Genomic DNA, 54824 nt, shown 5'->3' on the forward strand with positions numbered 1-54824 from the left:
CCGACAGGAATTTGCTCGCGCCGCCAACGCCCAGGAAATGCGCGAGATAGAGATCGACGGGTTCGGCTTCGCGGCCGAGCTTCTGTTCGAGATAGGCCTTGTTGTCGGCGGCATGTTGCGCCGCCATGACGGAGGCGGTTTCAGGGTGTTTGCGCAGGTCGAGAATTTGCTGGCGCAGTTGCGGGTCCGCCACATGATAGCGGCCGTTGCTGCCCTGGCTGATCGCATCGGAGGCCCAGCCAAGCCCATAGTCGCTGCCATGCTTGTCGATGACGGCGAGCCAGCTCTGGTCGATGAATTGATAGAGGCCGGTCGCCGACGATGTAGTGGCGCGCGCGGTGGGATTGAGGCTGCTTTCGATCTTCGCCTGACCCAGCAGATAGGAGAAGTCGACACCGGTACGGCGGCTCGCCATGGCGATCGCGTTGGTCACGCGATTGCCTGTCGATGTCGCCCCGGTAGTGATGTCTGCGAAAGCCGACACTTGACCCTATTCCCCAATCATTGCGGGGATCATTAGAGCAAGGCTTGTGCCAAGATTTGGTTAACGCGGCGTCAGGAAATTTAGCCCGCAACGCAAAACGGCACCTTTCGGTGCCGTTTTAGGGACAACAGGAAATAAAGTTCAGCGGCCGTAAGTGAGCGGCGCGTGGGTCGATCCATGGGCGGCAAGCATGGCAAGCCGTTGATTCGCATGGTCGGCCAGCAAGCTGACGCGCACGCGGGCGCTTTCGAGCAAGGGCAGCATGGCGTTCAGCCGTTCGATCACGATCGGTTCGGAGCGCCAGGCACCAACGGCGCGCACGGTAGCTGCGGCCCGGCTGACGCGATTGCTGGCCAGTTCGATGGCGACGGCATCCGTGCCGTCCAGCACGTCGCGCAGATCCTCGAAAGCTTCGAACAGGTCATCCAGCGCGGCGAGCCCCAGCGGCATGATCGTTACCCCGCAGCAGACAGGTCGAGCGCGACCATGCGATCGGCGATCGCGGCGGCATCGACCGGATAATTGCCCGACGCGATCGCCGCCTTGATCGCGGCGATGCGATCCATATCGACCGGCGCGCCTTCCGCCGCCATTCGGGCGGCGGGGCTGGCCGAGGCCGAGGCGAATGCCGCCGTCGCCGATCCTGTGGTCGAAGACGCGCGCGTCTTGCCCCCTTCGCGCAGGCGGGTCGCCTCTATGGCGGCGCTGATGCTTTGACCGACAGATTTGATCATTGGCTTCAATCCTTCACTCGTCCCTATAGGCGTATAACGGACAAGTTCAAAAATCCTTAAACCCCGGAACACGTACAAGGCCCATTTCCACGACCTGCGCCAATATAGGGGCTGCTTTCTTGTCCTCGCGTACGCGGATCGTGTCGCCGACCGCGCCATCTTCATCCGCGATCATGCTGCGCGAGACGTTGAAGAGCGCGTTGCCCGCCATCAATTGCACCGGATCGCCCTTGCGCACGACGCTTTCCTGCGGCGTGGCGCGGGCGGCGGGTGTGAAGCGGCTGGCGGTGCGCGGCACTGGCCCCGATGCGGCAGCCGATGCGCCCGCAACCAGCGGCACGCGGATGCGCCAGCCGAGTGCTTCGCATTTGACCATGGCCGCGCCGAATACCGGGCCTTCGACCTTGGGCATCGTCGGGCAGGCGGCCAGCTTCAAGCGGCGATCGACCGGTGCCATCGGGCCGCCCGGCTCGCCCAGATTGGCACCCACCGTCATGGCGACGAGGCTGTCGATACGATCGAGATTCTCGAACCGCTGCTGCGCCTGCACGGGCGCGGCGACAAGCAGCGCGGCAGTAGCGAGAAGGAACGGATAAGCGCGAGGCACGGCATGTCTCCTGACAAGGTCGGCGGTTCTATGTCGGGATTTTCAGCAATATCCGTGCCAAGTTGGTTAACGCGCGTCCGTCTGCCCCGGCGCGATGCGAATCATCTGCCCCTGCCCGCTTTTGCCATCCGACTGGTCGAGGCCGCGGATCAGCAGCCGGTCCTGCGCGATGCCGTCCAGTTTCAGCGCGCGGGCGACGGCGCCAAGCCGGGCGGCGGCGAGATCCCAATCGTCGAAGCGCTGGCGGGCGCGGTCGGAGCCGCGACTGCGTATCTCGACGCCGCCCGGTTCGTCCGCAAAGCGGCGGGCAATGGCGGAAAGGCGCGACTGACCCTGCCGCGTGAGCAAGGCTTCACCCGGCTCGAACAGGTCGGCCGCGCGCAATTCCACGCCCGGCCGCATCGCCCGACCGCCAAATTGCTGGGCAACGCCCGCCAGCACGACATCGCGCCGCGCGCCGCTGGCCTGCAACAGCACGAAGAAGGCGAGCAGCAGCAGCAGTAGGTCGGCAAAGCTGACGGCCCAGCGATTGCGTCGGACGATGGCGGATGTGCTGCCGGTCATGCGACTTCGCGTATCGCGCCGCGTCGGACCGGCGCATTTTCGCGCCGCGCGATTGCCAGCATTCGTGTCACCACTTCGCGCTGCCAGGCCAATTCCTGTTCGGACAGGTCGATGAGGCGCGCGGCGATCGGCGCGGCGGCGACATTGGCTATAATAACGCCGTAGAGCGTGGTGAGCAGCGCCAGCGCCATGGCTGGCCCTAGCGCGGCGGGATCGTCCATCGCCGCGAACATGCCGACGAGGCCGATGATGGTGCCAGCCATGCCGAGGGCGGGGGCGGCGTCGGCGATCGACAGCCAGGCCTTATGCACCGCGCCATGGCGTTGCGCGCGGTCGGCCAGCACCTGCCCTGCCCACCGTTCGAACTGGTCGGTACGGTCGCAATTGGCCAGCTTGCGCGCCGCGTCGGTGAGGAAGGGGGAAGCGGTCTTGACGCGATCGGCGCAGGAGAGGCCGCGCAATTGCGCCACTTGGTCGATCTTGAGCATGGTTGCGCGGGCAGCGTCGCGATCGCGCGCGGGATCGGCCGTGACCAGCGGTCGCAGCGCCAGCATCGCTCGCCCCAGCGGTCGCGCACCATTCTGGAAAAGGGCGACCAGCGCGACCCCGCAGAGCAGCGCGAGCAGCGTCAGGGGGTCGAATAAATGGCCGATAATCGCGAGCATATATGCCAGTCCCCTTTGGCCCGTGGCGCAGCGGCAAGCCACTGCCGCACCCCGGCAATTTTTTGCCGTCCTTGCCGCCCTGACCCGCAAAAGCCCGGATTTCCGGGCATTTCCACCTTGCCGTTGCGTCACCCACGCAAATTGGCACGGCTCTTGCTGATTTCAGGCTGGATCACCCGCAATGGACGCCATCAGGGGTCAGAACGGCGGGGGACGCGAAACTTTTAGGGCCAGCAGGCAAAAAGGGCAGGATCAGTGGAAGACGGTTTGTTCGGCATTCATGGAAAGGCGCTGGCGCTTCGCTCGCAGCGGCTGTCCCTGTTGGCGTCCAACATCGCCAACGCATCGACCCCCGGCTACAAGGCGCGCGACATTGATTTCGACGCGGCGCTGCAAAAAGCGACGACGCAGGCGAGCGGCAACGCCGCCGACGTGTCGAAGGTCGTCGATGACGCCATGGGCTATCGCGTGCCGCTCCAGCCGAGCCTTGATGGCAATACCGTCGAGCTGAGCACCGAACAGACGCTATTTGCCGAAAATGCGGTCAAATATCGCACCACCCTCTCCTTCCTTGAGGGTCGCATCAACACCATCAACCGTGCGCTCAGGGGAGAATGAGCATGAGTGGCTCTGGTCCCATGAACATATTCGACATCGCCGGGCGCGCCATGAGCGCGCAACTGGTGCGGTTGAATACCACCGCGTCCAACATGGCCAATGCGGGCAATGTCACCGGCAGCGCAGCCGAGGCCTATCGGGCGATCAAGCCGGTCTTCACATCGGTCACCGACAGCCCCGGCATGGCGAGCGTCAAAGTGTCCGAGATCGTCACCACCAAGGCCGAGCCGACCAAGCGGCACGACCCCAATCATCCGCTGGCGGACGCCAATGGCGATGTGTGGGAAGCGGCGGTGGATAGCAATGCGGAGTTGATCGACATGATCGAAACGTCCCGCATGTACCAGAATAACGTGCAGGTGCTGAACACCGCTAAATCCCTGATGCTCGAAACCATAAGGATCGGCAAATGAGCACCACCTCCACCATCACCGATACCGCCGGGCTATCGGTCTATAATCCCAATGCGAAGGTCGGCACCGGCAAGGCGGAAATGGGCCAGGCCGATTTCCTGCGCCTGCTCACCGCGCAGATGCAGACGCAGGACCCGTTTGAGCCGGTCAACAATGCCGAAATGGTGTCGCAGATGGCGACCATCACCAATTCAAGCGGTATCGCCGAAATGAACGCGACGCTCAAGAATCTGGCCGCCGATTTGGGCGGCACACGGCTGGGCGATGCGGCAAGCTGGATCGGCAAGTCGATGCTGGTGCAGAGCAATATCGCAGCTCCCGATGCCAGCGGCCTGTATGCGGGGCAGATCACCCTGCCCCAGGCCACGGATGGCGCGAGCATCAGCCTGGTCGATGGCAGCGGCAATGTCGTCAAGACGCTCGACCTTGGCGCGCAGCCGGCCGGCGACGTGACCTTCTACTGGGACGGCAAGAATGACGCGGGTGATACCATCGCCACGTCCGCGCTGCAGGTGAAGGTCAATGGCGCAACGCCGAGCCGGGTCGCCACCTGGGCCACCATTGCCGCGGTCCAGTCCCCCGCCGACGGATCATCGTCCAAACTCATTACCGCGCTCGGCAGCTACAGCCCGTCCGACGCGATCAGCCTGATGTAATCTCACCCCGTTTTTCTTTCCTTTTCACCCAGGGAGCAACGCCATGTCCTTCTATATCTCGCTGTCCGGCCTGAAAGGTGCCCAGACCGATCTGGCCACCATTTCCAACAATGTCGCCAACGTCAATTCGACCGCCTTCAAGAAGAGCAAGGTGCAGTTTGGCGACATTTTCGCCGCCGCGCCGATGCAGACGACCAGCCAGGTCGCAGGCCAGGGCGTGCGCGTGCAGGGCATCGCCCAGCAGTTCACGCAAGGGACGATCGAAACCACCGACAAGACGCTGGACCTCGCCATCACCGGCGAAGGCTATTTCACCGTCAAGGCACCGGACGGCACCGTCAGCTACACCCGCAATGGCGCCTTTGCCGTCGATGACAACCGCTATGCTGTTGATACCACGGGATCGCGCATTCAGGTGTTCGCGGTTGATCCTACGACTGGCGCGTTGACGACACCCCCTACGTCCGCAAGCAGCCCCGCCGATCTGACCGATCTCCAAATCCCGACCACCTATCTGGGCGTCGATGGCGCGGCGCAGCTTACCAGTGTCGGCGTGGCCAAGAACGGTCTGGTTTCGGCGATTTATGCCGATGGCAGCACCGCCTATCTGGGCCAGGTCGCCATGGCGTCGTTCAACAGCCAGGAAGGCTTGCGCCAGGAAGGCGATGCCCATTGGTCCTCGACCGTCGCGAGCGGCAACCCGATCCTGGGCACCGCCAATACCGGCATGTTCGGCGCGGTCAACAGCGGGTCGCTGGAGCGCTCGAACGTCGACATCACCGAGGAACTGGTGGCGCTGATTTCCGCGCAGCGCAATTTCCAGGCGAACAGCAAGGCGATCGAGACAGCGAACACGCTGACCACCACCATCGTCAACATGCGCACCTAAGCATCCCAGGGTAGAAGGCTTCGTCCATGGACCGGCTCGTCAACACGGCACTTACGGCAATGCGCGGCGCGATGGCGCGGCAGGCGTCGATCGCGAACAATCTCGCCAACGCCAACACCATCGGCTTTCGCGCAGAGATTGCCAATGCCGAGACGCGCTGGCTCCAGGGCGACACGTTCGATACCCGCGCGCAGGCGTCCGAACAGGTCATTGCCGCCAGCATGGAGGGCGGCGCCGTCACCGCGACGGGCAATCCGCTCGACGTGGCGATGAATGGCGACGCGCTGCTGGCCGTGCAGGGCGCGGACGGCAGCGAAGCCTATACCCGCCGGGGCGACCTTAAAATCTCCGACAGCGGGCTGCTGACCACCGGCGACGGCTTGCCGGTTTTGGGCGCGGGTGGACCGATCACCCTGCCCCAGCTCGACAGCGTGTCAATCGCGCAGGATGGCAGCATCTGGGGCGTGCCGCAGGGCGGCGACCCGGCCAATCCGCAACTTGTCGATGCGCTCAAACTGGTCAGCCCGGTCGGGTCCGGCATCGCCAAGGGCACCGATGGCCTGTTCCGCGAAGTCAATGGCGGCGCGCTGCCGCAAGACCCGCTGGCTACCGTCACGGCTGGTTCGATCGAGGGGTCGAACGTCAATGCCACCAAGGCGCTGGTGCAGATGATCGAGGCGAGCCGGGCATTCGAAACGCAGGTCAAGCTGATAGATACCGCCAAACAGATGGACGATGGCGGCGCGTCGCTGATGCGGCTCGATAGCTGAAGAATATAGTTAATTTTGGCACGCATCTTGCTGTGTCTGACGCATAAGCACCCTTCCAAGGGATGCCGCACGGAGAAATGAACGATGAGCAACGCCGCCCTTCATGTCGCCCGCACCGGCCTTGACGCGCAGAACACGAAGATGCGCGTGATCGCCAACAATCTGGCGAACGTCAACACCACCGGCTTCAAGCGCGACCGCGCCGATTTCGAAACGCTCGCCTATCAGCAGATGATCGCGGCAGGCGCCAATTCGGACAGCGAAAACAAGTTCGCGACCGGCCTGAACCTGGGTTCGGGCGTCTCGCTGCAGGGCACGAGCAAGATCAACACGCAGGGCACACTGAGCCAGACCGGCAATGCGCTGGACATGGCGATCGAAGGGTCCGGCTTCTTCCAGATCCAGCGTCCCGATGGGTCCATCGCCTATACCCGCGCGGGCAATTTCAGCGTCACCGCCGAAGGCAATGTCGTCACCAGCGACGGCCTGCCGCTGATCCCGCAGATCACCGTGCCCGAAGGTGCGACGTCGGTGACGGTCGGCAATGACGGCACGGTGTCTGCGACCTTGCAAGGCGAGGCGGAACCCACGCAGCTTGGCCAGATCGAACTGGCGACTTTCATGAACGCGGCAGGACTGCAATCGATCGGCGGCAACCTGCTCGCCGAAAGCGCGGCCAGCGGCGTGCCGCAGATTGGCGTCGCGGGGCTGGAAGGGCGCGGGTCGATCCGATCGGGCAGCCTGGAAACGTCCAACGTCAATATCGTCGAGGAGCTCGTCGAGATGATCGAGACGCAGCGCGCCTATGAGGTCAACAGCAAGATGATCAAGGCGACCGACGAAATGCTCCAATATGTCAATCAGAATATGTGATCTGAGATGATGTATAATAATCAAAACCCGTTCGGGCTGAGCCTGTCGAAGCCCTCCACTGAGGAGCGCGAAGTAGCCTCCCTATCGGTCGGCCGAGCCCTTCGACTTCGCTCAGGGCAAACGGCGATGCTTATCGTATCGGCGGCAACGCTGGTGGCCCTCGCCGCCTCCCCTGCGCTGGCAGGCAAGAAGCGCGATGCCGAGCGCGCCCATTATGCGCCGACCGTCATCGCCCAGCCGCCCGTGGCGCAGGCCAATGGGTCGATCTTCCAGACATCGGTTGGCTATACCCCGCTGACCAGCGGCGCACGCGCCACCACGGTCGGCGATATCATCACCATCGTCCTGGTCGAACGGACGCAGGCGACCAAGCGGAACAGCGCCGACACCAGCCGCAACGGCAATATCGGCCTGACCCCGCCGACCACCGGCATCCTGTCCAAAGCCTTTTCCGCCAGCGATGTGGCGATGGGCGGCCAAAATAATTTTGCAGGCCAAGGCGGTGCAACCCAGTCCAACGCCCTGTCGGGCGAGATCACGGTGACGATCGCGGCGGTCTATCCCAACGGCACCATGCTGGTGAGGGGCGAGAAAGCGCTGACGCTCAATCGCGGCGACGAATTCATCCAGATCAGTGGTCTCGTCCGTCAGGTCGATATCAGCCCGGACAACCGCATTGCCTCGACCCGCGTGGCCGATGCCAAGATCATCTATACCGGCAAGGGTGAGATTGCCCGCGCCAGCAAGCAAGGCTGGTTGCAGAGCTTCTTCTCGATAATCAGCCCCTTTTGATGGAGAGCATCGTGAAAAGCATCTTCGATCGCGTGGCCTCCATCCTCCCCTTGCAGGGGAGGTGGCAGGGCGCAGCCCTGACGGAGGGGTATAACCGTGGCGAGAGGGGGACACCCCTCCACCACTGGCTTCGCCAGCGGTCCCCCTCCCCTTACAGGGGAGGATTTATTGGTGCATTGTTCGTCAGTCTGTTCCTGATCACCACGCCGGCGCAGGCCGAGCGGGTCAAGGATCTGGGGACGTTCCAGGGCATCCGGCCGAACCAGCTTACCGGCTATGGCATCGTCGTGGGCCTGGCGGGTACGGGCGATGATAGCCTGCAATATGCGACCGAGGGCATGAAGGGCGTCGTGTCGCGCTTTGGCCTGACCTTGCCGCAGGGCATGAACCCGGCGCTCAAAAATGCAGCGGCGGTGCTGGTAACGGCCGACCTGCCCGCTTTCGCGAAGCCCGGCCAACGGCTCGACGTCACGGTGTCGGCACTGGGCAAGGCCAAGTCGCTGCGCGGCGGCACGTTGATCATGACGCCGTTGCGCGGTGCGGACAATGAAATCTACGCCATGTCGCAGGGCAATCTGGCGGTCGGCGGTCTGGGCGTATCGGGCGCGGATGGCAGCCAGGTGTCGGTCAACATCCCCTCGGCCGGTCGCATCCCCGGCGGCGCGACGGTGGAACGTGCCGTTGCCACGGGTTTCGATACCGCGCCGACCCTGACCTTCAATCTGGCCGAAGCGGATCTGACCACCGCCTTGCGCGTTGCGGACGGCATCAACCGGGCCTTTGGCGACCGGCGCGCGCGCGCCATGGATGCCGTGTCGGTCGCGATCGACGCCATTCCGGGCGCGGAAGACCGCATCCTGATGATGGGCATGATCGAGAATATCGAGATTTCTCCCGCCGATGCCGCCGCCAAGGTGATCGTCAACGCGCGCACCGGCACCGTCGTCATCAATGGCGCGGTCCGCATCCATCCGGCCGCCGTCGCGCATGGCAAATTGACCGTCAACGTCAATGAAGCGCCGCGTATCGTCCAGCCTGCGCCGTTCAGCCGAGGGGAGACCGCGGTAGAGCAGCAGAGCGCGATCAGCATCGACGAAGAAAAGAAACCTATGGTTAATTTTAAAGGTGGGGCGTCGCTGGCCGATATAGTGAAGGCGGTCAATGCGATCGGGGCTTCCCCGGCGGACATGGTCGCCATCCTCGAAGCCTTGAAACAGGCAGGCGCAATGAAGGCGGAACTGGTGGTGCTATGATGCAGGTGACAACGACCCCCGCCGCCACGGCGCCATCGGGCGCAGGTGCCGCGAACAAGGCCGCGCTGGAAAAAGCAGCGCAGCAGTTTGAGGCGATCTTCCTGCGCCAGATGATCGGCGCGATGCGCTCTGCGAGCCTGGCCGAAGGGATCAGCGATTCCAGCGCGACCGAGCAATTCCAGTCGATGGCCGATTCTCGCACCGCCGATGCGCTGGCGGGCAGCAACAGCATGGGCATCGCCCAATTGCTGATCCGACAATTTGGCGAACGGGTCGCGCCCGCCGCGCCGAGCACCGGCGAATGAGCGATCTATTCATCATCGGGGCATCAGGCACCCGCGCTTATCGCACGGCGCTGGCCGCGATCGCCGAGAATATCGCCAATGCCAGCACCGAAGGCTATACGCGGCGCAGCGTAACGACTGCCGAATCCGGCGCGTCCACCGCCACCATGGCCTATTACACCGCCCGCGCCAATTTCGGCGGCGTCCAGGTGATGAGCGTCAATCGCGGGGCCGATCCTTATCTCGACGCGACCGTGCGGCTGACCACGATGAACCTCGCCAGCGCGAGCGCCCGACTGCGCTGGCAGGGGGACACCGAAATCGCGCTGAATGACGGCAGCACGGGCATCGGCCAGCTCATGACTGGCATGTTCCAGAATATGGACAAGCTGGCCGCCGCACCGGGCGACACATCGCTGCGCGTCACGACGCTGGACAGTATAAGCCGCATTGCGGACGCTTTCCGTCAAACCGCCGCTGACCTGGATACCGTGTCCAGCGGGATCAAGGCCGAAGGCGATTCCGCGATTGCAAGCGCCAATGCGTCGCTCGCGGCGCTGGCCGACATCAACAACAGCCTGCTTCGCGCCCAGCCCGGCACGTCGGCCTATGCCCAGTTGCTCGATAGCCGCGACGCAGCATTGCAGACGCTCAACGCCAATCTGAACGTCAATATCAGCTTCGGTGCGCGAGGCGTGGCAGAAGTCAGCTATGGCGGGCAGACGTTGGTGAGCGGCGATAGCGCCGCCAGCCTGTCAATCGCCGCCGATGACAAGGGCCGCCTTTCGCTCAGCCTGAGCGATGGGACGGCGCTCGCCGCCCCGGCCAACGGCGCGCTGGGCGGACTCTTTTCCGCCGCCAGCACGGTGGCCGACCGCGCCGCCGATCTCGATACGCTGGCCGGCCAATTTGTGGCCAACATCAATGCCTGGCATGCGCAGGGCGTCACCGATGGCGGCGCGGCAGGGGCACCGCTGCTCGCCTTTGGCGGCAGCGCCGCCAGCGTGACCGCGCTGGGTCTGCAGCCTGAAGATCTGGCGCTGCGTTCCACCGATGGGGCGCTCAATGGCAATCTGCTGACAATATCCTCCACCCTGCGCGGCAATGGCAGCGTCGAACAGGGCTGGACCGCGCTGATCGCGACCCATGCCAATCTGCTGGGCGCGACCAAGGCGGAATATACCACAGCGCAAGGCCGCAATGATCAGGCCGTAGCCGCGCGCGAAGCGGTAAGCGGCGTCGACCTCGACATGGAAGCGGCCGATCTGCTGCGCATCCAGCAGGCCTATTCGGCCAGCGCGAAAATTCTCCAGATGGCAAAGGAAACCATCGATTCGATCCTTCAGATCGTCTGACCGGCAAAGGGCTGAACCATGGTAGGCATCACGCACAAGATCATGCTCGCGGAGATCCGGCGGCAACAGGCCCTGTCGAAAAGCATTGTCGAGGGACAGACGGCGGTTTCCACCGGCGTCACGCTCAACAAGGCGTCGGACAATGCGCTGGCATGGGTGCAGGTGTCGGACATTGCCCGCGCCCAGTCGCAGCAGGCGGCCTGGCAGAGCAATATCAGCTATGGCACGACCCGCGCCACCAATGCCGAAGCGAACCTGTCCGAGGTCGACAATCTGCTGCAACGCGCGCAGGTGCTGGTCACCTCCGCACGCAACGGGTCGCTCAACGACACCAGTCGCGCCGCGATATTGGAGGAAATGTCGACGATCCGCACGACGATCGACGAATTGTTCAACCAGAAGGATTATCAGGGCACGCCGGTCTTCGACGAGGGGCAGAGCGTATTGGTTCCGGTCAGCCGTGGCCTGAACCTGGCGGTCGTTGCAACGCGGCAGCAGGTGTCCGAGGGCATTGATGTCGATGGCACGCCCATGTCTATCGATGCGATATTGGGCCAGACCATGGCCGCGCTGGAAGGTGGCGACGATGCTGCCCTGGCGACCGCGCTCGATGCCGTGAAGGCGGGGCAAAGCCATATCGTCGTAGAACAGGCCCGACAGGGCGTGCGCAGCGACCGGCTGGATGTCATCGGCACGCGGCTGACCGATATCGGGCTGGACTATACTGAACGGCGCGCCGATCTCGAATCGACCAATCTGAGCGAAGTCATCGCCAATGTTTCGGCGCAACTGCTGCAACTCGAAGCGGCGCAGTCGGCCTTTGCCCGGATCAACCGGCAGACCCTGTTCGACCTGATCGGCTAAAAAAACGGCTGTCCTAAACCTGCCGCTAACCAGTCCGTATTAACCAAGTGATGGCCCCTTTCATCGGGTCGAGGCCCTAGGGCAGATTTTTCGGGGATTACCATGTTAGCAGTCATCGGCCTTGTCGTCCTGTTGGTCATGGTATTTGGCGGGTTCATCATCACTGGCGGCGATATCGGCCCGGTGTTGCACGCCCTGCCCCATGAAATGATGATCATCGGTGGCGCGGCCGTTGGCGCGCTGATCATCGGCAATTCGGGTGCCGACCTCAAGGCGCTGGGCGGAGGCCTCGCCAAGGTGTTCAAGGGGCCGCAATATAAGAAGCAGGATTTCCTCGACTGCATCTTCCTTGTCAGCAAGCTGATGAAGACGTTGCGGGTCGAAGGCCCGGTTGCACTGGAACCGCATATCGAAGATCCGGCCAGCTCGACCATCTTCACCGAATATCCGCGCCTGATGAAGGACAAGACGCTGATCCACCTGATCAGCGACACGCTGCGCCTGGTGGTGGTGTCGTCGGGCACGCTCGATCCGCATGCGGTCGAGGATGTGATGGATAACAGCCTCAAGACCCATCATCATGAAGCGATCAAACCCGCCGACAATCTGCAAGGTCTGGCCGACGCCCTGCCTGCGCTCGGCATCGTCGCCGCCGTGCTTGGCGTGGTCAAGACGATGGGGTCGATCGACCAGCCGCCCGCGATTTTGGGCGCGATGATCGGTTCGGCGCTGGTCGGCACCTTTCTCGGCGTGTTGCTCGCCTATGGCATGGTCAATCCCTTCGCCAATCGGTGCCGCAGCGTGATCGAGGCGGACGGCGCAATCTATCATGTCGTCAAGCAGATCATCGTCGCCTCGCTCCACGGTCATCCGCAGCCGCTGGTGATTGAGGCCGCGCGCTCCAGCCTGCCCCATGCGAACCAGCCGGCCTTTGCCGAAGTGTTCGACGGCATGCGGGGCAAATAAGCCGTGGCAGCAGGGGACAAGAAGCGCGGCGCGAACGAGCCGGAACCACGGCCGATCATCGTCAAGAAGATCATCGTGGAGGGTCATGGCGGTCATCATGGCGGTGCGTGGAAAGTCGCCTACGCCGATTTCGTGACGGCGATGATGGCCTTCTTCCTGCTGATGTGGCTGCTGGGCGCGACCACGGAGAAGCAGCGCAAGGCGCTGGCCGACTATTTCACGCCGACGCTGGTCGAACTCAAAATGGCGTCGGCTGGCTCCACCGGACTGATGGGTGGCGACTCCATCATGGGCAAGGAAAATTATCCGACCACCGGCGGTCAGGGCAATTTGTCGATCACGATTCCGAGGGACGCGAGCGGCACCAAGGACCAAGGCGGCAAGGCGATGCGCGCCGCCGACCGGCAGAAGTTCGAATCGATCAAGAAAAAGCTGGAAGCGCAGATGATGCGCAAGGGACTGGAAAAACTGCGCAAACATGTGCGGTTCACCGAGACGCGCGAGGGATTGCGCATCGACCTGATCGACGAAGCGGACTTTGCGATGTTCGCGATGGGCACCGACCGGCTGGTGCCGCAGGCCCGCGCGCTGATCGCCGAGGTCGCCACCGCCCTGCAGACCATGCCCAACCTGCTCATCGTGCGCGGCCATACCGATGGCCTGCCCTATGCGTCGGGACGGACGATGAATAATTGGCTGCTGTCATCCAGCCGCGCCGAATCGACGCGTAAAGCGCTGGCTGACAGCGGTATCGGCAACGCCCGCTTCGCCCGGATCGAGGGGGTCGCCGATCGCGAACCCTTCATCAAGGGCGACAGCTATGACCCGCGCAACCGGCGCATGTCGATTATCCTGGGCTGGACCCGTGGCGGCGACGGCGCGGAGGATGCGGACATGGACGCGGAGACCAAGGCCGCGATCAAGGAACGTGACGATCCGGTTCGCGTCGCGACGGAACAGGCCAAGAAGCTCGACATGGGCGGCACGGCGCTGCCAAGCGGCGCGGCGCTGATCAACCCGTCAGCGGCGGGAACGTCGAGCAAACCAGGCCAGCATTGAGGTATTGGAGAGCTCAAGCCGGAGGGTCGGCGGGTGTCTCGGTCAAGTCCAATATATCATAGCCGCCGGTTGCGATACGCCGTTTAACAAGGCTTCCGTGAGGGATCCTATACTCGCTGCGCTGGGTGAAGCGCTCTATACGATAGTGCCCCTGACCATTGTCCGGGTCTACACTTGCGGAGTAACGACGGCCGGCGATTTGCTGGAGAGCCGGTTGCACCCAGCCTTTCGATACGGAGCCCCGCAGAATTTCGATGTCCTCGGTGCGTCCGTCGGGGCGTACCCAAAAGCCGATATCGGCCCAGCGGATGCCGCTATAATCGCTCCCTCTGGCGTCAGCCAAATTGGGTGTGCCAAACATTCGGGCCTGCGCATCGGCGGCCTCTGCTGCGTTCGACTCATAGGGTGGCGACCAGATGAGCAACGAGTCACTGTCCTCACGCGGGCCGAGTTCGGCAATGAGCCGGGTGATTTCCTTCTCATCGGCTTGGCGCGCGGCCAAGCGAAGACGGAGAACCCGCAATGCAGTTTGATAGCCCGCGTTTTGGGCAAGTGGGCGGCTTTCCAGCTGATCGAGCAGTTCGGTGGACGTCCGGTCATCACCCCGCGCAGCGTTCAGCCATACGCGCTTCATGCCCGCCAGCATGGCTGCCTTGTCCTGACCCGACGCTAACGCGGCCTGTTCAATGCTACGATATGTTATCTCCGCCTGTCGATAATCGCCCAGCTTGATCCACATGTCGCCCAAAGCCGTCGAACCGGAGATACGGGAAGGATCATCTTCTGGCAGGTGCTCCCGCAAGATTCGCACCTGATTGACGACGGCGCGCCGATAGGTCTCCTTGTCGCCCTCATGAAGTGCAATTGTCGCATAGGCCTCATACAGAGCGGCAACGGGCCTGGGTGCAGCGGTGGCTTCCTTCTTGTTGCGACCAATCGCGGCGGACAATAGCTTTTTCGCATCACGATAGTCGCCATCCCTGAACTGCACTTCCGCCAGGGCAATCGTCGCCTGTGCATCGCGCAGCGGCGTGCAGCCAGTCTGGACGCACTCCGCCTGCGCCTCGACAAGGCGCTGGCCCGTAACCACAATATCGCTGGGCATCTGGAGAAGAAGCATAAGGCCAAACATGGGGCATATCCTCGGTTGGGCACCCCAATGTGCGCGATCAGCAGGGTGGATGCAAGGCCTCCACCTTGCCGACTGACGGGTCGGCGCATCACGCGCTTAGATCATGCAGGCAGCACGAGGCTCGCCTCCAGCCCGCCTTGGGGGCGGTTGGTGAGGCGCAACTCGCCCTGATGTTCGGCCATGATCGCGCGCACCAGCGCGAGGCCCAGCCCTGCTCCGCCTGTCTCCCGGTTACGCGATCCTTCGAGGCGGGTGAAGGGTTCCAGCATTTCTTCCATCCGGTCCTCGGCGATGCCGGGGCCGTCATCGGCAACGACCAGCCGAATGGAACCCGCTTCGCGCACCACCGACACATGGGCGCGCTCGCCATAGACGATGGCATTTTCGATGAGGTTGCGCAGGGCGCGGCGGATCTGTTGGGGGCGCACGAAGGCGACGGCGCGGTCGCTTTCAGTCATATCGACGGGCGATTCCAGTTCGATGAAATCCTCGACCACGGCATCGGCGAGCGCAGCGAGATCGACCTTCTGCACCGCTTCCGTGCTGCGTCCAGCGCGCGCGAGCGAGAGGATATCCTCCAGCATCCGGTTCATCTCATCAATGGTTTCGGACATGCGTGCGCGTTCGGCATCATCCTCGACCGATTCGGCGCGCACCCGCAGCGAGGCGAGCGGCGTGCGCAAATCATGGCCGATTGCGCCCAGCATCCGGTCCTTCTCGTCCAGCATCGCGATGATGCGCGACCGCATGGCGTTGAATGCCATGGTGAGGTCGCGCACATCGCCGGGGCCGCGTTCGTCCACGGCATCGGCCACGCCGGTTCGGGCAAATTGCTGCGCCGATCCGGTCAGCTGCTTCAGGGGGCGGGCGAGACGGCTGCCGATCCAGAGCAGCGGCAGCAGGACGATGACATAGAGGATGAGGGTCTGGCCGATCAGCCAGCCGCCAAAGCGGGCCGGGCGATCGCCGCTGCGGGCTTGCGTGACGACCCATTTGCCCGGTTCATATTCGGCCGCCAGCGTGAGACGCGCGACACGGTGATCATGCGGCCGTTCGTCGCCAGCACGGACCCGTATCCGCTCCCAGCGCCGCATCGGCATCACCGCATCATCCTGCACCACGCGCACGGTCAGGATGCGCAGCCCCAGATCCTCGAACATCGCGGCGGCCCGCTTTTCAATGTCGGGACGCGCATCGCCGTCCAATTGCGGCACGCCCTGTACGAAGCGCGCCCGCATTCGCGCCGGACCGGGGCGGTCGGCTCGGTTGTCGAGCGCATCGACGACCCGCGCGACGACGGGGGCGGTCTGTGCGGTCAATTGCAGGCGTATCCGCTCGCGATAGAGCAGGCCGAAATTGATCGCCTGCGCCACGAACAACGCCAGCGCGACGAGCGCGATGATCTGCCCGACCAGGCTTTGCGGCCAGAGACGGAGGCGCTTCACAGCTTACGCACCTCGGCGGACAGGGTGTAGCCCCCGCCCCATACGGTCTTGATGAGGGTCGGATTTTTGGGGTCCGGCTCGATCTTCTTGCGCAGGCGGCTGATCTGGTTGTCGATCGCGCGGTCGAAAGCGTTGGCCTCGCGGCCCTGGGTGATGTCGAGCAATTGGTCGCGGCTCAGCACCGAATTGGGGCGGGTGGCAAAGGCCAGCATCAGATTATATTCCGCCGTCGACAGCGGCAGCGACACGCCCTCGCTGTCTACCAGCGTGCGTTCCTGCGTCTTGAGCAGCCATCCGGCAAAACTGTAATTGGCGCCGTCGGGCGCGGTCACGCGCTGGCCGCCGGTGGCGACGCGGCGGAAGATCACCTTGATCCGGGCGACCAGTTCGCGCGGAGAGAAGGGTTTGAGCACATAATCGTCCGCGCCCATTTCAAGGCCCACGATGCGGTCGGTTTCTTCGGTGCGGGCGGTAAGCAGGATGACAGGAATTTCGCTGGTCTCGCGAATGTGGCGGCAGAGCGACAGCCCGTCTTCGCCCGGCATCATGATGTCGAGGATCACCATGTCGATCGCATTGGCGTTGAGGCGAATGCGCGCCTCCGCCGCGCTATCGACGGCGGTGACGCGAAAGCCATTGCGCGACAGATATTGCGCCAGTGGCTCGCGGATCGAACGCTCGTCATCGACGAGCAAGAGATGGGGTTTTTCGCTCATTGCGCCTGTCTGTCATGGGCGGGAAAAAGTTGGAAGGGCGAAGGCATGGCGGGGGAGCCAGCCTTCGTCCTTCCTAGAGGGTTCACGGTCCGGTTCAGGGGTGGCAGGGGATGCCGGGCCTGACCGTGAACAGGGAGGTGTCACATCAGCCCGCGGGCGGCGGCGGTGCCTTACGGTCCTTCCAGGCACCCCGCATGGCGTCACGCGCGGCCTTCATTTCATCGGCGGTGACCTTGCCGTCCTTGTTGGTGTCAGCCTTGTCGAACATGGCCATCGGTCCGGCCATGAATTCAGCCTTGGTCACGGTGCCATCCTTGTTCGCATCGGCGCGGCCGCCCATCATCATGCCGCCCTTGCCGGGGCCGCCATGATGGCGACCACCCCAGTTGCGACCTTCCGGCCCACCGGGCTTGCCCGCTTCGGCGCGCTTTCCCGACCGGCCGTCCTGCGCGGCGGCCATTTCCGCCTTGCTGATCTGGCCATTCTTGTCGGTGTCCAGCTTAGCAAAGCGGGCGTCGAGGCGCTGGGTGCGCATCGCATCGCGGTCCGCCTGGGTCAGCTTGCCATCCTTGTCGATATCCATCTTGGCGAAGCGGGCTTCGAGTGCGGCGGTCAATTCCGCCTTGGTGATCGTGCCGTCCTTGTTGGCATCGGCCATCATCATCATGCCCCCGCCACGGCCACCCCGGCCGGGACCATCACCCGGCTGGGCGAAAGCGACGTGGGAAGCGGCAAGGCCGCCGACAACCAGCGAGCCGAGCGCAACGGTTCCAAAAAACTTGCGGATCATGTCCTGTTCCTTCCAAAGCATCTATACCGAACGACGTGTCGCCGTCCTTGAAGATGCTTATCGACCCATTTTGTCCCGCAACTATGTCATGGCATGGGTGACTTTGTCGCAACGTGTAACAGGCGCGATCAGCCGGAGATCACGGCACGCGCATCTCTGGTCGCGCTTTGGGTGTCGAGCGCCAGCTTCTTGACCTCAGCGGCGACGACGGAAAAGCCCCGGCCCGCCTCACCCGCCCGCGCCGCCTCGATCGAGGCATTGAGCGCCAGCAAATTGGTCTGGCGGGCTATGCCGTCGATCGCATCGACAATACCGCTCACTTCGCTCAGCACCCGTTCGATACTGGCACGGCGATCCCTCTCCTGACGTCCCAGTCGCTGTTCGGCATCCTCGCGCGCGGCGATAGCCTCCTGCTCGGCGCTGATGTCGGTCGCGAATTTTATGATGCCGGTCTGAACGCCATGTTCATCGAACATCGGATTATAGCTCCCCCGGATCCAAATGAGACGGCCATGCCGATCCTGTCGGCGATAGACGCCCGTGTCGAAATGGCCCGACCGGAGCCGATCCCAAAAAGCGGTATATTCCGCCGTGTCGGCATAGCCGGGCTCGCAGAAGAGACTATGCGGCCGCAACTGGATATCGGCAAAATCATAGCGGAAGAGGGTGAGGAAATTATCATTCGCCCCGATGACCCGGCAGGCCATGTCGAAGCTAACGATCGCGGTCGATCGTTCGATGGCGCGAAAAACGGACGCCGTTTCCAATATGATGCCATGCACGCCCCATGTCTCCTTGCAAGCGACATGGGGCCATAGTGGTTAACGGATCGCAAACCGTGCGGTGAGTTGCAGTCCTGCGCCAGACGCGACCGAATTAACGGTCGCGACGGCCCAGCAGACGCAGACGCAATGCGTTCAATTTGATGAAGCCCGCCGCATCGCGCTGATCATAGGCACCGGCGTCGTCCTCAAAGGTCACGACCTTTTCGCTGTAGAGCGAGTAAGGCGACTTGCGCCCGACGATATAGACGCCGCCCTTGTAGAGTTTGAGGCGGACCGTGCCGGTGACCTTTTCCTGGCTATGGTCGATCGCGGCCTGCAGCATCTCGCGCTCCGGCGAGAACCAGAAGCCGTTATAGATCAGCTCGGCATAGCGCGGGGCGAGTTCGTCCTTCAGATGCGCCGCGCCGCGATCCAGCGTCACCTGCTCGATGCCGCGATGGGCGAAGTGATAGATTGTGCCGCCCGGCGTTTCATACATGCCGCGCGACTTCATGCCGACGAAGCGGTTTTCAACGAGGTCGAGGCGGCCAATCCCATGTTTACGGCCATAATCGTTCAGCGTTTCAAGCAAGGTCGCGGGGCTCATGGCGACGCCGTTGATCGCGACGCCGTCGCCGCGCTCAAAATCAATGGTGATATATTCGGGCGCGTCGGGCGCGTCCTCCGGGTTGACCGTGCGCGAATAGACATAGTCAGGGACTTCATCCCACGGGTCTTCCAGCACTTTGCCCTCGGACGAGGTGTGGAGCATGTTCGCGTCGGTCGAGAAGGGACTTTCGCCGCGCTTGTCCTTGGCGATCGGAATCTGGTTCTTTTCGGCGAACTCGATCAGCTTGGTGCGGCTGGTCAAATCCCATTCACGCCATGGTGCGATCACCTTGATGTCGGGCGACAGGGCATAATAGCCCAGTTCAAAGCGGACCTGGTCATTGCCCTTGCCGGTCGCGCCATGCGACACGGCGTCCGCGCCAACCATCTTGGCGATCTCGATCTGGCGCTTGGCAATCAGCGGCCGGGCGATCGACGTGCCGAGCAGATAGAGGCCTTCATACAGCGCGTTGGAGCGCATCATCGGGAAGACATAGTCCGCCACGAACTCTTCGCGCAGGTCGTCGATGAAGATATGCTCTTCCTTGACGCCCATCAGCCGCGCCTTGGCGCGGGCTGGCTCCAGTTCCTCGCCCTGCCCCAGGTCGGCGGTGAAGGTCACCACTTCGCAGTTATAAGTCTGTTGCAGCCATTTCAGGATCACGCTGGTGTCGAGGCCACCGGAAAAGGCGAGGACGATGCGGTTGATCTTGTCAGACATGGTGGGCGACTCTTCTGTTCGGGAATGGCGCGGATGATGCGCGCGCCGGTATCAGGCAAGGGGCAAAAGCGCAACCGGAACAGGGGCCGGCGGCCCGGCCTTATTCGAGGGTGCGGTCTTCCCGATAGGCCGCGTCGACCGCCGCCTCCTGCCGTGCGCGCTGGGCGTCGTCCGCCTGACGCTGCGCCTTGGTGCGGCCGAACTTCGCGCGGTTGGCGTCGGCCTGCTGCGCCTTGTCCGTGCGGGCCTTTGCCTTGCGCGCCTGGCGCAAATTGATCACGTCACCCATGTCCTGCCCGTCCATTCCTTGTTGTGGTGAAGCATAGGGCGCATGATCGCGACTTGCCAAGCGCCGCCTTTGCGCCGCATGACGAACGCTTCCGTTGTTTCGAGCCAGACTATCCATGACCAGCATTCACGACGTCGCTGCCCTCGCCAAAGTGTCGATCAAGACGGTATCGCGCGTCGTCAATCAGGCCCCCAATGTCAGCGCCGAATTGCGCGAGCGGGTGCAGGCGGCGGTGCGCGAACTGGGCTATCGGCCCAATCAGTCGGCGCGGCGGCTGGCAGGCGGGCGGTCGTTCATGATTGCCTATCTCTACAGCAATCCTGCGCCCGGCTATATCAGCGGCATCCAGTCTGGGGCCGCCGCGCGCTGCCGCGAATTGGGCTATCATCTCGTCGTGGAACCGATCTCGCCGGGTGGAGAAGAGCGGTTCGACGTACTCGACCGGCTGGTGGCGGCCCTGCGCCCCGATGGTGTGTTGCTGGTGCCGCCCTTGTCGGATGATGAGGCGCTGCTGGCGCGCCTCGCCGAGTTGCGCCTAGCTTGCGCGCGGATCGCCGGGTCGGTGGTCGGGGCGGGCTTCAATATCCACACGCCCGAACGCGCGGCCGGGCGCATGGTCGCGGACCATCTGATCGCGCATGGCCATCGCCGGATCGGCATCATCACCCCGCCCGCCAAGCACCGATCGGCATTGCGCCGGGTCGAAGGGTTTCGCGACGGGCTGGCCGCAGCGGCGGTGCCGATCGACGAGAGCCTGTTCGTCTGCGGCGGCTTCACCTTCACGTCCGGCATTGCGGCGGGCGAGGCCTTGCTGGCGCTGCCCGAACCGCCAAGCGCGATCTTTGCCACCAATGACGATATGGCGCTGGGCGTGCTGACGCTGGCGCATCAGATCGGTTTGCGGGTGCCGGAAGATCTTTCGGTGGTCGGCTTCGACGATACGCCCGCCAGCCTGACATCCTGGCCGCCGCTGACGACGGTGCGCCAGCCGCTGGAAGATATGGGCCGCGCGGTCATAGACGCACTCGCCAACGGCCCAGAAGATGCGCCGGAATTTCTGTTCACGCTGATGGAGCGGGCGAGTTCGGGACCGAAGCCGGGCTGATTTCCGGGTTTTTCTGCTGGAGCGGGTAGCGGGGATCGAACCCGCATCACAAGCTTGGAAGGCTAGTGCTCTACCATTGAGCTATACCCGCATCGCCTTGGCTTAACGCCAGCATGCACCAAGATTTTACAGCATGGTTCACGCCGCTAACCTGATACGCGGGGCGATTGCCATAACTGGATGGCTCTGGTCAACATATACCCGTCGGATATGCGCAACTTTGTCCGGTACCCAGTCATTGATGTCCGCAATCTCCCGATTCCTCCACATCGCTTGCCCAACGCAACCTTACCAGTCGGTGCCCAAGGACGGCGATGTCCAGTTGGCCTGCGCTAGCGTCTCAGGCCCATTTTCGGGCCTGAGGGTCAATCACGACCAGGATATCGCCTGCCACCGCTTCCAGAAGGCGCTGGGTCATGCTGCCGATCAGCACGTCGAAAAGGGCGGTTCTGCCATGGCTGCCAATGACAGTCAGGTCCGCCCCCCGGTCACGAACATAGTTCGACAAAAGCCGTTCGGGGATGCCATGTTCGATCAGCGTAGGAATGTGGCGACGCCGCTTTTCGTCCAGCGGGGTGGCGGAGAGAAATTCTTCTCCGCACTCTTTCTCCAGCGCACTCACCTGATCGCGCAATCCGCGTTTGTCGAGAAAGCTTGCAAACGGAACATCATAGCCGTGGAAAAGCGTGAAGGCTGCGTCGGGAAAACAGCCCACGGCGGTCATCAGCGCATGGCGAGAACTTTCCGAGAAATCGGTCGCGACCACAATCTGCCGATAGGGACGGACTGCCCGCCGCTTGACCACGAGCAACGGAACGGAAGAACGTCGAACAAGCTGGTTGACCGTGGTTCCCAGCAGCATGCGGCCAAACGGTTCATCCCGCGCCATGCCTGTGATGATCAGATCGCACCCTTCCCGCTGGGCGATGTCCAACAATTGTGGCGCGGGCTGTCCTTCATCGACGCGGATTTCTATATTCGCACTATCGACACCCAGTTCCCGGCGGATCTGCTGCCTGGCTCTTTCCAGAGGGTCGATGCCGCGTCGCCAGGATGGCAGGGCGGGCGCAGAGATATCATCATCCATGCCATTGGGTTCAACGACATGGGCAATCACCAAGGTCGCATTCCAGCGCTGTGCAAGTTCGACAGCGCGATCAAGCGCCCGGTCGCACCGGCAACTAAGGTCAGTGGCCAGCGTGATCTTTCTTGGCGAGTGCAGGGTTTCGATATCGTTCAATGCTGCTCTTCTGGCTTTTTCGGGAGGTTAATAGCGTCCTCCCCTCCTGATCAGAGGCTATGAATAGGCCTTCGCTTCCTTGTCCGGTCTAGCAGATAGACAAGGACCACCCTATCGGTAACACTCCCTATCGCCGCCGGACCTGGCTGCCACGCCCGATTTTGGTCTGAGTTGGCAAAAGCTTAGATGGTAACATACCGGAACATTAGATCATGTCCGAACAGCCTGAAAGCCCCGGCCTGGTGAAGCGTGCCCATCTCGGCGTGCTGATCGCAATGCAACTCGTCATGGCCCTGGAACTCCTGTTCCTTGTCAGAGATGCCCGATGGATGCACGTCTTTCTGGTGGTCAGCGTGATGGCGGCAACCCTTGTCCCGGTTGTTGCGCGCAAACGCCTTCCGGTCGTCATTCCGTCGGAACTTCAACTCCTGGCGATCCTGTTCATCTTTGCCACGCTCTTCCTGGGCGAGGTCAGGGACTATTATGAATGGCTATGGTGGTGGGATCTGGCACTGCATGGCACGGCAGGCCTGCTGCTGGGCCTGCTCGGCTTTCTGATCGTCTACATCCTCAACGAGAATGAACTGGTCGATCTGCGGATGCGTCCATCCTTCATCGCCCTCTTCGCCTTCTTTTTCGGGCTTGGCATCGGGACGTTGTGGGAAATGTTCGAATTTGCGATGGATCAGCTATTCGGCTTCACCATGCAGAAGCCGATGCTTGGCGATCCGTCGGGGCTGACCGATACGATGTGGGATCTGATCGTCGATGCGATCGGCGCTGCGGTGATGAGCTTCATCGGATGGCGAACTATGAAGGAACAACGCAAGGGCCGGATCGACAATTGGGTTCGTCGCTTCATCCAGAGGAACCCGCAATTATTTTACCGGGGAAAATAGCACCCTTCCCCTTTTCGGGAGCCCATCGTCGTTTACGCCATACGCATTCTACAATTGCTGCTGATCCTCCTGCTCCAACGAACTGCGGCCGGGCAACGTCTTTGCCATGAGCATCTCCGCCGCGCGGTCGGCGGCATCGACATAGGGTTCCAGCACCAGATCGACCCCGGCCGATGCCAGTTGCGCGCGATCACCGACCAGCCCGGTCGACATCGCCGTCTGGCCAGTGAAGCCCGCTTCGCGAAGGGCCTGGATAAAGACCGGGCCAGTATCATGGCGATTGATGCCGACATCCGTGTGGGGAACAGTCAGCACCGCCCATTTCGCTTGCCTGAGCGGCAGGCTCAAAAGAAATTCAGCATCGGACGCATCGCCATAGACCGCCGGTAGCCCTTCCTTTTGCCAGCGAAGAACGGCTTCGGGGCTAAAGTCGACACCAAGGACGGACTTTCCCTCCGCAATCAACCGCCGGCCAATGGTTCCACCATAGCGGCCGATCCCGAACAGGATGATGTCATGACCGGAGGCCATGTCCTTGGTGCCCTCGCCTGCCTCCTGCGCGTTTTTCGTCCTGCGTTCGAAAATGCGAAGATAGGGATCAAACAGCCTGAAAAGCTGATGGGAATAGGTGATCATATAGGTGGATGCGGCGATCGTGATCAGGCCGACCAATGTCACAAGGCCCAGCGCCTCTGTGGAAACATGGCCCAGCGTCACGCCCATCGCCATAAATATGAGCGAGAATTCGCTGATCTGCGCGACCGTCAGCCCAGCCAGGAACCCCGTGCGGCGGCGATAGCCGAGGGCACCCATGATAGCGACCACGATCAACGGATTTCCGATGAGAACGAACAGCGAGAGGATGATCGCTTCGACGCTGCTTTTCCCCAGATTGGCGATATCCAGGCTCGTTCCAAGCGAGATGAAGAAAAAGAGGAGCAGGAAATCCCGAAGCGGGGACAGGCGTGCCGCTATGGCATCGCGAAAGGGCGTGGAGGCCAAGGCGACACCGGCCAGCAGACCGCCCAATTCCTTACCGAAGCCAAAGGCATCGCCCATCGCCGCGAAGATCGCCGCGAGAGCAATGGAAAAAGCGATCAACAGTTCGGGCACCCGCGCCAGACGCTCGGTCAGGGGGTCCGCGACATAGCGAATGAAGATCAGCACCAGGGCAAGCAATGCGAGGCCCGCGCCGAAGATCGCCGCGATATCGCTCGTCGATGCCTCGTCCCGCCCCCCGACGCCGACAGCCGAAAGGACGATCATCGCCAACACCACCACCAGATCCTGCACGATCAGGAAGCCGAGAGCGATCCGGCCATGCAGCGCGTCGATCTCGCGCTTGTCCGACAGGAGTTTGACAATGATGATGGTGCTGGAAAATGTCAGCGCGACGGCGACATAGACGCTCGTCCGCGCGTCCAGCCCCATGGCGAGGCAGATCAAAAACCCGAAAATCGATGTGAACGCCACCTGCCCCAGACCCGTCGCAAGGGACACCGGACCAAGCGTGCGGATGAGCTTTACGTCCAGCTTGATGCCGACAAGGAACAGAAGGACGGCGACGCCCAGTTCGGCGAGCAGATGGATCGCTTCGGTGGAACGGGCAATGTCGAACCCCGACGGACCCGCCGCGATTCCAACGGCGATGAAGCTGACGATGAGCGGCTGACGAAAGAGCGCGCCGATAAGCCCGACGCCCGCCGCCAACACCAGCAGAGCGGCGATTTCGTTAAAAACCGAACCCGTGATCCATTCCGTGAACATTCACTCTCCCTTGCATATCGAATGCTTCTCCAGCATCGGCGCGGCCACGGCAAGTAAGGTCGGTCGACGCGACGACATCGCGATGCCGGACAGGGCGAGATGGCAGACGCCAAGTCATGCTCAGCAATCTTGGACCGGCTTCGTCAAGATCGCGCTTACACCGGCTTGGCATTTCCTCTATCAGGCAGGGATGGACACACCATCCCTGCGCCAGTTGGACCTTTTCGCGCAGATGGTAGCGGCGGGGAATTTGGCGCGTTGTGCCAATGACATGGGCCTGTCCGCCGGGGAGATCGCGCGTGACCTGGCGTCGCTGGAAATGCGACTGGGCTATCGGTTGTTCGAGGATTTGGAGGGCGCGGCCCGGTTGACCCCGGCCGGGCGTAAGACCGCCGAGGCAATGACCCTATTATCGCAGGATGCCAGCGACGATTGGGATCGCCCGGCGCTTGTTCCCTTGCCCCCCGCCATCGCGCCTCCACCTGCCGCCCCGGCCATCCCCGAATCGCCGCGCCGCACCATTTTGCTGGCTGCGCCTGCACCCGTGTTCGGCCATTTGCAGGATGCGCTGGCCACTTTTGAAGCCGCCAACGAAGATATCGCGATCGCGCTGGACCTGCATGTCCAATCAGCGGCGGACGCCGATGCAGCGCTCAGGCGCGGACGCGCGGATATCGCCTATTTCTATGCCCTCGGCGCGCCAGAGGATTTTCCATCGCGCTATGGTTGGTCAGAGCCGGTCAATATCTATGCGGGGACGGAGCATCCGCTGGCGCGGTCGCTCAGCGTATCGCGCGCCGATCTGGCGGCAACGCCAATGCTGGCGATGGAACGCGACAATGCCATGCGGGGCGTGATCGAAGCCGCGCTTGCCAGAGCAAAAGCCCAAACCGGCCCCATAGCGCTGGAAAGCGATAATATGGCGTCCATCATGGCGTCCTTGCGCGACGGCGTCGGGCTGTTCGCGGCCTTTGGCCCGCTCGCGCGGGATTTGGGCCGTATGGAAGGCATAAAGAGGCTCGCGCTCGACATGCCGCTGCCCGCAGTCGAGGTCCGCCAGGCCATACGGCCCGACGCAGCCGATATTCCGGCTGTAGAGGCACTGGCGGACTTCCTGTTCCTCTAAAGACACAGTTTGTGCCGAATTGATGGTGCATTGCGGCAGAAAAATACGCCGCGATGTTGATATGCTATATCATCTTGGTTACAGGGTCTCATTCCCTCCGTTGCCAAGGATGACTATCGTCAATGTCCCGTCTCCTCCCCCTGCGCGCCGGTTGCGCCCTGTCAGCACTATGTGTCGCACCCGCCGTCTTTGCCCAGAGCGGCGATGCCGCGCCTCAAGCCGCTGACCAGGCCTATCATGACAATCGCGCCGACATCATTGTCACGGCCCTGATCCCTCGGCGGCAGGGCGACATATTGTCTGGCACCACGGTTCTGACCGGCGACAAGCTGACCCAGCAGATGCGGACGACCATCGGCGAGACGCTGGCGCGGCAGCCGGGCGTGTCGGCGACGTCCTTCGGTCCCAATGCGTCCCGCCCGATCCTGCGCGGGTTTCAGGGGGAGCGGGTGCGCATCCTGACCGATGGGATCGGCAGTTTCGACGTATCCAATACCTCGGTCGATCATGCGGTGGCGATCAATCCGTTGACCGCCGACCGGATCGAGATATTGCGCGGTCCTGCTGCCCTGCTCTACGGATCATCGGCGATCGGCGGCGTGGTGAATGTGATCGACAGTCGCATTCCACGCCGAGTCCCCGACGAACCCGTGCATGTCGAAGGGCTGGCCACCTATGGCAGCGCCGCCAATGAGCGGACCGTGAGCGGCGAGATCGAAGCCCCGCTGTCCGAAAATTTCGTGGTTCATGTCGATGGTAGCTGGAGCAAGAGCGACGACCTGCGCACGGGCGGCTATATCCTCTCCAAGCCGTTGCGCGCGCTGGCGGCAGAATCGGACGATGCCGAAATCCGCGAAGACGGCATGTTGAAGGGCAAGCTGCCCAACACGGCCGCCAAGACATGGGAAGTGGCCGGTGGCTTTGCCTATGTTGGCGAAGGCGGCAATCTGGGCGTGTCGGTGTCGCACACCCGAAACCGCTATGGTGTACCATCGCGGATCGACGTGTCGGAGCATCATGATGACCATGATGATGATCATGATCATGATCACGATCACGATCACGATCACGATCACGATCATGACGAAGAGGGACACAGCCATGAAGATGTGACCCTGTCCATGCGCCAGACCCGCGCCGATATGCGCGGCGAAGTGGCGACCGGCGGCGGGTTCCTCGACAGCATCCGCCTGCGCGCGGGCTGGGCCGATTATCGGCACCAGGAAATCGAGCCGACGGGCGAAGTCGGCACCACGTTCAAGAACCAGTCGATGGAAAGCCGCCTGGAATTCATCCAGGCCAAGCGCGGCGGCTGGGACGGGGCGTTCGGCGCGCAATTCTTCACCCGCCGGTTCCAGGCGGATGGCGAAGAGAAGTTCCTGCCCAAGAACCAGACCAACCAGTTGGGCGTCTTCACGCTGCAGTCGGTCGATCTGGGCGACACGCGGCTGGAAGCGGGTGTGCGCTATGAACATACCGACCTCAAGGCCGATCCCGACGACGATCTGTTCGTCGATGGGCGGCAGCGCAGCTTCAACGCCCTGTCCGGGTCGCTGGGCATCAGCCAGACGATAATACCGGGCTGGCGCGCAGGCCTGAATCTGTCGCGCAGCGAGCGCGCGCCGTCGGCGGAGGAATTGTTCGCGCGCGGCAATCATGCCGGGACGCAGGCATTTGAACTCGGCAATCCCGATTTCGGCAAGGAGCGCAGTTGGGGTGTGGAAGGCACGTTGCGCGGCGCGGGCGAAGGCTACAGCATCAGCCTGTCCGCGTTCCACAACTGGTTCGACGGCTATATCTATGACGCGATCGTCGATGACAGCGTGTGCCAGGCAGCCAATGGCGGGACGGAGCTGGAATTCCCCTGCTTCGCCTATGCCCAGGCCGATGCCCGCTATTATGGGTTTGAGGCCGAGGCGTCGGTGAAGCTGGCGCAGGTGGGTAGCTATGCGATCAATGTCGATGGCGTGGCCGATTATGTGCGCGCGCACATCAAGGGCAATGGTCCGGCTCCGCGCATTCCGCCGCTGCGGCTGTTGGGCGGAGTGGAAGCGCGTGGCGAGCGGCTGTCGGCGCGGGCCGAGATCGAACATGCCTTTGCACAGGAGCGGATCGCCGATTATGAAACGACGACCGACGCCTATACGTTGGTCAATGCGTCGCTGTCGTTCAAGCCGATTGCTGGCAATGATCGCACCACATTGATGCTGTCGGCCAATAATATCTTCGATGTCGAAGCGCGGCGGCATGCCAGCGTTCTCAAGGATTTCGCGCCGCTCGCCGGACGCGACATTCGGGTGACGGCACGCTTCTCGCTGTAAGGCGGGTATCCAGGGGCGCAGGCGGGGTCAGCTTGCGCCCCTGGACGGCCGGCCGTCAGGCGACCCGACCAAGCCGGTGATAGAGATTGGCATATTTGACCGATTCGGGCTGGTCCTGAACCTCACGCAGATAATGGGCGATGGCTGTGCGGATCAGGCCGAAATCCTCCTGCGAGAAGACCGCGCGCGAACGGGCGGGCTGGGGATGGCCGGTAGTGTCGGTGGTCATGTCCTTGTCCTTTCAGATGCGCCGTTCATCGGCTTGCGTACAGCGATACGGACATAGGTTGCGCGTTTGAAGGACGGTTAGTGGCTGCGTGTCATGATTGGATTTGGTATAACTGTCATTCTATGACAATATGTCCATATGGCAGAGCTGACTGATCGCAAACTCTATCTAGGACCCAAGTTGCGCGTGCTGCGCCGGGAGCTGGGCCTCAACCAGACGCGCATGGCGGAGGAATTGGGGGTTTCGCCCAGCTATCTCAACCATTTGGAGCGCAACCAGCGGCCATTGACGGCCCAGATGCTGCTGCGGCTGGCTAATACCTATGACATTGATATTCGTGACTTCACCGCGACTCCGGCCGAGGGCGGTCCCGGCGAGTTGAGCGAAATCTTGTCCGATGCGCTGGTGCGGGACATTGGAATCGCGCGCGACGAGGTGCTGGAGGTCGCGGAAAATTATCCGGGCGTGTCCGAAGCACTGGCCCGATTCTATCGGGCGCTGACCGATTTGCGGCGCTTGCCGGGCGAGGCGGTGGCAGGCGCGCGCGGCCCGGCCCCGCTGGTCGCGCCGGTGGACTGGTTGCGCGAGATGATCGCACGGGCGGGCAATCATTTTGCGGAGATCGATGCGGGGGCGGAGAGCCTGGCCGCGACGATGAGCGACGATCCGGCGCTGTTGCAGGCGGAATTGCGCGCGCGGTTGAAGGAGCGACATGGCATGGCGGTGCAGGTGGTGCGCGCCGATGTGTTGGCGGGGACGCTGCGCCATTATGACATGCACCGGCGGCGGCTGATGCTGAACGAGCGAATGCCCGCGTCGGGGCGGCTGTTTGCCATCGCCTATCATCTGTGCGCGCAGGAGCTGGCCGAAGCGATCGCCGCGCAGGTGGCGCGCGCCGCGCCGCCCGATGAGGATAGCCGCCGCATCGCCACTATGGCGCTGACCAACTATGCCGCCGCCGCGCTGATCATGCCCTATGACCGTTTTCGTCAGGCGTGCGAGCAGAGCCGCCACGACCTGGCCCTGCTGCGTGATCGATTCGGGGTGTCGACCGAACAACTGGCGCATCGGCTGACCAGCCTGGGGCGCACGGGCGCGCGGGGCATCCCCTTCTTCATGGTCAAGATGGACCGGGCGGGGCTGGTGTCCAAGCGGTTCGATGGCGAGGCCTGGCCCTTTGCCCGCTATGGCGGGGCGTGTCCGCGCTGGGACGCTTATGACGCGGCGGCAAGCGACACAGTGGCGTGTCAGTTGATCGAGACGCTGGACGGGCGGCGCTTCGTCACGCTGGCAGTGGGGATAGCGGGCGCACCGGGCGCGCGCGGCCGATCGGTGATCGCGATCGGGTGCGAGGCGAAACATGGGGGCCGGATCGTCCATGCCGACGGCATCGACCCGGACAAGGACGGCGCGACGGAAGTGGGGCCGACCTGCCCGCTGTGCGAACGGCGCGCCTGCGCGGACCGGGCCTTGCCGCCGGTGACGCGGGCGCTGGATTTGCACAGCTATGAGCGCACGGTCGCGCCGTTTCCGTTTCGGCGGGTTTGAGGGGGGATTCGCTGAAACGCAGGTTAGCTACTGGCGCGCAACCTCACAGGGGCAACCTTACGGGCCGCAAAGTAGCATTGATTTTTAACGTAATTGCTATATTCAGTCTTGCAACTAAATTTAGAGAATGATTATGACAACACAATTTTCTAATCCATTTAAACCAGGCGCAGGTCATATGCCGCCTTATCTTGCGGGGCGCGGTGATGAAGAAGCACAGTTTCGTAAGCTTCTTACGCAAACAGAAATCCTCGAAAATTTAGTCCTGACAGGGCTACGAGGGGTCGGGAAAACAGTCTTATTGGAGACATTCAAGCCCATTGCGATTCAGGAAAAGTGGCTTTGGGTAGGCACAGATTTGTCTGAAGCTGTAAGCCTGAATGAAGCCAATTTAGCTTTACGAATTATAACTGATTTAGCAGTAGTGACATCCACATTTTCGCTTAAATCCGGTGAGAAAGTTGGGGTAGGATTCGGAACAGAACCAAAAGATATTCTGCAGCCTGTGAATTTTGCATTCTTGTCCAATATGTATGAGCAACAGCCGGGAATGGTTGCTGACAAGCTTAAGCATGTCCTTGAATTTGCGTGGTCTCTTGTAAGCCATACCGACAGGAAAGGCATTGTTTTTGCTTATGATGAAGCACAAAACCTATCTGACAATGCTCCTAAAGACCAATACCCTTTATCTATTCTCTTGGATGTTTTTCAGTCAATCCAACGGAAGGGCGTTCCCTTCATGTTGGCTCTAACTGGATTACCAACGCTATTCCCTAAGTTGGTAGACGCAAGAACATTTGCTGAACGTATGTTTAGAGTTGTAAGTCTTCAAAAACTGGGCCGAAAAGATACTATTGATGCCATTAGCAATCCCGTTAAGGCATCAAATTGTCCAATTGCTTTTAATAATACGTCCATAGAAGCTATTGCGGATTTGTCTGGAGGGTATCCATATTTCATCCAGTTCATTTGCCGAGAGGTTTATGACATCTGGATTCAAAGACATGATACTGGCGAAGAACTCGGTATTCCAATAATTGAAATAACTCGAAAATTGGATACAGATTTTTTTGCAGGTCGTTGGGCAAAAGCTACGGATAGGCAACGTGAGTTGATGTGGGTGGTTTCACTGCTAGAAAATTGCGACGAAGAATTTTCGGTTCAGGAAATTGTCGCTAAAGGCGATTTAGTTTTATCTAAGGCATTTACTAGCAGCCATGCTAACCAAATACTTTCTACACTTGCAAGCGCTGGCTTAATCTACAAAAATCGTCATGGAAAATACATGTTTGCTGTTCCCTTAATGGCCGATTTTGTAAGACGACAGGCAGACAGCGGTGGCAGTTCAGCAATCCCGTTCGACTGAGGTCATTTATGGCACAATTTACGGTCAGGGTGGAGTTGCACGGTGCAACTGCTGCTCACTATGAAACTTTGAACCAAAGAATGGAGGCTGCAAATTTTAAGCGCCTTATTTCTGGCACTGATTCAACCGGAGCAAAGGGCTGGTGGCGACTACCCAGCGGTGAATATGATTACGAAGCTGATTCGAAGCCTGAATTAGTAAGAGATCTCGTTAAAATACTCGCTGACTCAGTTAAATCTGGGGCATGGGTTTTGGTCACTCAAGTTAGTGCTAGAAGTTGGAATACCGAGAGAATTCGCAATCAATAGAGTAGTTCAATATACAAAAAAGGGCCGCCCTTTGGGGCGACCCTTTTTCTATCCTCTCCCCGTGTAACAGGGACAGTCAGGAGGCCGTTTAGTCGGCCTTCGTCTGAAGGTTGACGGCGGCGTATTTGCCGCGGCGGTCTACTTCCAGTTCGAAGTCGAGACGGTCGCCTTCGTTGAGGGCGGCCATGCCGGCGCGTTCGACGGCGCTGATGTGGACGAAGGCGTCGGGCTGGCCATCATCGCGCTGAATGAAGCCGAAGCCCTTCATCGCGTTGAAGAATTTGACCGTGCCGCTGGAGCGCTCGCCGGTCAGTTGGCGCTGGGGACCACCGCGTTCCGCACCGCCGAAGCCGCCGGGCGCTGCGCCAAAACCACCGGCGCGGGGTTCGCGCGGTTCGCGCGGCGGGCCGCGATCGACGACCGGGAGCGGTTCGCCTTCGATGACCAGATCGGTCGCCGACACTTTGCCACCACGATCGACCAGGGTGAAGCCAAGCTGCTGCCCTTCGGCCAGGCCGGTCAGGCCAGCCTGTTCCACGGCGCTGATATGGACGAACACGTCTTCGCCGCCATCGTCACGGACGATGAAGCCGAAGCCCTTTTGCCCGTTGAAGAATTTGACGACGCCCTTGCCTTCGCCAACGACCTGCGCGGGCATGCCGCCACGACCGCCACCGCCGCCGAAACCACCGCCGCCGCCGCCGAAGCCGCCGCTGCGCGGTGCGCCGCCGCCGAAGCCGCCACGGTCACCGCCGCCAGCGCCACCGCCGAAGCCGCCGCGATCACCACCAAAACCGCCGCCGCCGCCGCCGAAGCGGTCACCGCCGCCAGCGAAGCCGCCGCCAAAACCACCGCGACCACCGCCGCCGCCGCCGGCACCCTGATCGTAGAAATTGTCGTCGCCGAAACCGTCGCGCTTGTCCTTGCCGCGCCCGCCGCGGCGACCTCTGTCAAAACTCATGCCCTGTTAGTCACTTTCGCTTCGCCCCAAGACCATTCGGACACACATGTCGGGCGAATGACATGCAAAATCCACCGCAAAGGCGGGTTTGGGAATCACTATATCAAATTTTCAAGGGAGCGCGAATGATTTTCACACTGGCGGTCCCGTTCCGTTCCTTTTGCTTTGGGCGCTGTGACTTGGCGGCACTATGGCCCTTCTGCCCGACCATGCAACGCGCCGATTGCGATATGCCCGCTTTACCCATAGAGGGAGGCCTATGACCGTCCATTTCCATGAAGAAGATCTGCCCGCTGGCGTGCTTGCCCCCGGCCCGATCGCCGTCGATACCGAAACCATGGGGCTGATCACCCCGCGCGACCGTCTGTGCGTCGTCCAGATAAGCGATGGCCAGGGCGACGAGCATCTGGTGCGCTTCATGCCCGGCAGCGACTATGCCGCGCCCAATCTGCGCGCCGTGCTGGCCGACCCGGAACGGTTGAAACTCTATCATTTCGGGCGGTTCGATATCGCCGCGATCCAGCATTATCTGGGCGTGGTGGCGGCGCCTGTCTATTGCACCAAGATCGCGTCGCGGCTGATCCGCACCTATACCGACCGCCATGGCCTGAAAGAACTGGTGCGCGAATTGCTGGGCCAGGACATCAGCAAGCAGCAGCAGTCGAGCGACTGGGGCAACCCCGTGCTGAGCGATGCGCAGAAGGATTATGCGGCGTCCGACGTGCGCTATCTGCATGCGTTGCGGGCCGAGCTGGACAAAAGGCTGGTGCGCGAAGGGCGGATGGAATTGGCGCAGGCCTGTTTCGACTTCCTGCCGCACCGCGCCGCGCTCGACCTGGCCGGATGGCCGGAGATCGACATTTTCGCGCATATGTGAGGAAAGCAGAGCGCCGTGTCCGTCCAGGCCGATCAACAACGCGATGTACGCCGCCAATGGGCGCGGCCGGGGGGCAGCCATGACCGCATGGTCAAGCTGCTGAAAAACTGGCTGCCCGTGGCTGTGGGCGTGCTGAGCGCGCTGCTGGCGACTGCGCCCTTCACCGGCGGGGACAAGGTGAGCTTCGTCCTCGACAAGAATAAGGTCGAGGTGGCGAAGGAGCGGATGCGGGTGACCGAGGCGCTGTATCGCGGCGAGGACAGCAAGGGGCAGCCCTTCTCGCTGCGCGCGGGGTCTGCCGTGCAGAAAAGTTCGCGTGAGCCGATTGTGGACTTAAACGCCATGTCGGCGCGCATCCTGCTGTCCGATGGCCCCGCCGTGCTGAGCGCGCAGAAGGGCCGCTATGATATGGACAGCGAGCGGGTCGGCATCGAGGGGCCAGTGCAGTTCGAGGCGGCGGGCGGATACAGGCTGACCACGCGCGATGTCGGCATCGACCTCAAATCGCGGCGGATGCAGAGCGCAGGCCGGGTCGACGGGCGCATCCCGATCGGCACGTTCAGCGCGGACCATCTGGAAGCGGACCTGGGCGCGCGGACGGTGACGTTGAATGGCCGGGCGAACTTGCGTATCGAACAAAATGGTCTCAAAGGGCGCAACTGATGACACGCTCCTTCCTTTTGCTGACGATCGGTGCCGTAGGCGCTGCCGGGATGATGATCGCTGGCGCGGGCGCGCAGGTGATGCAGAATCATGACAGCAATGCGCCGGTCAATTTCAACGCCGACCGGATCGAGGTGCAGGACCGCGCCGACCGCGTGGTGGTGTCGGGCAATGTCGAAGTGACGCAGGCGGGCATGACGCTGAACGCCGCGCGGATGACCGTCGCCTATCGCAACCAGCCGGGCAGTGGCACGAGCGGCGTGGAGATCGACCGGATCGACGCATCGGGCAATGTCGTGGTGACCAAGGGCGACCAGACCGCGCGCGGCAATGTCGCCATCTACGACCTCAACAGCAAGCTGATCACGATGCTGGGCAATGTGGCGCTGACGCAGGGCGGCAATCGGCTGACCGGCGGGCGGCTGGTGATGGACCTCAATAGCGGGCGATCGACCGTGGACGGGCGCTCTTCGGGCGGCGCGGCGGGATCGACGACCAGTCCGAGCGGGCGCGTGTCGGGCACCTTCACCGTGCCGCAGCGGAAGAATTGACGCGCGCCGAGCGGGCTGTGCGCGACCGGGTGCTGGGCCGGGCGGAGGTCGAGGCGTTGCTGGCGGGGGCGGTGCCCCGGCACCTTATCGATTGCGATCTGGAGGGGGCAGACCTGAGTGGTCTCGCCCTGCCCGGCTGGACGTTCGAGACGTGCCAGTTGCGGCGCGTGGATTGGACCGGGGCGCGGCTGGAGGGCACGGTGTGGCGATCCTGTCGCGGGGCGTTTGCGAATTTCGTGGGCGCGGACCTCAATGAAGCGCGCTTCGTCGCCTGCGACCTCAACAACAGCCAGTGGCGCGGGGCGCGGTTGGGCGCAGCCTTGTTCGAACGGTGCAAGCTGACCGGGGCCGACCTGTCGGAGATCAAGGCGTTCGACCTGCGTTTTGACGAGACGCTGCTGATAAACGCCAAATTGCATGGCTTTTCCTTTCGCCAGCAAGTGCTGCAACGCATCGATTTCAGCGCGGCGGACCTGCGCAAATGCGATTTTCGCGACGCGCGGTTTGAGGATTGCAGCCTGCGCGAGGCGCATCTGGCCGACGCCCGATTCGATGGCGCGGATTTGCGCGGGGCGGATCTGGGGGGATTGCGGCTGAACGATGCCAGCCGTTTTCGCGGCACGACAATATCGCGCGCGCAGGCGAGCCAGTTGCTGGGCGAGCTGGGGCTCAAAGTCCTGTAAGCCGCACAAAAACAAGCCCGGCGCTCTTGCGAGGCACCGGGCAGGATTAGGGCCTATGGCTGGGAGCCGACCCAATAAATTGCTGCGTCAGCCCTTCTTTTCGGGCGGCAGGGTGATCTTCACATCCTCGCCATTCTGGCCAGGGAAGTTGGTGAACATCGCGTCAATCAGGTTGGGGACCAGATAGGTCAGCTTGTTCGACAGCGACTGAGCGCTCGCCTTGCCTTCGAACAGGCGAAGATTGTCGGCCGCGCGGTCGATCTTCATGCTGAGGCCGCTGGTATAGACGGTGTAGCTCGACACGTCGTTAAATCCACCGCCGCCAAAGAGCCACGGATCATAGAAGCCATAGCCCCAAGGACGACCCCAGCGACCGCCAAAGCCACCGCCCCATGGGCCACCAAAGCCGCCGCCCCACGGGCCGCCGCCAAAGCCTGTCGAGCGGACCTTTTCACGGCCATTGTCGACATCATAGGCGACGCGGACGATGAGATCGGCGCGCGCGGGATCGCTGGCCGGGACATAGCCGGTCTGTACGAGACGTTGACCAACCATATCGGCATAATGGGCGAATTCGAGGCCGCCCGCGAGTTGCGGATTGTCGGCGACGATGGTGTAGCTCTGGCCCGCGGGGGCCGGGAGCTGCTGGAAACGGGCGACATCGGCCTTGAACGATGTGGCACAGCCCGACAGCGCAACCAGCGCTAGGGCAGGCGCTGCGAACAGACCGAACTTTTTGAAACGGGTCATTTTTCTGCGTCCTGTATCAGGCATGAATCTTTGTGCATCATTGGGGCCTGTTCTAGCAAGCCACAACTGAACATCATTTGAACGCACGAGAAAACCGAACGGGCGCAAACCATGTCCTGTTACCTTAGGGACGCCACGGCCGGTCACAACCCGTAGATTTGGTCAGCGCATCAGCCCCATCGCATCATAGGCCGCGCGCAGTGTCGGTTCGGCCGCCGCCGCCGCCTTGGCCGCGCCCTTGTCGAGAATCGCGTCGAGCGCGGCGTCGTCGGTGCGCAGTTCGAGGAAGCGCTGGCGAATCGGGCGCAGCGTTTCGACCAGCACCTCGCCCAGCGCCGGCTTGAACGCGCCGAAGCCTTGGCCTGCAAATTCGGCGCAGACGGCATCGGGGGTGCGGCCGGTCAGCGTGGCGAGGATGCCGACGAGGTTGCTCGCCTCCGGTCGGCCCGCCAGGCCTGCCGCGGTTTCGGGCAGGTTTTCCGGGTCGCTCTTGGCCTTCTTCACCTTGGCCATGATCGCATCGTCATCATCGGTCAGGTTGATGCGGCTCATGTCCGAAGGGTCGGACTTGGACATTTTCGCGCTGCCATCGCGCAGCGACATGATGCGCGCCGATTCCTTGGGGATGATCGGGTCCGGCAGGGTGAAGAGATCGACGCTGAAATCGCTGTTGAACTTGGCGGCGATGTCGCGCGCCAGCTCCAGATGCTGTTTCTGGTCCTCGCCCACGGGGACATGGGTCGCATTATAGGCGAGGATGTCGGCGGCCTGCAGCACCGGATAGACGAACAGGCCGACCGACGCGCCTTCGCGGTCCTTGCCCGCCTTGTCTTTGAACTGGGTCATGCGGTTCAACCAGCCGATGCGCGCGGTGCCGTTCAGCAACCAGCAGAGTTCGGCATGGGCGGGGACGCGGGCCTGGTTGAAGAGGACGCTGCGGTCCGGGTCGATCCCGGCTGCGACGAGTGCTGCGGCCATGTCGCGCACATTGCGGATACGCTGTTCGCGCGCTTCATGCACGGTGATGGAGTGCATGTCGGCGAGGAAGAAGAAGCACTGGCTATCTGCATCCATCTCGTCCTGCATCTTCACCCAGTTGCGGATCGCGCCGAGATAATTGCCAAGGTGCAGATTGCCGGTGGGCTGGATGCCGGAAAGGACGCGCATGGGATGATCCGTTCTATTGCGTTATGGTCGTGCCGCGCCGACGCATCAGCGCCTTGATATCCGACAGCCGGTAAGCGCCGGTGACGAAGCAGGCCAGCCCGTAGAGCGTGACGCCCGCGCCGACAAGTATGGCGAGCGCGATATAGCGCTGGACCATGGCTCCGCTGAGCCAGGGATCAAACAGGCTGGCCCCCGCGATCAGTGCGCCGCCCATGATGAGCGCGGCGAGCGCGAGACGCGGCAGGCGACGGCGTAGTCCCGCATCGGCGGCGAAATGCCCGCGCTTGACGAGGGTGCGATACAGCATCGTCACATTGACGGTGGAGGCGAGCGCGGTGGCGAGCGGCGGGCCGATATGGCCGAGCGTCGGGATAAGCGCGGCATTGCCGATGATGTTGATCAGGATCGACAGCATGGCGTAGCGCACCGGTGTCCGCGTATCGCCGCGCGCATAATAGCCCGGCGTCAGCACCTTGACGAGGACATAGGCGGGCAGGCCGATCGAGAAGGCCGACAGCGCCCAGCCGCAGCGCATGGCGTCTTCGGCGGTGAAGCGGCCATATTGGAACAGCCCGCGCACGATTGGTTCGGCGACGGTCAGGAAGGCGATGGTGGCAGGCAGCGTCAGGAACAAAGCGAGTTCGATGCCCCGGTTCTGCGTTTCCATCGCTGCCTCATCCTCGCCCTTTGACAGCATCCGCGAAATGGTGGGGAGCAGGATGGTGCCAAGGCCGATGCCGATGAGACCCAAGGGGAGCTGGTTCAGCCGGTCGGCATAATAAATATAGGTGATCGAGCCGGAGGCGAGCAGCCAGCCTGACAAGGCGGTGGAGACGAGCAGATTGACCTGCTGCGCCCCTGCCCCGGCCGCGGCAGGCACGATGAGGCGGAGCAGTTCGCGGACATCCTTGTCGAGGCGGGGGCGCTGGAGCTTGAGCGAGACGCCCGCGCGGCGGCAGGCCCAGATCAGCCAGAGCAGTTGCAACGCGCCGCCCACGGTGACGGAAATCGCCTGCACTCGCGCGGTTTCATATTCGTCGGCGCCGTGGAAGAACCACAGGCCGCTGATCATCGCGACGTTGAGCAGGATCGGCGCGGCGGCATTGACCCAGAATTTGTCGAGCGAATTGAGAATGCCGCCCAGCAGCGAGGCGATGGAAATGAGCGCCAGATAAGGGATGGTGATGCGCGAGAGCGTGACCGCGAAGGCGAACTGGTCCGGGGTCGGATTCTGCCGCGAAAAGCCGCCCGACAGCGCCCAGGTGATCGGCCAGGCGGCGGCGATCAGCGCGAGGGTGAAGAGGATGAGGACCGGCAGCAGCACGGCGAGCGCGCGCTGGGCGAAGTCATAGCCCGCAGGCAGCCCGCCCTCCCCCGCCGCTTTCTTGTTGAAGAGCGGGATGAAGGCGGCGGAAAAGGCACCCTCGGCAAAGAGGGCGCGGAACATGTTGGGGAGGCGGAAGGCGACACCGTTGAAGGCGTCCGACGCGAACCCCGCGCCGACATAGCGGGCCGCAAGGGAATCGCGCACCAGCGCCAGGATGCGACTGACGAGCGTCAGCCCGCCGACCGATCCCAGGGCGCGGATGAGTTTCATGGCATTGCCCCCGTGCCCGTTCGCCCTGAGCTTGTCGAAGCCCCACACTTCCTCTTCAAAGACATGTGCGGCCCTTCGACAAGCTCAGGGCGAACGGAGACAGGGGTCATCCTGCTTGTCAGGCGTGACCGGCGGGTTCGCCTGCGGTCTGTTCCAGTGCCTGGGCCTGTTGCAGGTAGAGCGCGCCGAAATCGATCGGGTCGAGAATGAGCGGCGGGAAGCCGCCGTCGCGGATCGCGTCGGCCAGCACGCGGCGGGCGAAGGGGAAGATGAGGCGCGGGGCTTCGGCCAGCATGAAGGGCTGGATCTGCTCTTCGGGAACGTTGCGCATGCCAAAGATCGCGGCATAGAGCAGGTCGACGGCGAAGGCGGTGCCCTGCGGTCCGACGGCCTTGACGTCGATCTTGAGCGAGATTTCCATCACTTCTTCGCCGACGCGATCCGCGCCGATGTTGAACTGGACGTCGATCTGCGGCTGATCGGGCCACTGGTAGACGGCCGGGGCGTTGGGATTTTCGAAGGACAGATCCTTCACATATTGGCTGATCAGCGCGATTTGCGGCGCGGTGTCGGCGCCGTTGGCCTGGCTGTTGATATAGGGGTTGGTGTCGGCTTCGTCGGCCATGGTCCGTCCTTATATGGTCAATAATGTCCGGTGGGCCGCAACCCCCCGCGATGTGACCCGCGCGCTTAGCAGGGGGCGGGGAACAGGGCAATGGCACCGGCACGAAGGGGCTATTTGAAGTTGGGCACAAACATGCCTATGTTGGTGGGAACATTCTCCCCGCACAAAGGGTATAGATTTCCGTGTATGTGATCGTCATCCTCGCCATGATAGCCGGTTTTCTGGCGCTCCGGCTCTATTCCGTGCTCGGCAAACGTACCGGGCACGAGCAGGAGCCTGCGCTCCGCCCCGCCGAAGATCGCGCCAAGGTCACGGTGCTGCAGCCCCGGCCGATGGCAGATGGCTCTGGCGATTCGGTGCGTTTGGCCGAAGGGCTGATTGCGCCGGGTGCGGAAAATGGCGTGCGCGCTTTGATCGCCGCCGATCGCAGTTTCGACGTGCCGCAGTTCGTCGACGGGGCCAAGAGTGCCTATCGCATGGTGCTGGAAGCCTTTTGGCGCGGCGACCGGGACGAACTGGCCTGGCTGTGCGACGATGATGTGCGCGCGTCCTTTGAATCGGCGATTACCGCGCGGGAGGCGGAGGGCCATGTGCTCGACAACCGTCTGGTGCGGATCGAGAAGGCGCAGATCGTGGAAGCGTCCGTCAATGGCGGCGTCGCCCAGGTTGCGCTGCGGTTCGAAGCCGATATCGCCGCCGTCACGCGCGATCAGGATGGCAATGTGGTCGCCGGATCAATGACCGATGCGGTCGGGACCAACGATATCTGGACCTTTACCCGCGATATCCGCAGCGCCGATCCCAACTGGAAGCTCAGCGAAACCGACGAAGCGTGATCGGGGCATGATGCTGCGTTCTAGGGCGGGCGCGCTGGCCGCCGCCCTGCTGCTGTCGGCCTGTTCGGGCAGCATGATCCCACCGTCCGCGACTGGCCCTGCGCCTTCGCGGCCGGTGCCGTCGGGCGAGGTCGCTACCCGCCCTACCCCGGCCACGCCACGTCCCACCCTTCCTGTCGATATGCCGACCGATCCGGCCCTGGTGCCGGGCACGGCTGCTGCGTTGGGCGTGACGCGCGGGCCGGAGGTTGGCAGCCTGATCCCTTCGGGCGAACGATCGCGGCTGGCTTTGCAGGCCTTTCGCATTTCCTGCCCCACGCTGATGCGGCGCACCGATACCAGCGGGCTGACCAGGGGATCGGACTGGAACAATGCCTGTGCGGCGGCATCCAGTTGGCCCGACACGAGTGCCAGCGAATTTTTCTCCCGTTATTTTGAAGCGGTGCAGGTGGGCGATGGCGCGGCCTTCGTCACCGGCTATTATGAGCCGGAAATTGCGGGATCGCGCATGCGCCAGCCGGGCTATGACGTGCCCATCTATCGCCGCCCTACCGACCTCATCGACGTGGATCTGGGCCAGTTCAGCGAGACCCTCAAAGGCCGCACGATCCGGGGCAAGGTCGCGGGCACCAAGTTCGTGCCTTATGACGAGCGCAAGCAGATCGTGAGCGGCGTGCTGGCCGGGCGCGGGCTGGAACTGGCCTATGCGGCCGATCCGGTCGAATTCTTCTTTTTGCAGGTGCAGGGCAGCGGGCGGTTGAACCTGCCTGACGGCGGCGTCATGCGCATCGGTTATGATGGGCAGAATGGCCGCGATTATACCGGCATCGGCAAGCTGATGAAGGATCGCGGGCTGATCAAGGCCGGGTCGATGCAGGACATCATGCAATATTTGCGCGCCAACCCGGTCGAGGGCGCAGCGATCATGAACGAGAATAAGAGCTTCGTCTTTTTCCGTGAACTGACCGGCGCAGGGCCGATCGGGGCGCTCGGCGTGCCCGTGACGGCCGAAGGGACGGTCGCTGCCGATCCCAAATATGTGCCGCTGGGCGCGCCAGTTCTGTTGTCGCTCGACCGGGCCGAACCCAATGGCATGTGGATCGCGCAGGATACCGGCGGCGCGATCAAGGGCGCCAATCGTTTCGACAGTTTCTGGGGTGCGGGCGCACGCGCGCGTGGTATTGCAGGCGGCATGTCGGCGCGGGGCAGTGCGCTCATTCTGCTGCCGATCGGGTCGGTCGCCCGCCTCACCCGACCCTGACCGGGGTGGCGATGGCGCGGCGGCATCTTTCCACGGATGAGCAGGCGCTGTGGAGCGCGCTTGCCCGGACGGTGCGGCCGCTGCGTCCGCAAAATCGCGCTCCCGTCGCGGTGCCCGTGGTGACCATCGACCCGCCAGCGAAAAAGGGCGTTGCGCCGCCCCCTGCCCGCCTCGCCCCACCGCCTGCGCCGGTCCGCACGCCAGCGGCGGTGCTGGACACGGGCTGGGAAAAGCGCATCCGCAATGGTGCGGTCAGCCCGGAGATGAGCATCGACCTGCATGGCCATAGCCTGTCGGCGGCCCATGCGCGGCTGCACCAGGCGCTCGGCGCGGCGCTGGCGCAGGGGGTGCGGGTGATATTGGTGGTGACGGGCAAGCCACCCAAAGGCGCGCTGTCCGACAGCGCGGCGCGGCGCGGGGCGATCCGGGCCGAGATCGGCCATTGGCTGGAAACCAGCGCTCATGCCGACCGGATCGCCAGCGTCCGCGTCGCCCATCCGCGCCATGGCGGGGACGGCGCGCTCTATTTGATATTGCGGCGCAAAAAATAGCGTTGTCATCGCAAAGACGCTGACCCTTTCTTAACCACCGTCCTTCATATCCTTGCCCCCTAAGGCTTCATCATGGAGCGTGCGCCGGGACAGGGACAGACGATGCGGGGGGTGACGTTAAAAAGCCGCGCTGCTGCGTTCGCCTGCTCCGCAGGCGCGCTGGTCTTCATCCTGTCGCTCGTCCTGGGTTATACGCCGGGCCAGCCCGATGACATCGGGCAGATCAGCCGCGCGCTGATCATCGCCATATTATGCGGGACGATGAGCTGGGCTTCGGCGCGCCAGACGGTCGCGACCACCGCCACCGCCATCGACATGGCGACCGAACGGCTCGTGTCGGCTGCGCATGGCGACTTGCAATCGCCCGTACCCGGTGAAATCGGCCGCGAAATGCCTGACCTGTCAGTCGCGATGGCCAGCCTGTTCAGCCAGGTCCGCACCAATATGGACCATGTGCAGACGCTCGCCCTGTTCGACCAGATTACGGGCCTCGCCAACCGCACCAGCTTTTGCCGTCAGGTCGAACGCCATCTCGCCGAGCGCGTCGAGGGGGACAAGGCGGCCTTGTTCTTTATCGACCTGGACGGATTTAAGAGCGTCAACGATACACTGGGCCACGCAGCGGGCGACCAGTTGCTGGCGCGCGTTGCCGGGCGGCTGCGCGAGGTGGTAATGGCGCAGGTCGCTGCCGGATCGGGCGATGCGGTGATCGGGCGGCTGGCGGGGGACGAGTTCACCATGTTCTTTCCCAACCTGCCCGGCCATAGCGCCGCCGCGCGCATTGCCCGCGCGATCCAGTTTGCGCTGGGCGAACGGTTTGATTTGGGCAGCCAGCATGTCGATCTTGGCGCGTCGATCGGCATCGCCTGCTACCCCGATCATGGCGAGACGCTGACGGCTTTGCTGCGCGCGGCTGATGTCGCCATGTATCACGCCAAGCATGAAGGGCGCGGCCGGGCCGAAATGTATAGTGCGGCACTGGCGCTGGAGGCGGCGGATCGTGCGGATCTGGAACGCGACCTGATGCTGGCGCTGCAACGCGACGAGTTCATCCTGGAGTTTCAGGCGCAGATTGATGTCGCCAATGGCAGCGCGGTGGCGGCCGAGGCCCTGGTGCGCTGGGCGCATCCCGACCGTGATCTTGTCATGCCGGGATCTTTCGTGCCGGTAGCGGAAGAAAGCGGTGTGATCGTCGCGCTGGGCGACTGGGTGATGGACAGGGTGTGCGAGACGGCGGCGCGCTGGGCCGCGATGGGCATCACGCAACGCATTGCGATCAATATCTCAACCCGCGAACTGAGCCAGGCGGATTTTTTCCTGCGCCTGCGTCACGCGATCGCTACGCACCAGACGCCGCCGACGATGCTGGAGCTGGAAATCAGCGAATCGCTAGCGATGGAGATGGAGCCGCGTATATTGGAACAGCTCGCCGCGCTGCGACGCGACGGGGTGCGGGTGGCGATGGACGATTTCGGGACGGGCTATTCCAACCTGTCGCGGTTGAAGGAACTGCCCGTTGATCGGGTGAAGATCGACCGCAGCCTGGTGCGCGACATTACGACATCGGCCGAGGCGCGGACCATCTGTTCGGCCGTGGTTGGCCTTATCCAGGGACTTGGCCTGGAAGTGGTGGTCGAAGGCATTGAGAGCGAGGCGCAGATGGACATGCTGCGCGTCATCGGCTGCACCCAGTTTCAGGGCTATCATCTGGCAAGGCCAACTGGCGAACAGGCCTATCTCGACCGTTTTGGCGGCCTATTGGACAGCGCCGAGCCGGACGCCAAGGGCCGCGTCCTGTTCCTGCGCCAGCCCGACCCACGCCGGGGCTGATCAGCGCCGCAGCGCCCGTTCCACGATCAGCGCATAGATGCGCTGGAGATCGCGCAAATCCTGCACCGCGACCGCTTCGTCCAGCTTGTGCATCGTCGCATTGTTGAGGCCGAATTCCACCACCGGGCAGAGGCGCGAGAGGAAGCGGGCGTCGGACGTGCCGCCCGTCGTGGATAGCTCCGTAACGAGGCCGGTCACGTCGCGGATCGCGCCGCTGACCAGATCACTGAACGCGCCCGGCGGGGTCAGGAAGGGTTCGCCGCTGATCTTCGCCTCGACCGTGCCGCCCTCGGTCGCGGCGATGGCGGTGATCCGTTCGATCAGCGACGCGCCGCTATGCCGGTCGTTGAAGCGGATCGAAATACGCGCGGTCGCAAGGCCGGGAATGACATTATGGGCGGGATTGCCGACGTCGAGATCAGTGATTTCGATATTGCTGGGCTGGAACCAGTCGGTGCCCTCATCCAGCGTCTCGGCTTCTATGGCGGACAGGATGCGGACCAGCTTGGGGATCGGATTGTCGGCGAGATGAGGATAGGCGACATGGCCCTGACTGCCCGCCACGCTGATCCACATATTGACCGAACCGCGCCGCCCGATCTTGACGACATCGCCCAGTTGCGCCGATGAAGTTGGCTCGCCAACGAGGCAGAGGTCGGGGCGCAGTTCGCGCGCGGCCATGCGCTCCATCAGCGCCAGCGTGCCATGGACCGCCGGGCCTTCCTCATCGCCGGTGATGATCAGGCTGATCGTGCCGGGCAGGTCGTCGGGCAGATCGTGCAGCGCCGCGACGAAGGCGGCGATCGAGCCCTTCATGTCCACCGCGCCGCGGCCGTAGAGCAAATCGCCGCGCTGTTCGGGAACGAACGGGTCGCTGGTCCAGCCCGGCCCCGGTGGCACGACGTCGAGATGGCCGGCAAAGGCGAAATGCTTGCCGCCGCCCGTGGTGCGCCAGGCGAGGAGATTTTCGACCGGACCGTCAGGCGCGTCCCCGGTGACGAAACGATCGACGGTAAAGCCCAGCGGTTCCAACATAGCCTGCAGCGCGGTAAAGACGGCGCCGGTCGCGGGTGTTACGGAGGGGCAGGCAAGCAGTTGCTCGGCAAGCGCCACGACATCATGATTGGCTCTGGTGCTGGTCATGCCCAGGCGTTAGCGAAAGCCGGGCCGCTTGGCCAGCAGGAGGAGATAAAGGCCGTGCCCCGGATCGACCTGGATGCCATCGCGCAGACCAATGCCACCGGCTATCCCGCGCCCCATGCCGACATCGTCGCCGGGCGGTGGGTCAGGCGGCTTGGTCCTGCAAGCGATCTCTCCGATTTCGGCGTCAGCCATGTCGTGCTGAAACCCGGCGCGGCGTCGTCCAACCGGCATTGGCATGAGGATGAGGATGAGTTCGTCGTGATGCTGGCAGGGGAAGCCATGCTGGTCGAGGAGGCTGGGCGCACGCTGCTGCGCGCGGGCGACATGGCGGCCTTTCCCAAGGGCGAGCCGAATGGCCATCATCTGGTCAATGAAAGCGACGCCGATTGCGCCTTCCTGGCGTTCGGGCGGCCACCGACCGGCGATTGCCATTATGCCGATATCGACCTGCGATGGTCGAGCGGTCAATATCGCCACAAGGATGGGAGCGGCTTTTGACGATGCGGATGGATCGGCGCGCGCTGGTGACGGGCATGGGCGCGATGTTGGTGGCGGCCAAGGCACCGCCAGTTGCGCCTTTGCCTGCGACACTGGTGAAGCCGCCGCGCCTGCGGCCGGGCGATGTCGTCGGGCTGATCGAGCCAGCGGGTTTTACCGACGATATGTTCGACCTTGATCTGGTCAAGGAAACGATCGTGGCGATGGGGCTGGTGCCTCGGCCTGCGCCGCATCTGGCCGCGCGCCATGGCTATCTGGCCGGGACCGACAAGGATCGCGCCGCCGACGTCAATGCGATGTTCGCCGATCCGCAGGTGCGCGCAGTGTTCGCGGTGCGCGGCGGATGGGGCTGCGCGCGCATCCTGCCTTTGCTCGATTTCGCGACGATCAGGGCCAATCCCAAGCTGCTGATCGGCTTTTCCGACATCACCGCGCTGCACATGGCCTTTGCCGCGCGGGCGGGCTTTACCACTATCCATGGTCCCAATGCGTCGAGCAATTGGGGGCGCTTTTCCTGGGACGGGTTCCGCGCGGTCGCGTTCGACGGGGCGATGCCGACCTTTGCCAACCCGGTCAGCAATGAGGACCGGCTCGTCCCTCGTGCGGGGCGCATCCGCACCTTCCACCCCGGCAAGGCGAGCGGGCGATTGCTGGGCGGCAACCTGACCGTGCTGGCGGCCTTGATGGGCACCGGCTGGCTGCCTGATTTCAGTGGCGCGATCCTGTTTATCGAGGATATTGGCGAAGCGCCCTATCGTATCGACCGGATGCTGACGCAGCTAGCGCTGGGTGGTGTGCTGGGCAGGTTGGCAGGGGTGGTGTTCGGCCAATGCACCGATTGTGGGGCGAGCGGGCCGTCTTATGGCGGATTTACGCTGTCGGAGGTGTTGCAGCAGCATCTTGGTTCCCTCGGCATCCCCGCCTTTCAAGGGGCGCAGTTTGGCCATGTCGCCAACCAGTTCAGCCTGCCCGTGGGCGTGCGGGCGGAGATGGATGCGGACGCGGGGACGATTCGCTTGCTGGAACCAGCGGTCGCCTAAGGTCGCTCGTCCCAGCGGAGCAGCGTCACCGCGCCGTCGGGGGCAATGGCCAGTTCACCGAACGCCCCGGTGCGCAGCTTGCGCGGCGGCAGGCCCAGCGCCAGTAGCGCGAAGCGGGCCGCGCCGTTGGAGGTGACGAGCAGGTCGGCCCCCTCCCCGGCTTGCGCGAAGAAGGCGCGCCAGGCGGCGATGCGAGAGTCGGCATCGACGATCCAGCCATCGGGTGCGATGCCCTGTTCTTCCCAGTCCGCGAGCGCCTGCGCGCCGATGCGGGCGAGGACGTCGGCTTCGGGGCGGCCTTCGTCCGGGCCATGATCGATCTCGCCCAGCCAGTCGCGCATCCCATCGAGGCTATGGCCGGTAGCGGCGGCGATCGCTGCGGCGGTCTGGCGCGCGCGGAGGAGCGGGCTGCTGAGCAATTGGTGGATGGGGAATGATTGCTGCGCGAACCAGGTGGCGAGGCGTTCGGCCTGGGCGTGGCCGCTTTCGACCAATGGAATGTCGGTGCGCGACCCGATGCGGCAAGCCTGTGCGCTGCTGGCGAAAGTATTGCCGTGGCGGATGATGAAGAGGCGGCGCATCAGAGCGAGGGCGTGGGGTCGCCATGTTGGGCGATCAGCGCCTCGACGCGGCTGATATCGGCTTCGGTATCGATGCCCGAACTGTCGAAAGAGGGCGGATCGACAGGGACGGTCATGACCGGGATGCCGAGTTCCAGCAAACGGAGCTGCTCCAGCCCTTCGAGATTTTCAAGCGCCGTGGGCGGGCAGGCCTCGAACCGGCGCAGCGCGTCCAGCGCATAGCCGTAGAGGCCGACATGCCGCCAGACCGGCGAGCGCGGCAGGCGGGCGCGCAGGCTGTCTTCGTTGCGGATGGCGGGGATGATCGCCTTGGAAAACCAATAGGCATGACCATCGGGCGAGCGGGCGCAAGTGGTGCCGCTGAAGGGCGAGCGGGTCTTGTGATCGCGCAGGGCGTCGAGCGCGGGCCAATCAAGCGCGATGACCGGGGTGGCGACGTGGGCGCCGGCTTCCAGCGCAGCGATGACGGATCCCAGCGCGCCCTTGGGCTGAAAGGGCGAATCACCCTGGAGGTTGATGACGAAGCGGGGCGCTATGGGCTGGGCCAAGGCGGCGGCGAGCGCGCGGCCAGAGCCGGTGGCGATGGCGCTGTCGGTCATCACCGCATCGCAGCCCACGGCGCGGGCATGATCGGCTATTTCCGCGTCATCGGTGGCGACGGTCAGCGCGACCCCATCCCGATCACCGATCGCCGCGCGCGCCATGGCGATCGTGCGATGCAGCAGCGTGCGCCCCGCGATCAGGCGCAGGGGCTTGCGCGGCAGACGGGAAGACCCCGCCCGCGCGGGAATGACGACGAGATGGTTCAGGCGACCCCGGCGTGCAGCAGGTCGTGCATATGAACGGCACCAACCAGTCGGCCCCGGTCGCACACGAACAACAGCATGATATTGCGTTCATGCATGACATGCAGCGCTTCATGGGCCAGATCATCGGGGGTGATCGCCTGGGGTGTCACGGTCATGAAGCGGCCGACCGGCTCGGTCAGATTCTGCTTGGCGGTGACGGCGCGGCGCAGATCGCCATCGGTGAAGGCACCGATCAGTCGCCCTTCATGATCGGTGATGGCCGTACCGCCCAGACGCGCGCGGGTCATTTCGATGGTAGCATCCAGCAGCGAGGCGTCCTGACGCACCTGCGGCACATCGTCGCCCTTCGCCATCAGTTCGCGCACCTTGAGCAATTGCGCGCCCAGACGACCATTGGGATGAAATTTATGGAAATCGTCAGCGGAGAAACCGCGCATTTCCATCAGCGAAATCGCGAGGGCATCGCCGAACGCCATCTGCACTGTGGTCGATGTGGTGGGAGCCAGCGCATTGGGGCAGGCTTCCTGTACTTCGGGCATCAGGATGCAGATATCAGCGGCCTGCGCGACAGTGCTTTGCGCACGGGCCGTCATCGCCAGCAACGGAATGGCGAAGCGTTTGCAATATTGGATGATCGGGCCGAGTTCGGTCGACTCGCCCGAATGGGACAGCATCAGGACAACATCATCGGGAGTCACCATGCCCAGATCGCCATGGCCGGCATCAGCAGGATGCAGGAAAATGGCTGGCGTTCCGGTGGAGGTAAGCGTCGCGGTCATCTTGCGCGCGACGATGCCGCTCTTGCCGATGCCGGTGACGATGACACGGCCGCGGACCTGCATCAGGACGCCGACGAGACGGAGGAAGGTAGCGGCAAATTCCCGCTGGCCAAAACGGGATTCCAGTTCGTTAAGGCCAGTCGCGGCGATGGAGAGGCTTCTACACGCCGTCTCCACAATACGACCACCTGAGCCGAACGGCACGATCTTGGATACTGATGTTGACACGCGCTTGCCCTTTTTTCCGCGCTCCGCCGCGAGCTTATCTCACTGGCGGAGACGGTGGACGAACCGCCGATTTCGGCGTGCTGTCCTCCCTTGTTCCGCGACCTCCCGACGGGAATTTTCTTCCTGCTGGGTGCGACTGTGTACGCCGTTTCAGGGACTTATGGCAATCATTTTTGCAGTTGCGAAAAGATCAATACGATAGAAAGACTGCGTTTGCGGCGCATTAAATCCGCCGAAGCGATGGCTTTGAGCGACCAGTTGCGCAGCCAATTTCCACTTCAAACGTGTATTGCGCCGCAACCTTATGAGACGCCATGATAATCGCGAAACCATTGCACGAATCGGGGAACGCCTGATTCGATGCTGACCGAGGGTGCGAAACCGATGTCGCGCGCGATGGCGCTGATGTCGGCGAAGGTGGCATGGACATCGCCCGGCTGAATCGGCTGGAAGTCAATCTGCGCCTTCATCCCTATGGCATCCTCCAGCACGGCGATGAGGTGCATCAATTCTTCGGGCCGGTTGTTGCCGATATTGTAGAGCCGGTGCGGCGCGCGGCTGCCGCCCGCCTTGAGCGCGCCATCGTCCGCCGGGGGATGATCGAGGCAGCCCAATATGCCGGTGACGATATCGTCGATATAGGTGAAGTCGCGCTGCATCCGGCCATGGTTGAACACCGGGATCGGCTGGCCCGCGAGGATCTTGGACGTGAAGATCCACATCGCCATGTCGGGGCGACCCCAGGGTCCATAGACAGTGAAAAAGCGCAGGCCTGTCATGGGGATACGGAAAAGATGGGCGTAAGTCTCGCTCATCAGCTCATCGGCGCGCTTGGTCGCGGCGTAGAGCGAGACGGGATGGTCGGCGCGATCCTCGACGCGGAACGGCAGCGCGTCATTGCCGCCATAGACCGACGAGGAGGAGGCATAGACCAGATGCCGCACCCGCCGTTCGCGCGCCAGTTCGAGCATGTTGACATGGCCTGCCAGGTTGGAGCGGACATAGGCGTGCGGGTTGATCAGCGAATAGCGCACCCCCGCCTGCGCGCCCAGATGCACGATCGATTCGATCACCTGATCCTGGAGCGTCGCATTGAGCGCATCCATGTCCGCGAAATCCAGTTCGTGGAAGGTGAACAGCTTGCCATGGGCGGCGGACAGGCTGTCGAGTCGCGCGCGTTTGAGCGACACCGGGTAATAATCGTTGAGATTGTCGATGCCGACAACGGCATGACCCTGCGCCATCAGGCGATCGGCGACATGCATGCCGATGAAACCTGCCGCGCCAGTGACCAGAATCGTCATGCCTTTACTCCATGCCTGCGATCATCGCTGTCTGACGATCCGCCCTTATATGTAAAGCCCCGTCAGGTCGCGTCTTAGCGGCGAGGATTTAGCCTTTCCCTAATCTTTCCGATCTAAAGCCTGGCACCATGGACATGGCATCCCATCCCCTGCCCCCTTATCCCCAAGCGGCGGCGACGGCGCAGCGTGCGCGCTGGGAGGAATTGGCGCTGCATGCAGCGGAAGCCAATGCCTTTTATGCGCCCGACATGCTGGCCGCGGCGATCGACCATCTGGCAACGGACAGCCATGTGCGCCTGATCGAGGCGCGCGACGAAGAACTGCTTATCGGCCTTTTGCCCATCACGGTGCGATCGCGCCATGGACGGTTGCCGATCGGCTGCGTCGCCAATTGGATACATGATCATTGTTTTCTCGGCGCGCCGATCATTCGGCGGGGCCATGAAGCGGCGGCATGGCGGCGATTTCTGGTTCAACTGGACGATGCCCCCTGGGCACCAGGTTTCCTGCATCTTGAAGCGCTTGATGCAGCGGGGGCCAATGCCGCCGCCATTGAAGCGGTCTGCGTCGAGCAACGGCGCGGGTGGCGCGAGATTCATCGCTATGATCGGGCCATGCTACGATCTGAGCTGACCGCCGACGCCTATTGGGACAGTCAGGTCAGGGCCAAGAAGCGCAAGGAGCTGCGTCGCTTGCAGAAGCGGCTCGCGGACCTGGGTGTGGTGGAAAGCCGCTTGCTCAGCAACCGCGAGGATCTCGCGCGCTGGTGCAGCGAGTTTCTGGCGCTCGAAGCATCGGGCTGGAAGGGTCGCGAGGGCACGGCGCTAGGCTGCAAGCCCGCCGACGCCGCCTTTTTCCGCGCGGCCTGCGCGGCCGGGTTCGATGCGGGGCGACTGCATATGCTCAGGCTCGACCTCAACGGAGAGGCGATCGCAATGCTGGTGAATTTCCGCCATGGCGCAGGGGCCTTTTCCTTCAAGATTGCGATTGACGAAGCCTATGGCCGTTTTTCGCCGGGTGTATTGATCGAGATCGCCAATTTGCGTGCCGTGCAGGATGATCCGGCAATCGAGTGGATGGATAGCTGTGCCGCGCCCGACCATCCGATGATCGACAGCCTGTGGGCCGAACGGCGCACCATCGTCCAATATCGCATCGCGCTTCGCGGCCGGGGCGCGACGCAGTTTCAGCGGGCGGCGGCCTTTGCCATCGCCAATGGCGTCGAAAGCGCCGCCAGACTTTTGAAAGGACAGGGATGACCGCCCATAGCCCGATCACAAACGCGCAGACCATGACTTTCCCCGAAAGCGCGCGGGCGGCCTTCGCCGCCGCCTATCCCGACCAACCTGCCCGGCTGTGTCATGATCTGGTCGGACATGACCTGCTGACGCTCGACGCCCTGGCGACGCTGGCCGAGCGTATGCCTGCATCGTCGGTGGAGTATAATCTGGGCAAGCTGCCGCTCGGCGTGCGGCCGGAGGATACGCCGTCCAACGGGCTAACGCTGGGCGAGACGATCCGCACGATCGAGACCAATGGCAGTTGGGCGGTGCTGAAGAATGTCGAGCGCGATCCGGCCTATGGCGCGCTGCTGGATGCGGCGCTCGCCGATCTGGAGCCGATCGTCCGTGCCGCGACCGGGCCAATGCTGCATCGCGAGGCCTTCATCTTCCTGACCTCGCCGGGCAGCGTTACCCCGTTCCACATGGACCCGGAGCATAATATCCTGCTCCAGATCATGGGGACCAAGGTGATGACCGTCTTTCCGGCGCGCGACGAAGCGCTGGTCCCGGCGCAGAAGAGCGAGGATTTCCACGGCGGTGGGCATCGCAATCTGGTGTGGCAGGACGGGTTCAAGGCACGCGGCACCGCCTTTCCGCTGGCGCCGGGCGAAGCGATCCATGTGCCGGTGAAAGCGCCCCATTTCGTCGAGAACGGCCCGGCCGTGTCGATCAGCCTGTCGGTGACATGGCGGTCGGAACGCAGCGTGGCGGAGGGCGAGTTGCACAGTTTCAACGCGCTGCTGCGCAAACGCGGCCTGCCCACCGGCACGGTCAGCGCCCGGCCGGAACGGCAGGGGCTGCGCCGCCTCATCTATCGCGTCATGCGGAAGCTGGGCGTTTAAGCAGACGGCGCAATAGCGCTTCGGCTTCGAGGCGCGGGCTGAACCGTTCGATCACCCACCATTCCAGACTCTCCTCGCAGGTCGACAGACTCTGTTTGTAGCGATCCTTGCCCGCCAGCAGCGAATAGAGCGACAGGTCGCACGCGGCATAATGGCCGACGGCGGCGGCATGGCAGAGCAGGCCCGGCTTGTCCTTGGCCGTGCGCGGTTCGGCGAAGGCGGATTGATAGTTCATCGCCACGCCGCGATGGATGAAATTGACGAGCAGGCCAACCACCCCGCCGGAATCGCTGAAGCGCAGCAGCTCGACCGATCCGCCCGGCAAGCCGCGCGCGGCGATGGTGGCGACGAAGGCGCGGAAACCCATATCGTCCCAGGCATTGTCGGCATGGCGACCGCTGTTAAGCGCCACCATCTCGTTCAGCCAGGGGGTGATATCATTAAGACCAGCGACCGCGACGCCGGGCAGCGGGCCGCCATGATCCTTCATCGCGCGGCGGATCTGGCTGCGCGTGTTGGCGCTGAGCAGCGACAGATAATCGCCATTCGCCGCGCGCACGGCGGCGAGATCAACCTGATAGACGGGTGACACGTCCGCGCGCATCTTGCGGCGGGCGGGAAGGTTCAGCAGCGGCGAGTCGGGCGCAATGCCGCTGAGGCGCAGCGCGCGCCAGTCGCGGCGGCGGGTGAGCGCTTCGACGGCGGCAGCGGCGGCTTCCACCTCCCGCCCTCTCTCTGCCAGCAGGCCATTATATTCGACATAGGGGCGGTCGGCGGCGGGATCGCCCGACTGGTTGAGGCTGAGCGTGGCGACGCTGCCCAGCAGGCGCGGTTGCATCGCGTGGCCGACCAGTGCGAGGGCGACGTCATTGCCATCGACATCGGTTACCGCGAGCAATTCGGGGCGGATGGCATGGCTGTCGAGCCAGGCACCGGTCCAGGTCCAGCCGAGGAAGAAGGCGGCGTCGGCGCGCGCTTCTAGCGCCTGCCAACGGGTTGCCAGCGCCGCGCGATCGGGCAGCGAAAAGGATGCGGTGAGAGCCATCGCGCTCCTTGTGGCAGAGCGTCCGGCCGGGTCAAGCGGCGGCTATGCCACCGTCCGCCGTTCGGGGTCGACCGTGCCATCGGGGCGGACTCCGGCGCGGACGAGATCGCGGCTGATATGGCCGGTCAGGAACCGCTGCCACATCACGAAATCGGCGCGCAGCGACCAGAGCGGATAGCGGAAGGTGGCGGGCCGGTTGCGCTCGATCAGGCCATGGCCCGCCCAGGCGAAACCATAGCCGACGATCGGCAGCGCCGCCGCCATCCACCAACGGCCAGCGACCGGCGCCGCCGCCGCCAGCAGCACGACAAGGCTGGTCCCCGCATAATGGAGCGCGCGCGTACCGGGGCGCGCATGTTCGCGCAGATAATGGGGCCAGAAATCACGGAAACGGGTCAGACGGGTCACGGCAATCCTCTCAAGGAAGGAGCCTAAAGCCATCCGGGATCGCTGTTAAGGCCTATGCGTCAGACCGTGGCGCGATCGGGCGCGAACAGGAAATAATCATAGGCGGCGCGGGCGGCCTCCGCCATGATCCGGTCGCGCATCACCCGGCCGCGATGATCCTGCATGACGAAGACGGTGATGGCGAACATCCGCCCATCGGGCAGGGTGATAACGCCCGTATCGTTGCCGGTGCCGTTGATCGTGCCGGTCTTGTGCGCGATGGTCGTGCCGGGCGGCAACATGCCGGGCAGG

General features: G+C 63.2%; 62 protein-coding genes and 1 tRNA gene (2 of these 63 running past the window's edge). 33 read left to right on the forward strand and 30 right to left on the reverse strand.

Annotated features, from left to right (window positions below; translation table 11 throughout):
- The 6 genes from J2W40_RS07345 to J2W40_RS07370 all read right to left on the reverse strand — a co-directional run.
- Nucleotides 1-484 carry the 5' portion of a lysozyme family protein gene (locus J2W40_RS07345; RefSeq protein WP_310223169.1) on the reverse strand. The gene continues 335 nt to the left of window position 1, outside the view, so 484 of the gene's 819 nt are visible here — the first part of the coding sequence; the start codon lies at nt 482-484; the stop codon falls past the left edge of the window.
- Nucleotides 485-625: 141 nt separating this feature from the next.
- On the reverse strand, nt 626-934 hold the full coding sequence (locus J2W40_RS07350) for a hypothetical protein (protein ID WP_310223171.1): 309 nt from the start codon (nt 932-934) through the stop codon (nt 626-628).
- A 5-nt stretch (nt 935-939) separates the two neighbouring features.
- Nucleotides 940-1218 carry a flagellar biosynthesis anti-sigma factor FlgM gene (gene flgM, locus J2W40_RS07355; protein ID WP_310223173.1) on the reverse strand — a complete coding sequence of 93 codons (279 nt, stop codon included), beginning with the start codon at nt 1216-1218 and terminating at the stop codon, nt 940-942.
- Nucleotides 1219-1264: 46 nt separating this feature from the next.
- A complete protein-coding gene (locus J2W40_RS07360; protein ID WP_409050353.1) occupies nt 1265-1825 on the reverse strand; it encodes a flagella basal body P-ring formation protein FlgA in 561 nt (186 codons plus the stop codon).
- A 66-nt stretch (nt 1826-1891) separates the two neighbouring features.
- On the reverse strand, nt 1892-2389 hold the full coding sequence (locus J2W40_RS07365; protein ID WP_310223175.1) for a flagellar motor protein MotB: 498 nt from the start codon (nt 2387-2389) through the stop codon (nt 1892-1894).
- Nucleotides 2386-3054, reverse strand: a complete 669-nt coding sequence (locus tag J2W40_RS07370; protein ID WP_310223177.1) for a MotA/TolQ/ExbB proton channel family protein — start codon at nt 3052-3054, stop codon at nt 2386-2388. Before J2W40_RS07370 ends, J2W40_RS07365 begins: the two co-directional genes overlap by 4 nt.
- A 255-nt stretch (nt 3055-3309) precedes the next feature.
- Between J2W40_RS07370 and flgB the strand changes: the two genes are divergently transcribed.
- The 13 genes from flgB to J2W40_RS07435 all read left to right on the forward strand — a co-directional run bounded on the left by flgB (nt 3310) and on the right by J2W40_RS07435 (nt 13846).
- On the forward strand, nt 3310-3672 hold the full coding sequence (flgB, locus tag J2W40_RS07375; protein WP_310223179.1) for a flagellar basal body rod protein FlgB: 363 nt from the start codon (nt 3310-3312) through the stop codon (nt 3670-3672).
- 2 nt (nt 3673-3674) lie between these two features.
- Nucleotides 3675-4085 carry a flagellar basal body rod protein FlgC gene (gene flgC, locus J2W40_RS07380; protein ID WP_037477031.1) on the forward strand — a complete coding sequence of 137 codons (411 nt, stop codon included), beginning with the start codon at nt 3675-3677 and terminating at the stop codon, nt 4083-4085.
- Nucleotides 4082-4741, forward strand: a complete 660-nt coding sequence (locus J2W40_RS07385) for a flagellar hook assembly protein FlgD (protein WP_310223182.1) — start codon at nt 4082-4084, stop codon at nt 4739-4741. The genes flgC and J2W40_RS07385 overlap by 4 nt, the downstream gene beginning before the upstream one ends.
- Before the next feature lie 43 nt (nt 4742-4784).
- The gene (locus J2W40_RS07390; RefSeq protein ID WP_310223184.1) at nt 4785-5630 is read left to right on the forward strand and encodes a flagellar hook-basal body complex protein; all 846 of its coding nucleotides are present in this window, start codon (nt 4785-4787) and stop codon (nt 5628-5630) included.
- 26 nt (nt 5631-5656) lie between these two features.
- Nucleotides 5657-6400 carry a flagellar basal body rod protein FlgF gene (locus J2W40_RS07395; protein WP_310223185.1) on the forward strand — a complete coding sequence of 248 codons (744 nt, stop codon included), beginning with the start codon at nt 5657-5659 and terminating at the stop codon, nt 6398-6400.
- Nucleotides 6401-6484: 84 nt separating this feature from the next.
- Complete coding sequence (gene flgG, locus J2W40_RS07400; protein WP_310223187.1) at nt 6485-7273, forward strand: flagellar basal-body rod protein FlgG; 789 nt, start codon at nt 6485-6487, stop codon at nt 7271-7273.
- 126 nt (nt 7274-7399) lie between these two features.
- A complete protein-coding gene (locus J2W40_RS07405) occupies nt 7400-8065 on the forward strand; it encodes a flagellar basal body L-ring protein FlgH (RefSeq protein WP_310223190.1) in 666 nt (221 codons plus the stop codon).
- A 167-nt stretch (nt 8066-8232) separates the two neighbouring features.
- Nucleotides 8233-9318 (forward strand): flagellar basal body P-ring protein FlgI, encoded by a 1086-nt coding sequence (locus tag J2W40_RS07410; RefSeq protein WP_310223520.1) that lies wholly within the window; start codon nt 8233-8235, stop codon nt 9316-9318.
- The gene (locus tag J2W40_RS07415; RefSeq protein WP_310223522.1) at nt 9318-9623 is read left to right on the forward strand and encodes a rod-binding protein; all 306 of its coding nucleotides are present in this window, start codon (nt 9318-9320) and stop codon (nt 9621-9623) included. The genes J2W40_RS07410 and J2W40_RS07415 overlap by 1 nt, the downstream gene beginning before the upstream one ends.
- Nucleotides 9620-10957 carry a flagellar hook-associated protein FlgK gene (gene flgK / locus J2W40_RS07420; RefSeq protein WP_310223191.1) on the forward strand — a complete coding sequence of 446 codons (1338 nt, stop codon included), beginning with the start codon at nt 9620-9622 and terminating at the stop codon, nt 10955-10957. Before J2W40_RS07415 ends, flgK begins: the two co-directional genes overlap by 4 nt.
- Before the next feature lie 18 nt (nt 10958-10975).
- The gene (locus tag J2W40_RS07425; protein WP_310223192.1) at nt 10976-11821 is read left to right on the forward strand and encodes a flagellin; all 846 of its coding nucleotides are present in this window, start codon (nt 10976-10978) and stop codon (nt 11819-11821) included.
- A gap of 102 nt (nt 11822-11923) precedes the next feature.
- Complete coding sequence (gene motA, locus J2W40_RS07430; RefSeq protein WP_037477018.1) at nt 11924-12787, forward strand: flagellar motor stator protein MotA; 864 nt, start codon at nt 11924-11926, stop codon at nt 12785-12787.
- Nucleotides 12788-12790: 3 nt separating this feature from the next.
- A complete protein-coding gene (locus J2W40_RS07435) occupies nt 12791-13846 on the forward strand; it encodes a flagellar motor protein MotB (protein ID WP_310223195.1) in 1056 nt (351 codons plus the stop codon).
- Nucleotides 13847-13859: 13 nt separating this feature from the next.
- On the opposite strand, the gene J2W40_RS07440 is transcribed toward J2W40_RS07435, so the two are convergent.
- From J2W40_RS07440 to J2W40_RS07470, 7 genes are all read right to left on the reverse strand, one after another.
- Complete coding sequence (locus J2W40_RS07440; protein ID WP_310223197.1) at nt 13860-14978, reverse strand: tetratricopeptide repeat protein; 1119 nt, start codon at nt 14976-14978, stop codon at nt 13860-13862.
- A 101-nt stretch (nt 14979-15079) separates the two neighbouring features.
- A complete protein-coding gene (locus J2W40_RS07445; protein WP_310223199.1) occupies nt 15080-16423 on the reverse strand; it encodes a sensor histidine kinase in 1344 nt (447 codons plus the stop codon).
- Nucleotides 16420-17139 (reverse strand): response regulator, encoded by a 720-nt coding sequence (locus tag J2W40_RS07450; protein WP_310223201.1) that lies wholly within the window; start codon nt 17137-17139, stop codon nt 16420-16422. The genes J2W40_RS07445 and J2W40_RS07450 overlap by 4 nt, the downstream gene beginning before the upstream one ends.
- A gap of 145 nt (nt 17140-17284) precedes the next feature.
- A complete protein-coding gene (locus J2W40_RS07455) occupies nt 17285-17929 on the reverse strand; it encodes an EF-hand domain-containing protein (RefSeq protein ID WP_310223203.1) in 645 nt (214 codons plus the stop codon).
- A 128-nt stretch (nt 17930-18057) separates the two neighbouring features.
- On the reverse strand, nt 18058-18711 hold the full coding sequence (locus J2W40_RS07460) for a methyl-accepting chemotaxis protein (RefSeq protein WP_310223205.1): 654 nt from the start codon (nt 18709-18711) through the stop codon (nt 18058-18060).
- Between the two features lie 94 nt (nt 18712-18805).
- Nucleotides 18806-20023 (reverse strand): argininosuccinate synthase, encoded by a 1218-nt coding sequence (locus J2W40_RS07465; protein WP_310223207.1) that lies wholly within the window; start codon nt 20021-20023, stop codon nt 18806-18808.
- Between the two features lie 100 nt (nt 20024-20123).
- Nucleotides 20124-20312, reverse strand: a complete 189-nt coding sequence (locus tag J2W40_RS07470; protein ID WP_310223209.1) for a DUF4169 family protein — start codon at nt 20310-20312, stop codon at nt 20124-20126.
- Between the two features lie 115 nt (nt 20313-20427).
- Between J2W40_RS07470 and J2W40_RS07475 the strand changes: the two genes are divergently transcribed.
- Nucleotides 20428-21417, forward strand: a complete 990-nt coding sequence (locus J2W40_RS07475; RefSeq protein ID WP_310223211.1) for a LacI family DNA-binding transcriptional regulator — start codon at nt 20428-20430, stop codon at nt 21415-21417.
- A gap of 17 nt (nt 21418-21434) precedes the next feature.
- On the opposite strand, the gene J2W40_RS07480 is transcribed toward J2W40_RS07475, so the two are convergent.
- Nucleotides 21435-21508 (reverse strand) — tRNA-Gly (locus tag J2W40_RS07480).
- 249 nt (nt 21509-21757) lie between these two features.
- Nucleotides 21758-22657: a universal stress protein gene (locus tag J2W40_RS07485; RefSeq protein ID WP_310223213.1), complete on the reverse strand. Its 900-nt coding sequence runs from the start codon at nt 22655-22657 to the stop codon at nt 21758-21760.
- Nucleotides 22658-22869: 212 nt separating this feature from the next.
- Between J2W40_RS07485 and J2W40_RS07490 the strand changes: the two genes are divergently transcribed.
- Nucleotides 22870-23556, forward strand: a complete 687-nt coding sequence (locus J2W40_RS07490) for a DUF2238 domain-containing protein (protein WP_310223214.1) — start codon at nt 22870-22872, stop codon at nt 23554-23556.
- Between the two features lie 48 nt (nt 23557-23604).
- Here the strand turns inward: J2W40_RS07490 and J2W40_RS07495 are convergent, their stop codons facing one another.
- A complete protein-coding gene (locus J2W40_RS07495) occupies nt 23605-25323 on the reverse strand; it encodes a cation:proton antiporter (protein ID WP_310223217.1) in 1719 nt (572 codons plus the stop codon).
- Nucleotides 25324-25513: 190 nt separating this feature from the next.
- Between J2W40_RS07495 and J2W40_RS07500 the strand changes: the two genes are divergently transcribed.
- Both J2W40_RS07500 and J2W40_RS07505 read left to right on the forward strand, forming a co-directional pair.
- Nucleotides 25514-26449 carry a LysR family transcriptional regulator gene (locus J2W40_RS07500; RefSeq protein ID WP_310223219.1) on the forward strand — a complete coding sequence of 312 codons (936 nt, stop codon included), beginning with the start codon at nt 25514-25516 and terminating at the stop codon, nt 26447-26449.
- Between the two features lie 122 nt (nt 26450-26571).
- Nucleotides 26572-28770, forward strand: coding sequence for a TonB-dependent receptor (locus tag J2W40_RS07505; RefSeq protein ID WP_310223221.1), 2199 nt, complete (start codon nt 26572-26574; stop codon nt 28768-28770).
- 55 nt (nt 28771-28825) lie between these two features.
- On the opposite strand, the gene J2W40_RS07510 is transcribed toward J2W40_RS07505, so the two are convergent.
- Complete coding sequence (locus tag J2W40_RS07510) at nt 28826-28999, reverse strand: hypothetical protein (protein ID WP_310223223.1); 174 nt, start codon at nt 28997-28999, stop codon at nt 28826-28828.
- A 138-nt stretch (nt 29000-29137) separates the two neighbouring features.
- On the opposite strand from J2W40_RS07510, the gene J2W40_RS07515 reads away from it, so the two are divergent.
- From J2W40_RS07515 to J2W40_RS07525, 3 genes are all read left to right on the forward strand, one after another.
- Entirely contained in the window at nt 29138-30547 is a 1410-nt protein-coding gene (locus J2W40_RS07515) for a helix-turn-helix domain-containing protein (RefSeq protein WP_310223225.1), read from the forward strand.
- Nucleotides 30548-30680: 133 nt separating this feature from the next.
- Nucleotides 30681-31913 (forward strand): ATP-binding protein, encoded by a 1233-nt coding sequence (locus J2W40_RS07520; protein ID WP_310223226.1) that lies wholly within the window; start codon nt 30681-30683, stop codon nt 31911-31913.
- An 8-nt stretch (nt 31914-31921) separates the two neighbouring features.
- Nucleotides 31922-32221, forward strand: coding sequence for a hypothetical protein (locus tag J2W40_RS07525; protein ID WP_310223228.1), 300 nt, complete (start codon nt 31922-31924; stop codon nt 32219-32221).
- Nucleotides 32222-32309: 88 nt separating this feature from the next.
- Here the strand turns inward: J2W40_RS07525 and J2W40_RS07530 are convergent, their stop codons facing one another.
- Nucleotides 32310-33182, reverse strand: coding sequence for a cold-shock protein (locus J2W40_RS07530; protein WP_310223230.1), 873 nt, complete (start codon nt 33180-33182; stop codon nt 32310-32312).
- A gap of 259 nt (nt 33183-33441) precedes the next feature.
- On the opposite strand from J2W40_RS07530, the gene J2W40_RS07535 reads away from it, so the two are divergent.
- From J2W40_RS07535 to J2W40_RS07550, 4 genes are read left to right on the forward strand one after another with little or no spacing between them, the layout of a single operon-like run.
- Nucleotides 33442-34059: a ribonuclease D gene (locus tag J2W40_RS07535; protein ID WP_310223232.1), complete on the forward strand. Its 618-nt coding sequence runs from the start codon at nt 33442-33444 to the stop codon at nt 34057-34059.
- Between the two features lie 15 nt (nt 34060-34074).
- Nucleotides 34075-34722 (forward strand): LPS export ABC transporter periplasmic protein LptC, encoded by a 648-nt coding sequence (locus J2W40_RS07540; protein ID WP_310223233.1) that lies wholly within the window; start codon nt 34075-34077, stop codon nt 34720-34722.
- A complete protein-coding gene (locus tag J2W40_RS07545) occupies nt 34722-35273 on the forward strand; it encodes an LptA/OstA family protein (protein WP_037473563.1) in 552 nt (183 codons plus the stop codon). The genes J2W40_RS07540 and J2W40_RS07545 overlap by 1 nt, the downstream gene beginning before the upstream one ends.
- Nucleotides 35270-35956, forward strand: a complete 687-nt coding sequence (locus J2W40_RS07550) for a pentapeptide repeat-containing protein (protein WP_310223237.1) — start codon at nt 35270-35272, stop codon at nt 35954-35956. Before J2W40_RS07545 ends, J2W40_RS07550 begins: the two co-directional genes overlap by 4 nt.
- Nucleotides 35957-36043: 87 nt before the next feature.
- Here the strand turns inward: J2W40_RS07550 and J2W40_RS07555 are convergent, their stop codons facing one another.
- The 4 genes from J2W40_RS07555 to secB form a co-directional block, all read right to left on the reverse strand.
- Nucleotides 36044-36706, reverse strand: a complete 663-nt coding sequence (locus tag J2W40_RS07555; protein WP_310223239.1) for a DUF4136 domain-containing protein — start codon at nt 36704-36706, stop codon at nt 36044-36046.
- 162 nt (nt 36707-36868) lie between these two features.
- Nucleotides 36869-37873 carry a tryptophan--tRNA ligase gene (gene trpS / locus J2W40_RS07560; RefSeq protein ID WP_310223241.1) on the reverse strand — a complete coding sequence of 335 codons (1005 nt, stop codon included), beginning with the start codon at nt 37871-37873 and terminating at the stop codon, nt 36869-36871.
- Nucleotides 37874-37886: 13 nt separating this feature from the next.
- Nucleotides 37887-39470: a murein biosynthesis integral membrane protein MurJ gene (gene murJ / locus J2W40_RS07565; RefSeq protein ID WP_310223242.1), complete on the reverse strand. Its 1584-nt coding sequence runs from the start codon at nt 39468-39470 to the stop codon at nt 37887-37889.
- Between the two features lie 118 nt (nt 39471-39588).
- Nucleotides 39589-40095, reverse strand: a complete 507-nt coding sequence (gene secB, locus J2W40_RS07570) for a protein-export chaperone SecB (protein ID WP_310223244.1) — start codon at nt 40093-40095, stop codon at nt 39589-39591.
- Nucleotides 40096-40277: 182 nt separating this feature from the next.
- On the opposite strand from secB, the gene J2W40_RS07575 reads away from it, so the two are divergent.
- The 4 genes from J2W40_RS07575 (at nt 40278) to J2W40_RS07590 (ending at nt 44573) form a co-directional block, all read left to right on the forward strand.
- Nucleotides 40278-40931 carry a Tim44/TimA family putative adaptor protein gene (locus J2W40_RS07575; RefSeq protein WP_310223246.1) on the forward strand — a complete coding sequence of 218 codons (654 nt, stop codon included), beginning with the start codon at nt 40278-40280 and terminating at the stop codon, nt 40929-40931.
- Nucleotides 40932-40938: 7 nt separating this feature from the next.
- Nucleotides 40939-42192: a murein transglycosylase A gene (mltA, locus tag J2W40_RS07580; RefSeq protein ID WP_310223248.1), complete on the forward strand. Its 1254-nt coding sequence runs from the start codon at nt 40939-40941 to the stop codon at nt 42190-42192.
- Between the two features lie 11 nt (nt 42193-42203).
- Nucleotides 42204-42743: a Smr/MutS family protein gene (locus J2W40_RS07585; protein WP_310223249.1), complete on the forward strand. Its 540-nt coding sequence runs from the start codon at nt 42204-42206 to the stop codon at nt 42741-42743.
- A 102-nt stretch (nt 42744-42845) separates the two neighbouring features.
- Nucleotides 42846-44573 carry a putative bifunctional diguanylate cyclase/phosphodiesterase gene (locus J2W40_RS07590; protein WP_310223524.1) on the forward strand — a complete coding sequence of 576 codons (1728 nt, stop codon included), beginning with the start codon at nt 42846-42848 and terminating at the stop codon, nt 44571-44573.
- On the opposite strand, the gene dapE is transcribed toward J2W40_RS07590, so the two are convergent.
- Nucleotides 44574-45716, reverse strand: a complete 1143-nt coding sequence (dapE, locus tag J2W40_RS07595; protein ID WP_310223251.1) for a succinyl-diaminopimelate desuccinylase — start codon at nt 45714-45716, stop codon at nt 44574-44576.
- Between the two features lie 54 nt (nt 45717-45770).
- Here dapE and J2W40_RS07600 point away from each other — a divergent pair, with 54 nt between their 5' ends.
- Complete coding sequence (locus J2W40_RS07600) at nt 45771-46214, forward strand: cupin domain-containing protein (RefSeq protein WP_310223252.1); 444 nt, start codon at nt 45771-45773, stop codon at nt 46212-46214.
- Nucleotides 46215-46216: 2 nt separating this feature from the next.
- On the forward strand, nt 46217-47254 hold the full coding sequence (locus J2W40_RS07605) for a S66 peptidase family protein (RefSeq protein ID WP_310223526.1): 1038 nt from the start codon (nt 46217-46219) through the stop codon (nt 47252-47254).
- Here the strand turns inward: J2W40_RS07605 and J2W40_RS07610 are convergent.
- From J2W40_RS07610 to J2W40_RS07620, 3 genes are read right to left on the reverse strand one after another with little or no spacing between them, the layout of a single operon-like run.
- On the reverse strand, nt 47251-47835 hold the full coding sequence (locus J2W40_RS07610; protein ID WP_310223254.1) for a histidine phosphatase family protein: 585 nt from the start codon (nt 47833-47835) through the stop codon (nt 47251-47253). The two genes, J2W40_RS07605 and J2W40_RS07610, sit on opposite strands and share 4 nt — an antisense overlap.
- A complete protein-coding gene (locus J2W40_RS07615) occupies nt 47835-48644 on the reverse strand; it encodes a 3-deoxy-manno-octulosonate cytidylyltransferase (RefSeq protein ID WP_310223528.1) in 810 nt (269 codons plus the stop codon). The genes J2W40_RS07610 and J2W40_RS07615 overlap by 1 nt, the downstream gene beginning before the upstream one ends.
- Complete coding sequence (locus J2W40_RS07620) at nt 48641-49600, reverse strand: KpsF/GutQ family sugar-phosphate isomerase (protein WP_310223530.1); 960 nt, start codon at nt 49598-49600, stop codon at nt 48641-48643. The genes J2W40_RS07615 and J2W40_RS07620 overlap by 4 nt, the downstream gene beginning before the upstream one ends.
- Nucleotides 49601-49705: 105 nt before the next feature.
- On the opposite strand from J2W40_RS07620, the gene J2W40_RS07625 reads away from it, so the two are divergent.
- On the forward strand, nt 49706-49969 hold the full coding sequence (locus J2W40_RS07625; protein WP_310223256.1) for a hypothetical protein: 264 nt from the start codon (nt 49706-49708) through the stop codon (nt 49967-49969).
- Here the strand turns inward: J2W40_RS07625 and J2W40_RS07630 are convergent.
- Nucleotides 49954-50955 carry an NAD-dependent epimerase/dehydratase family protein gene (locus J2W40_RS07630; RefSeq protein WP_310223258.1) on the reverse strand — a complete coding sequence of 334 codons (1002 nt, stop codon included), beginning with the start codon at nt 50953-50955 and terminating at the stop codon, nt 49954-49956. The genes J2W40_RS07625 and J2W40_RS07630 overlap by 16 nt on opposite strands.
- A gap of 128 nt (nt 50956-51083) precedes the next feature.
- Here J2W40_RS07630 and J2W40_RS07635 point away from each other — a divergent pair, with 128 nt between their 5' ends.
- Nucleotides 51084-52214 (forward strand): GNAT family N-acetyltransferase, encoded by a 1131-nt coding sequence (locus tag J2W40_RS07635; protein WP_310223259.1) that lies wholly within the window; start codon nt 51084-51086, stop codon nt 52212-52214.
- On the forward strand, nt 52211-53080 hold the full coding sequence (locus J2W40_RS07640; RefSeq protein ID WP_310223260.1) for a cupin-like domain-containing protein: 870 nt from the start codon (nt 52211-52213) through the stop codon (nt 53078-53080). The genes J2W40_RS07635 and J2W40_RS07640 overlap by 4 nt, the downstream gene beginning before the upstream one ends.
- Here J2W40_RS07640 and J2W40_RS07645 read toward each other — a convergent pair.
- The 3 genes in view from J2W40_RS07645 to J2W40_RS07655 are tightly spaced (at most 59 nt apart) and all read right to left on the reverse strand, a layout consistent with a single transcriptional unit that may run on beyond the window.
- On the reverse strand, nt 53058-54125 hold the full coding sequence (locus J2W40_RS07645) for a GNAT family N-acetyltransferase (RefSeq protein ID WP_310223262.1): 1068 nt from the start codon (nt 54123-54125) through the stop codon (nt 53058-53060). The genes J2W40_RS07640 and J2W40_RS07645 overlap by 23 nt on opposite strands.
- 42 nt (nt 54126-54167) lie before the next feature.
- Entirely contained in the window at nt 54168-54533 is a 366-nt protein-coding gene (locus J2W40_RS07650) for an Mpo1-like protein (protein ID WP_310223264.1), read from the reverse strand.
- Nucleotides 54534-54592: 59 nt separating this feature from the next.
- Nucleotides 54593-54824, reverse strand: the 3' portion of a protein-coding gene (locus tag J2W40_RS07655; RefSeq protein WP_310223266.1) for a serine hydrolase. 776 nt of this gene lie beyond the right edge of the window; 232 of the gene's 1008 nt are visible here — the last part of the coding sequence; the start codon falls outside the window, past its right edge — the gene reads right to left on this strand; the stop codon is at nt 54593-54595.

Origin of the sequence: Sphingobium xenophagum (genome assembly GCF_031457465.1) — a bacterium.
Taxonomy (GTDB): Bacteria; Pseudomonadota; Alphaproteobacteria; order Sphingomonadales; family Sphingomonadaceae; genus Sphingobium; species Sphingobium xenophagum_A.

Coding starts and splice junctions, on each gene's coding strand:
- flgM (WP_310223173.1), bottom strand. CDS start 1,218: ATGATCAAATCTGTCGGTCAAAGCATCAGCGCCGCCATAGAGGCGACC.
- J2W40_RS07465 (WP_310223207.1), bottom strand. CDS start 20,023: ATGTCTGACAAGATCAACCGCATCGTCCTCGCCTTTTCCGGTGGCCTC.
- J2W40_RS07610 (WP_310223254.1), bottom strand. CDS start 47,835: ATGCGCCGCCTCTTCATCATCCGCCACGGCAATACTTTCGCCAGCAGC.
- J2W40_RS07605 (WP_310223526.1), top strand. CDS start 46,217: ATGCGGATGGATCGGCGCGCGCTGGTGACGGGCATGGGCGCGATGTTG.
- J2W40_RS07370 (WP_310223177.1), bottom strand. CDS start 3,054: ATGCTCGCGATTATCGGCCATTTATTCGACCCCCTGACGCTGCTCGCG.
- J2W40_RS07415 (WP_310223522.1), top strand. CDS start 9,318: ATGCAGGTGACAACGACCCCCGCCGCCACGGCGCCATCGGGCGCAGGT.
- J2W40_RS07555 (WP_310223239.1), bottom strand. CDS start 36,706: ATGACCCGTTTCAAAAAGTTCGGTCTGTTCGCAGCGCCTGCCCTAGCG.
- secB (WP_310223244.1), bottom strand. CDS start 40,095: ATGGCCGACGAAGCCGACACCAACCCCTATATCAACAGCCAGGCCAAC.
- J2W40_RS07405 (WP_310223190.1), top strand. CDS start 7,400: ATGCTTATCGTATCGGCGGCAACGCTGGTGGCCCTCGCCGCCTCCCCT.
- J2W40_RS07495 (WP_310223217.1), bottom strand. CDS start 25,323: ATGTTCACGGAATGGATCACGGGTTCGGTTTTTAACGAAATCGCCGCT.
- J2W40_RS07525 (WP_310223228.1), top strand. CDS start 31,922: ATGGCACAATTTACGGTCAGGGTGGAGTTGCACGGTGCAACTGCTGCT.
- J2W40_RS07530 (WP_310223230.1), bottom strand. CDS start 33,182: ATGAGTTTTGACAGAGGTCGCCGCGGCGGGCGCGGCAAGGACAAGCGC.
- J2W40_RS07515 (WP_310223225.1), top strand. CDS start 29,138: ATGGCAGAGCTGACTGATCGCAAACTCTATCTAGGACCCAAGTTGCGC.
- J2W40_RS07585 (WP_310223249.1), top strand. CDS start 42,204: ATGGCGCGGCGGCATCTTTCCACGGATGAGCAGGCGCTGTGGAGCGCG.
- J2W40_RS07645 (WP_310223262.1), bottom strand. CDS start 54,125: ATGGCTCTCACCGCATCCTTTTCGCTGCCCGATCGCGCGGCGCTGGCA.
- trpS (WP_310223241.1), bottom strand. CDS start 37,873: ATGCGCGTCCTTTCCGGCATCCAGCCCACCGGCAATCTGCACCTTGGC.
- J2W40_RS07350 (WP_310223171.1), bottom strand. CDS start 934: ATGCCGCTGGGGCTCGCCGCGCTGGATGACCTGTTCGAAGCTTTCGAG.
- J2W40_RS07590 (WP_310223524.1), top strand. CDS start 42,846: ATGCGGGGGGTGACGTTAAAAAGCCGCGCTGCTGCGTTCGCCTGCTCC.
- J2W40_RS07505 (WP_310223221.1), top strand. CDS start 26,572: ATGTCCCGTCTCCTCCCCCTGCGCGCCGGTTGCGCCCTGTCAGCACTA.
- J2W40_RS07630 (WP_310223258.1), bottom strand. CDS start 50,955: ATGACGATTCTGGTCACTGGCGCGGCAGGTTTCATCGGCATGCATGTC.
- J2W40_RS07545 (WP_037473563.1), top strand. CDS start 34,722: ATGACACGCTCCTTCCTTTTGCTGACGATCGGTGCCGTAGGCGCTGCC.
- flgC (WP_037477031.1), top strand. CDS start 3,675: ATGAGTGGCTCTGGTCCCATGAACATATTCGACATCGCCGGGCGCGCC.
- J2W40_RS07470 (WP_310223209.1), bottom strand. CDS start 20,312: ATGGGTGACGTGATCAATTTGCGCCAGGCGCGCAAGGCAAAGGCCCGC.
- J2W40_RS07450 (WP_310223201.1), bottom strand. CDS start 17,139: ATGAGCGAAAAACCCCATCTCTTGCTCGTCGATGACGAGCGTTCGATC.
- J2W40_RS07395 (WP_310223185.1), top strand. CDS start 5,657: ATGGACCGGCTCGTCAACACGGCACTTACGGCAATGCGCGGCGCGATG.
- J2W40_RS07490 (WP_310223214.1), top strand. CDS start 22,870: ATGTCCGAACAGCCTGAAAGCCCCGGCCTGGTGAAGCGTGCCCATCTC.
- J2W40_RS07440 (WP_310223197.1), bottom strand. CDS start 14,978: ATGTTTGGCCTTATGCTTCTTCTCCAGATGCCCAGCGATATTGTGGTT.
- J2W40_RS07390 (WP_310223184.1), top strand. CDS start 4,785: ATGTCCTTCTATATCTCGCTGTCCGGCCTGAAAGGTGCCCAGACCGAT.
- J2W40_RS07635 (WP_310223259.1), top strand. CDS start 51,084: ATGGACATGGCATCCCATCCCCTGCCCCCTTATCCCCAAGCGGCGGCG.
- mltA (WP_310223248.1), top strand. CDS start 40,939: ATGATGCTGCGTTCTAGGGCGGGCGCGCTGGCCGCCGCCCTGCTGCTG.
- flgG (WP_310223187.1), top strand. CDS start 6,485: ATGAGCAACGCCGCCCTTCATGTCGCCCGCACCGGCCTTGACGCGCAG.
- J2W40_RS07510 (WP_310223223.1), bottom strand. CDS start 28,999: ATGACCACCGACACTACCGGCCATCCCCAGCCCGCCCGTTCGCGCGCG.
- J2W40_RS07425 (WP_310223192.1), top strand. CDS start 10,976: ATGGTAGGCATCACGCACAAGATCATGCTCGCGGAGATCCGGCGGCAA.
- J2W40_RS07520 (WP_310223226.1), top strand. CDS start 30,681: ATGACAACACAATTTTCTAATCCATTTAAACCAGGCGCAGGTCATATG.
- J2W40_RS07365 (WP_310223175.1), bottom strand. CDS start 2,389: ATGACCGGCAGCACATCCGCCATCGTCCGACGCAATCGCTGGGCCGTC.
- motA (WP_037477018.1), top strand. CDS start 11,924: ATGTTAGCAGTCATCGGCCTTGTCGTCCTGTTGGTCATGGTATTTGGC.
- murJ (WP_310223242.1), bottom strand. CDS start 39,470: ATGAAACTCATCCGCGCCCTGGGATCGGTCGGCGGGCTGACGCTCGTC.
- J2W40_RS07640 (WP_310223260.1), top strand. CDS start 52,211: ATGACCGCCCATAGCCCGATCACAAACGCGCAGACCATGACTTTCCCC.
- flgK (WP_310223191.1), top strand. CDS start 9,620: ATGAGCGATCTATTCATCATCGGGGCATCAGGCACCCGCGCTTATCGC.
- J2W40_RS07385 (WP_310223182.1), top strand. CDS start 4,082: ATGAGCACCACCTCCACCATCACCGATACCGCCGGGCTATCGGTCTAT.
- dapE (WP_310223251.1), bottom strand. CDS start 45,716: ATGACCAGCACCAGAGCCAATCATGATGTCGTGGCGCTTGCCGAGCAA.
- J2W40_RS07475 (WP_310223211.1), top strand. CDS start 20,428: ATGACCAGCATTCACGACGTCGCTGCCCTCGCCAAAGTGTCGATCAAG.
- J2W40_RS07500 (WP_310223219.1), top strand. CDS start 25,514: ATGGACACACCATCCCTGCGCCAGTTGGACCTTTTCGCGCAGATGGTA.
- J2W40_RS07535 (WP_310223232.1), top strand. CDS start 33,442: ATGACCGTCCATTTCCATGAAGAAGATCTGCCCGCTGGCGTGCTTGCC.
- J2W40_RS07455 (WP_310223203.1), bottom strand. CDS start 17,929: ATGATCCGCAAGTTTTTTGGAACCGTTGCGCTCGGCTCGCTGGTTGTC.